Annotated in this window: 53 protein-coding genes; 44 read left to right on the plus strand and 9 right to left on the minus strand. The window is 61.7% G+C overall.

Annotated elements, in window-relative coordinates:
• Window positions 1-81: 81 nt before the first annotated feature.
• A complete protein-coding gene (locus Q0I65_RS06045; RefSeq protein WP_296061166.1) occupies window positions 82-1,920 on the plus strand; it encodes an ABC transporter ATP-binding protein in 1,839 nt (612 codons plus the stop codon).
• Window positions 1,921-3,678, plus strand: coding sequence for an ABC transporter ATP-binding protein (locus tag Q0I65_RS06050; RefSeq protein ID WP_296061168.1), 1,758 nt, complete (start codon window positions 1,921-1,923; stop codon window positions 3,676-3,678).
• A 77-nt stretch (window positions 3,679-3,755) separates the two neighbouring features.
• On the opposite strand, the gene Q0I65_RS06055 is transcribed toward Q0I65_RS06050, so the two are convergent.
• Both Q0I65_RS06055 and Q0I65_RS06060 read right to left on the minus strand, forming a co-directional pair.
• Complete coding sequence (locus Q0I65_RS06055; protein ID WP_296061172.1) at window positions 3,756-6,422, minus strand: ABC transporter permease; 2,667 nt, start codon at window positions 6,420-6,422, stop codon at window positions 3,756-3,758.
• 7 nt (window positions 6,423-6,429) lie between these two features.
• Window positions 6,430-7,146 carry an ABC transporter ATP-binding protein gene (locus Q0I65_RS06060; protein ID WP_296061173.1) on the minus strand — a complete coding sequence of 239 codons (717 nt, stop codon included), beginning with the start codon at window positions 7,144-7,146 and terminating at the stop codon, window positions 6,430-6,432.
• A gap of 290 nt (window positions 7,147-7,436) precedes the next feature.
• On the opposite strand from Q0I65_RS06060, the gene Q0I65_RS06065 reads away from it, so the two are divergent.
• Window positions 7,437-8,819, plus strand: a complete 1,383-nt coding sequence (locus Q0I65_RS06065) for a sodium-dependent transporter (RefSeq protein WP_296061177.1) — start codon at window positions 7,437-7,439, stop codon at window positions 8,817-8,819.
• Window positions 8,820-8,909: 90 nt separating this feature from the next.
• Here Q0I65_RS06065 and Q0I65_RS06070 read toward each other — a convergent pair whose 3' ends face one another.
• Entirely contained in the window at window positions 8,910-9,833 is a 924-nt protein-coding gene (locus Q0I65_RS06070) for an AEC family transporter (RefSeq protein WP_296061180.1), read from the minus strand.
• Window positions 9,834-9,952: 119 nt separating this feature from the next.
• Window positions 9,953-11,185, minus strand: coding sequence for a threonine ammonia-lyase (gene ilvA, locus Q0I65_RS06075; protein ID WP_296061183.1), 1,233 nt, complete (start codon window positions 11,183-11,185; stop codon window positions 9,953-9,955).
• A 115-nt stretch (window positions 11,186-11,300) separates the two neighbouring features.
• On the opposite strand from ilvA, the gene Q0I65_RS06080 reads away from it, so the two are divergent.
• From Q0I65_RS06080 to Q0I65_RS06090, 3 genes are all read left to right on the plus strand, one after another.
• A complete protein-coding gene (locus tag Q0I65_RS06080) occupies window positions 11,301-11,678 on the plus strand; it encodes a RidA family protein (RefSeq protein WP_296061187.1) in 378 nt (125 codons plus the stop codon).
• An 88-nt stretch (window positions 11,679-11,766) separates the two neighbouring features.
• Window positions 11,767-12,243, plus strand: coding sequence for a universal stress protein (locus Q0I65_RS06085; RefSeq protein ID WP_296061189.1), 477 nt, complete (start codon window positions 11,767-11,769; stop codon window positions 12,241-12,243).
• A 21-nt stretch (window positions 12,244-12,264) separates the two neighbouring features.
• Entirely contained in the window at window positions 12,265-12,786 is a 522-nt protein-coding gene (locus Q0I65_RS06090) for a GNAT family N-acetyltransferase (RefSeq protein ID WP_296061191.1), read from the plus strand.
• A 130-nt stretch (window positions 12,787-12,916) separates the two neighbouring features.
• On the opposite strand, the gene Q0I65_RS06095 is transcribed toward Q0I65_RS06090, so the two are convergent.
• A complete protein-coding gene (locus tag Q0I65_RS06095; RefSeq protein ID WP_296061193.1) occupies window positions 12,917-13,510 on the minus strand; it encodes a TetR/AcrR family transcriptional regulator in 594 nt (197 codons plus the stop codon).
• A gap of 164 nt (window positions 13,511-13,674) precedes the next feature.
• Here Q0I65_RS06095 and Q0I65_RS06100 point away from each other — a divergent pair, with 164 nt between their 5' ends.
• The 4 genes from Q0I65_RS06100 (at window position 13,675) to Q0I65_RS06115 (ending at window position 18,406) form a co-directional block, all read left to right on the plus strand.
• Complete coding sequence (locus tag Q0I65_RS06100) at window positions 13,675-14,505, plus strand: DegV family protein (protein ID WP_296061196.1); 831 nt, start codon at window positions 13,675-13,677, stop codon at window positions 14,503-14,505.
• Window positions 14,506-14,823: 318 nt separating this feature from the next.
• Window positions 14,824-15,726, plus strand: a complete 903-nt coding sequence (locus Q0I65_RS06105; RefSeq protein WP_296061201.1) for an extracellular solute-binding protein — start codon at window positions 14,824-14,826, stop codon at window positions 15,724-15,726.
• Between the two features lie 106 nt (window positions 15,727-15,832).
• Entirely contained in the window at window positions 15,833-17,281 is a 1,449-nt protein-coding gene (gene modB / locus Q0I65_RS06110) for a molybdate ABC transporter permease subunit (RefSeq protein ID WP_296061204.1), read from the plus strand.
• Window positions 17,282-18,406: an ATP-binding cassette domain-containing protein gene (locus Q0I65_RS06115; RefSeq protein ID WP_296061207.1), complete on the plus strand. Its 1,125-nt coding sequence runs from the start codon at window positions 17,282-17,284 to the stop codon at window positions 18,404-18,406. It abuts the gene before it with no gap.
• 204 nt (window positions 18,407-18,610) lie between these two features.
• Here the strand turns inward: Q0I65_RS06115 and Q0I65_RS06120 are convergent, their stop codons facing one another.
• Entirely contained in the window at window positions 18,611-19,546 is a 936-nt protein-coding gene (locus Q0I65_RS06120) for an AEC family transporter (protein ID WP_296061210.1), read from the minus strand.
• A 181-nt stretch (window positions 19,547-19,727) separates the two neighbouring features.
• Here Q0I65_RS06120 and Q0I65_RS06125 point away from each other — a divergent pair, with 181 nt between their 5' ends.
• The 29 genes from Q0I65_RS06125 (at window position 19,728) to Q0I65_RS06265 (ending at window position 47,651) form a co-directional block, all read left to right on the plus strand.
• Window positions 19,728-20,903 (plus strand): MFS transporter, encoded by a 1,176-nt coding sequence (locus Q0I65_RS06125; protein ID WP_296061338.1) that lies wholly within the window; start codon window positions 19,728-19,730, stop codon window positions 20,901-20,903.
• Window positions 20,904-21,317: 414 nt separating this feature from the next.
• Window positions 21,318-22,319, plus strand: a complete 1,002-nt coding sequence (moaA, locus tag Q0I65_RS06130) for a GTP 3',8-cyclase MoaA (RefSeq protein ID WP_296061340.1) — start codon at window positions 21,318-21,320, stop codon at window positions 22,317-22,319.
• A gap of 105 nt (window positions 22,320-22,424) precedes the next feature.
• A complete protein-coding gene (gene moaC / locus Q0I65_RS06135; protein ID WP_277014313.1) occupies window positions 22,425-22,937 on the plus strand; it encodes a cyclic pyranopterin monophosphate synthase MoaC in 513 nt (170 codons plus the stop codon).
• Window positions 22,938-23,276: 339 nt separating this feature from the next.
• Window positions 23,277-23,750, plus strand: coding sequence for a low molecular weight protein-tyrosine-phosphatase (locus tag Q0I65_RS06140; protein ID WP_296061216.1), 474 nt, complete (start codon window positions 23,277-23,279; stop codon window positions 23,748-23,750).
• A 205-nt stretch (window positions 23,751-23,955) separates the two neighbouring features.
• The gene (locus Q0I65_RS06145) at window positions 23,956-24,759 is read left to right on the plus strand and encodes a YebC/PmpR family DNA-binding transcriptional regulator (protein ID WP_296061218.1); all 804 of its coding nucleotides are present in this window, start codon (window positions 23,956-23,958) and stop codon (window positions 24,757-24,759) included.
• 229 nt (window positions 24,760-24,988) lie between these two features.
• A complete protein-coding gene (ruvC, locus tag Q0I65_RS06150) occupies window positions 24,989-25,492 on the plus strand; it encodes a crossover junction endodeoxyribonuclease RuvC (protein ID WP_296061219.1) in 504 nt (167 codons plus the stop codon).
• 9 nt (window positions 25,493-25,501) lie between these two features.
• Complete coding sequence (gene ruvA / locus Q0I65_RS06155; protein WP_296061222.1) at window positions 25,502-26,098, plus strand: Holliday junction branch migration protein RuvA; 597 nt, start codon at window positions 25,502-25,504, stop codon at window positions 26,096-26,098.
• 14 nt (window positions 26,099-26,112) lie between these two features.
• Window positions 26,113-27,192 carry a Holliday junction branch migration DNA helicase RuvB gene (gene ruvB / locus Q0I65_RS06160; RefSeq protein ID WP_296061224.1) on the plus strand — a complete coding sequence of 360 codons (1,080 nt, stop codon included), beginning with the start codon at window positions 26,113-26,115 and terminating at the stop codon, window positions 27,190-27,192.
• A gap of 39 nt (window positions 27,193-27,231) precedes the next feature.
• A complete protein-coding gene (locus Q0I65_RS06165; RefSeq protein WP_296061227.1) occupies window positions 27,232-27,633 on the plus strand; it encodes a hypothetical protein in 402 nt (133 codons plus the stop codon).
• 197 nt (window positions 27,634-27,830) lie between these two features.
• Complete coding sequence (locus tag Q0I65_RS06170) at window positions 27,831-28,034, plus strand: cold-shock protein (RefSeq protein WP_158049612.1); 204 nt, start codon at window positions 27,831-27,833, stop codon at window positions 28,032-28,034.
• 235 nt (window positions 28,035-28,269) lie between these two features.
• The gene (locus tag Q0I65_RS06175; RefSeq protein WP_158049795.1) at window positions 28,270-29,697 is read left to right on the plus strand and encodes an amino acid carrier protein; all 1,428 of its coding nucleotides are present in this window, start codon (window positions 28,270-28,272) and stop codon (window positions 29,695-29,697) included.
• Window positions 29,698-29,816: 119 nt separating this feature from the next.
• Window positions 29,817-31,208: an aminoacetone oxidase family FAD-binding enzyme gene (locus tag Q0I65_RS06180; RefSeq protein WP_296061236.1), complete on the plus strand. Its 1,392-nt coding sequence runs from the start codon at window positions 29,817-29,819 to the stop codon at window positions 31,206-31,208.
• Entirely contained in the window at window positions 31,205-33,433 is a 2,229-nt protein-coding gene (locus Q0I65_RS06185) for an FAD-dependent protein (protein ID WP_296061238.1), read from the plus strand. The genes Q0I65_RS06180 and Q0I65_RS06185 overlap by 4 nt, the downstream gene beginning before the upstream one ends.
• A 152-nt stretch (window positions 33,434-33,585) precedes the next feature.
• Window positions 33,586-34,194: an L-threonylcarbamoyladenylate synthase gene (locus Q0I65_RS06190; protein ID WP_296061242.1), complete on the plus strand. Its 609-nt coding sequence runs from the start codon at window positions 33,586-33,588 to the stop codon at window positions 34,192-34,194.
• Between the two features lie 78 nt (window positions 34,195-34,272).
• On the plus strand, window positions 34,273-35,238 hold the full coding sequence (locus Q0I65_RS06195) for an alpha/beta hydrolase (protein ID WP_296061244.1): 966 nt from the start codon (window positions 34,273-34,275) through the stop codon (window positions 35,236-35,238).
• A 55-nt stretch (window positions 35,239-35,293) separates the two neighbouring features.
• Window positions 35,294-36,790, plus strand: a complete 1,497-nt coding sequence (gene glpK / locus Q0I65_RS06200) for a glycerol kinase GlpK (RefSeq protein WP_296061246.1) — start codon at window positions 35,294-35,296, stop codon at window positions 36,788-36,790.
• Between the two features lie 32 nt (window positions 36,791-36,822).
• Window positions 36,823-37,269, plus strand: a complete 447-nt coding sequence (rpiB, locus tag Q0I65_RS06205) for a ribose 5-phosphate isomerase B (protein ID WP_296061250.1) — start codon at window positions 36,823-36,825, stop codon at window positions 37,267-37,269.
• Between the two features lie 135 nt (window positions 37,270-37,404).
• The gene (glyA, locus tag Q0I65_RS06210) at window positions 37,405-38,661 is read left to right on the plus strand and encodes a serine hydroxymethyltransferase (RefSeq protein ID WP_296061253.1); all 1,257 of its coding nucleotides are present in this window, start codon (window positions 37,405-37,407) and stop codon (window positions 38,659-38,661) included.
• 266 nt (window positions 38,662-38,927) lie between these two features.
• Complete coding sequence (gene upp, locus Q0I65_RS06215) at window positions 38,928-39,566, plus strand: uracil phosphoribosyltransferase (RefSeq protein ID WP_296061255.1); 639 nt, start codon at window positions 38,928-38,930, stop codon at window positions 39,564-39,566.
• A gap of 311 nt (window positions 39,567-39,877) precedes the next feature.
• On the plus strand, window positions 39,878-40,342 hold the full coding sequence (locus tag Q0I65_RS06220; protein WP_158049787.1) for a cytidine/deoxycytidylate deaminase family protein: 465 nt from the start codon (window positions 39,878-39,880) through the stop codon (window positions 40,340-40,342).
• 217 nt (window positions 40,343-40,559) lie between these two features.
• Window positions 40,560-40,841, plus strand: a complete 282-nt coding sequence (locus Q0I65_RS06225) for a hypothetical protein (protein ID WP_276998288.1) — start codon at window positions 40,560-40,562, stop codon at window positions 40,839-40,841.
• A gap of 21 nt (window positions 40,842-40,862) precedes the next feature.
• Complete coding sequence (gene atpB / locus Q0I65_RS06230) at window positions 40,863-41,666, plus strand: F0F1 ATP synthase subunit A (protein ID WP_296061262.1); 804 nt, start codon at window positions 40,863-40,865, stop codon at window positions 41,664-41,666.
• A 135-nt stretch (window positions 41,667-41,801) separates the two neighbouring features.
• Complete coding sequence (locus Q0I65_RS06235; RefSeq protein WP_158049784.1) at window positions 41,802-42,020, plus strand: F0F1 ATP synthase subunit C; 219 nt, start codon at window positions 41,802-41,804, stop codon at window positions 42,018-42,020.
• 48 nt (window positions 42,021-42,068) lie between these two features.
• Window positions 42,069-42,680: a F0F1 ATP synthase subunit B gene (atpF, locus tag Q0I65_RS06240; protein WP_296061266.1), complete on the plus strand. Its 612-nt coding sequence runs from the start codon at window positions 42,069-42,071 to the stop codon at window positions 42,678-42,680.
• Entirely contained in the window at window positions 42,673-43,251 is a 579-nt protein-coding gene (gene atpH, locus Q0I65_RS06245) for an ATP synthase F1 subunit delta (RefSeq protein WP_158049782.1), read from the plus strand. The genes atpF and atpH overlap by 8 nt, the downstream gene beginning before the upstream one ends.
• Window positions 43,245-44,816 (plus strand): F0F1 ATP synthase subunit alpha, encoded by a 1,572-nt coding sequence (gene atpA, locus Q0I65_RS06250; RefSeq protein WP_296061269.1) that lies wholly within the window; start codon window positions 43,245-43,247, stop codon window positions 44,814-44,816. Before atpH ends, atpA begins: the two co-directional genes overlap by 7 nt.
• Window positions 44,817-44,828: 12 nt before the next feature.
• Window positions 44,829-45,767, plus strand: coding sequence for an ATP synthase F1 subunit gamma (gene atpG / locus Q0I65_RS06255; protein ID WP_296061271.1), 939 nt, complete (start codon window positions 44,829-44,831; stop codon window positions 45,765-45,767).
• Between the two features lie 2 nt (window positions 45,768-45,769).
• The gene (atpD, locus tag Q0I65_RS06260; protein WP_296061274.1) at window positions 45,770-47,227 is read left to right on the plus strand and encodes a F0F1 ATP synthase subunit beta; all 1,458 of its coding nucleotides are present in this window, start codon (window positions 45,770-45,772) and stop codon (window positions 47,225-47,227) included.
• The gene (locus tag Q0I65_RS06265) at window positions 47,220-47,651 is read left to right on the plus strand and encodes a F0F1 ATP synthase subunit epsilon (protein WP_296061277.1); all 432 of its coding nucleotides are present in this window, start codon (window positions 47,220-47,222) and stop codon (window positions 47,649-47,651) included. The genes atpD and Q0I65_RS06265 overlap by 8 nt, the downstream gene beginning before the upstream one ends.
• Before the next feature lie 68 nt (window positions 47,652-47,719).
• Here Q0I65_RS06265 and Q0I65_RS06270 read toward each other — a convergent pair whose 3' ends face one another.
• Entirely contained in the window at window positions 47,720-48,850 is a 1,131-nt protein-coding gene (locus Q0I65_RS06270; protein WP_296061279.1) for a GTP-binding protein, read from the minus strand.
• Window positions 48,851-49,129: 279 nt separating this feature from the next.
• Between Q0I65_RS06270 and Q0I65_RS06275 the strand changes: the two genes are divergently transcribed.
• The 3 genes from Q0I65_RS06275 to Q0I65_RS06285 all read left to right on the plus strand — a co-directional run bounded on the left by Q0I65_RS06275 (window position 49,130) and on the right by Q0I65_RS06285 (window position 52,394).
• A complete protein-coding gene (locus Q0I65_RS06275; RefSeq protein ID WP_296061281.1) occupies window positions 49,130-51,514 on the plus strand; it encodes a UvrD-helicase domain-containing protein in 2,385 nt (794 codons plus the stop codon).
• A gap of 225 nt (window positions 51,515-51,739) precedes the next feature.
• On the plus strand, window positions 51,740-51,982 hold the full coding sequence (locus tag Q0I65_RS06280) for an antitoxin (protein ID WP_296061283.1): 243 nt from the start codon (window positions 51,740-51,742) through the stop codon (window positions 51,980-51,982).
• Entirely contained in the window at window positions 51,936-52,394 is a 459-nt protein-coding gene (locus Q0I65_RS06285; RefSeq protein WP_296061284.1) for a type II toxin-antitoxin system VapC family toxin, read from the plus strand. The genes Q0I65_RS06280 and Q0I65_RS06285 overlap by 47 nt, the downstream gene beginning before the upstream one ends.
• Window positions 52,395-52,430: 36 nt before the next feature.
• On the opposite strand, the gene sdaAA is transcribed toward Q0I65_RS06285, so the two are convergent.
• The gene (gene sdaAA / locus Q0I65_RS06290) at window positions 52,431-54,062 is read right to left on the minus strand and encodes an L-serine ammonia-lyase, iron-sulfur-dependent, subunit alpha (protein ID WP_296061286.1); all 1,632 of its coding nucleotides are present in this window, start codon (window positions 54,060-54,062) and stop codon (window positions 52,431-52,433) included.
• 441 nt (window positions 54,063-54,503) lie between these two features.
• On the opposite strand from sdaAA, the gene Q0I65_RS06295 reads away from it, so the two are divergent.
• Window positions 54,504-55,442 carry a manganese-dependent inorganic pyrophosphatase gene (locus Q0I65_RS06295; protein ID WP_296061288.1) on the plus strand — a complete coding sequence of 313 codons (939 nt, stop codon included), beginning with the start codon at window positions 54,504-54,506 and terminating at the stop codon, window positions 55,440-55,442.
• Between the two features lie 220 nt (window positions 55,443-55,662).
• Here the strand turns inward: Q0I65_RS06295 and Q0I65_RS06300 are convergent, their stop codons facing one another.
• Window positions 55,663-56,535 (minus strand): LysR family transcriptional regulator, encoded by an 873-nt coding sequence (locus Q0I65_RS06300; protein WP_296061292.1) that lies wholly within the window; start codon window positions 56,533-56,535, stop codon window positions 55,663-55,665.
• Window positions 56,536-56,658: 123 nt separating this feature from the next.
• Here Q0I65_RS06300 and Q0I65_RS06305 point away from each other — a divergent pair, with 123 nt between their 5' ends.
• Window positions 56,659-57,039, plus strand: a complete 381-nt coding sequence (locus tag Q0I65_RS06305; RefSeq protein ID WP_296061296.1) for a hypothetical protein — start codon at window positions 56,659-56,661, stop codon at window positions 57,037-57,039.
• Window positions 57,040-57,173 lie beyond the last annotated feature (134 nt).

Genomic DNA, 57,173 nt, shown 5'->3' on the forward strand with positions numbered 1-57,173 from the left:
GTAAAGAAACGCTGCCGCTGCGTTGGAAGCGGTGGGTGCCACACCCAAAAACAGTGGCAGAAAGAATATACGAGGAATCTCATGGCAAAGGAGAAGAAAAAGGAAGGTGGGGGCATCGGCGAGCTGCTTGCGTACGCTGGCGATCGCAAGCTCCTCACGTACCTGGGGATGGGGTTGTCGGCGGTGTCGCAGCTCTTGAGCTTCGGCCCCTACGTGTGCATCTGGTTCGTGGCGCGCGACCTCATTGCTGTGGCCCCCAACTGGAGCGCGGCTGCAAACATCGCGGCGTACGGCTGGTGGGCCGTGGGCTTTGCCCTGGCGAGCATCGTGGTCTACTTCGCGGGCCTTATGTGCACGCACCTGGCGGCGTTCCGCTGCGCGTCCAACATCCGCAAGACCACAAGCGAGCACCTGCTCAAGCTGCCGCTCGGCTACTTCGACGCGCACGCCACCGGTGAGCTGCGCCGCATCGTTGACGGATGCGCTGCCTCGACCGAGACGCTGCTCGCGCACATGCTGCCCGACATTTCGGGTGCCGTGGCCATGGTCGCGGGCCTGCTCGTGCTGCTCTTTGCCTTCGATTTGCGCCTGGGCGCGGCCTGCCTCATCTCGGTCGTTATTTCGTTTGTGGCGATGGCGACCATGATGAGCGGCAAGGGCGGCGAGTTCATGAAGGCCTATATGGGCGCGCTCGTGCGCATGAACAAGAGCGGCACCGAGTACGTGCGCGGCATCCCCGTGGTCAAGGTGTTCCAGCAGACGGTCCATTCGTTCAAGGCCTTCCACGACGCCATCGCCGACTATGCGCGCATGGCGCAGGACTACGCCGGCACGTTCTGCCGCGCGCCTCAGGTCGCAAACCTCACGGCTCTGAACGGTCTCGTGGCGTTCTTCTTGCCCGTGGCGCTGCTGCTTGCCCCCGGGGAGGCGGATTTTGCCCGGTTCGTTGCCAACTTCGCGTTCTACTCGATCTTCTCGGCTGTGGTGCCCACCGCGATGACCAAGCTCATGTTCGTGGGCGAGGCATCGCAGATGAGCGCCGACTCGTTGGCCCGCATCAGAGGCATTATGGAGGCCGAACCCCTCGCTGTCTCGCCTGCGCCCAAGCGCCCGACGGGAAACAGCGTGCGCTTCGACGATGTGAGCTTCACGTATGAGGGGGCTGAAGGTCCCGCCGTCGACCATGTGAGCTTCGACGTCCCCGCTGGCAGCACGCTCGCGCTCGTCGGCCCCTCGGGCGGCGGCAAGTCCACGTGCGCCTCGCTCATCCCGCGCTTCTGGGATGCGACTTCGGGCAGCGTGCTCGTGGGCGGCGTCGACGTGCGCGACATCGACCCGCACGAGCTTATGGACCACGTGGCCTTCGTGTTCCAGACGAACAAGCTCTTCCGACAGACGCTCGCCGACAACGTGCGCGCCGCGCGGCCTAACGCCACGGATGAAGAAGTGCGCGAGGCCCTCGCCGCCGCCCAGTGCGACGACATCGTGGCGAAGCTGCCGCGGGGCATCGACACTATGCTCGGGCCCGGCGGCGCGTATCTTTCCGGCGGGGAGGTCCAGCGCGTGGCGCTTGCCCGCGCGATCCTCAAGGACGCGCCCATCGTCGTGCTCGACGAGGCGACGGCATTTGCCGACCCAGAGAACGAGGCCCTTATCCAGCGCGCCTTCACGCGGCTGGCTGAGGGGCGCACGGTCATCATGATCGCCCACAGGCTCTCGACCGTCGTGGGCGCGGACCAGATCGTGGTCCTCGACCAGGGGCGCGTTGCCGAGATCGGCTCGCACGAGGCGCTTCTTGGCAAGGGCGGTCTCTATGCAAAGATGTGGGCCGACTACGAGCAGGCGGCCAGCTGGAAGATTTCCGCCGCGGTTGCCGATGCCGCCGCAGACGCCGTCGCCGCGAAAGGGGGCGAGGCCTAGATGTTCGCCTCATTCAAAAAGAAGTACTTTCTGTCCGATAAAGGCATCGCGGGGGTGAAGCGCGGGATTTTCTGGACCACGATTACCAACCTGGTCACCATGGCTGGCATGGGCTTTCTGTTCCTGGTTATGGCAGGGTTCGTCGACCATTTGACGACGGGCGCGGACCTGCCCGCCGCCCTGCCCATCGTGGCCGGCCTTGTGGTCTTCCTTGCTCTGCTCTTCGCTTCGAACTGGCAGCAGTACTACTACACTTATTGCATCTTCTACGAGGAGTGCGGCAACCAGCGCGTCGAGATCGCCGAGCGTCTGCGAAAGCTGCCCCTTTCGTTCTTCGGCCGCCGCGACCTCGCCGACCTTACCGAGACCATCATGGGCGACGCCCAGGCCATGGAGCACGCCTACAGCCATGTTTTGGGCGAGCTGTGGGGCGCCGTCATCGCGAGCGCCATCGTGTTCGCGGGGTCGCTGTTCTTCTGCTGGCAGCTTGCCATCGCGGCGTTTTGGAGCGTGCCCGTGGCGTTTGCCGTCCTGTGCCTGACGCGCGGCCCCATGACCCCGGTGTTCGACCGAGTCCGCGCCGAGAAGGTCAAGGTCACCGAGGCCGTCCAGGAAACTCTCGACTGTGTCCGCGAGATCCGCGCCACCAACCAGGAAGCGCACTATCTGGCAGGCTTGAACGCCGTGATCGAGCGCGAGGAGCGCGAGACGACCAGGGGCGAGCTCGCCAACGGGCTCCTGGTCAACTCGGCATTCGCCATCCTGCGTCTGGGAATCGCCACTACGCTCGTCACGGGCGCCGCGATGGTCGTCTCCGGCCAGGTCGACTTCATGGTGATGTTCGCGTTCCTGCTTATGGTGAGCCGAATCTACGCTCCGTTCGACCAGGCCCTTATGCTCGTCTCCGAGTTGTTTGCCGCCGAGTCGTCGGCCAAGCGCATGCGCTCCATCATGGAGGAGCCCGTGGCGCAGGGCAGCGAGAAGTTCGAGCCTTCGGGCCATGACGTGGTGTTCGACCACGTGGCGTTCGGATACGGCGCGGGCGAAGACGGGCGCGCCGGCGAGAAGGTCCTGGCTGACGTGAGCTTCACCGCAAAGGAAGGCGAGGTCACGGCGCTCGTCGGTCCGTCCGGCTCGGGCAAGTCCACCGTGACTCGTCTGGCAGCCCGCTTTTGGGACGCCACCTCCGGCAAGGTCACCGTGGGCGGTGTTGACGTCGCGAGCGTGGACCCCGAGGCGCTGCTGCGCGATTACGCGATCGTCTTCCAAGACGTGCTGCTCTTCGACGACACGGTGATGGGCAACATCCGGCTCGGCCGTCGCGACGCCACCGACGAGGAGGTCCTGGCTGCCGCGCACGCCGCGAACTGCGACGAGTTCGTGAATCGCATGCCGCAGGGCTACGACACCCTGATCGGCGAGAACGGATCCAAGCTCTCCGGCGGCGAGCGCCAGCGCATCTCCATAGCCCGCGCTCTGCTCAAGGATGCGCCTATCGTCCTTTTGGACGAGGCCACGGCGAGCCTGGACGTCGAGAACGAGACCGTGGTGCAGGAGGCTCTTTCCCGCCTGCTCGCGGGCAAGACCGTCATCGTGATCGCGCACCGCATGCGCACGGTAGAGAACGCCGACAAGATCGTGGTCCTGAAGGAAGGCGTGGTCGCCGAGCAGGGTGCGCCTGCCGAGCTCAAGGCTGCGGGCGGCGAGTTCGCGCACATGGTCGAGCTCCAGAAGGAGACGGCTGCCTGGCGGCTGTAGGGTCGTCCCCCTTTGAAAACGGCCTATGCGTGAGGGGCGCCTTCCCTTTGAGGAAGACGCCCCCCGCACGCGGTCTTCTATTCCTGCACCTTTAAGGCCTCGGCGAGGCTGACGCGTTTGATGGAGCGCGTGTGCAAAAACGCCACGACGAGGTAGGTCGCAAACCCGATGCCTGCACACGCGGCCATAGCTGACCACGGCACGTAAATCTCGATGTTGCCGTTGTAGGTGAGCAGCATCGTGCGGAAGATCGCGGCGAGCGATTCGATGATCAGCGGCTCGCACAGCACGAGCGAGGCGACGACGCACAGCGTGATCGATCGGATGTAGAGATGCGAGATTTCGCCGTCGCGGTAGCCGAAGACCTTCATGTAGCTGATCGAGCGGGCGCTGCGGTCGATCACGGCCTTGGTCAGCAGGTACATGAACAGCAGGAAGATGAATACGGCGAGCCCGACCATCAGGCCGATTAGGCTGCTCATCATGTCGATGAACTGGTCGCCGACGGCGCGCATGTCGTCGGGCGTGGTATCGCCGGAGAAGTAGCGCGAGTCGAGGTCGAGCTCCTCGTCGCTCACGTAGCCATTGAAGTAGGAGGCGTCGTTGCCGAAGAGCTCGTTGAAGTCATCAATGCTCATGTAGACGTTCATGTCCGACTTCGTGCCCCACGCGAAGTCGTCGCCTGCGTACTCGAGGAAGTAGTCCTTCTCCTCGTACTTATCATCGAGCTCGACCTTTTGCCCTTCTTTCCAGCCGAACTTATCGAGAAGCCCGCGGCCGAAGATGACGCGGTTGCCGCCGACGTCGAGGTCTTTCCAGTAGCGCGAGTCGGGCGAGATACCGTAGATGGACACCGTCTCGGTGCCGTTTCCCTCGCCACGGTCGTATTGTAGCTGGTAAATGGCGTATTTTTCAGTCTGGGCAACCTTATCTGCGCCGTTGTCGACCGTGTTCACGGGGTGGATGTCGTCTTCGCTGGCGTCGATGTTGGAAGCGGCGTCGATAAGGTCGATGGTCTCGTCGCGATCGCAGCCGAGAGCGTTTGCGAGCTCGTCAAGGCACGTGTAGAGGGCATCCTTCTTGTCCTGCACCTCTTCGAGCGCATTGGCTGCCGCTTGCATGTTGCCTGCTGAGGGCGAGGCGGCGAGTATGTCGGCAGCCGTCTGCGCTGCGTCTACCGCGTCCCCGAGCTCGTCTTCCGCGTCCTCGGCGGCGGAAAGAAGCGCGCCGTCGACGGACTGCAGGCGGTCGAGAGCGGCCCATTGTTCGCGCTCCTCGGCACTGCCCTCGAGCTCGAGCGGGGCTTTGAGCGTGTACTGGTGCTCGGCTACGAGGCTCGTCTCGAGGTTGTCGGCATAGTGCGTCATCGTGGGGAGAATCGCGAGGCCGAAGAGCAAAAGCAGCGAGGCGAAGGCGACGCCTACGAAAAGTGTGGCGAAGTTTCCGAGGTTGCGAAGGAAGATACGCAGGCGGAAGCGCACAACGAAGCCCATGCGCTCAGGCAATCGCAACCCGCGCTTGGTCCCGGACTTGCCGCTGGCCTCGTGGCGCAAAAACTGCAGGGGCGTCTTGCCCATCTTGCGGAGAAGCCCCACGAGCGTGATGAGGATGAGCGCAGCTGCGGGCACCACGGCGCATTTGAAGAAGATTTCCCAGCTCCAGTACACGTGGAAGGGCGGCAGGCTGTAGGAGCCGTAGTAGAGGCTGCGCATGGGCTCGGTGAAGAACGCCACGCCGAGCGCGCATCCCAGGCCCGCTGCGAGAATTCCCACGATAGCGGGTAGTGCAAGGTAGTGAAGGACTATCTCGCGCTTGCGGTAGCCGCTGGCGAGAAGCGTGCCGATGATGGCGCTTTCCTCCTCGATGGTGGCGTTGGTGAGCACGACGAAGACGAAGGCCATGATCACGATGATGATGTCGAGCAGCGTCGTCCACATGGCGGAGTCGCCGTCCACGTCGTTTCGGGCATAGCCGATGCCCTGGTTGGAGTCGGCATCGATAAGATCATCCACGCGCGCGTCGGCGTCCGTTAAGGCCTTGACTATGTCCTCCTCGGCATCGGTGCGGTCGGCGACGGAGAGGTTTCGGTTGTTGAAGACGAACGAGTAGGTGTAGGTGGGCGCGCCGCCGGCGTCCTCGAGGGCGGTAAAGCCGGCGTCGGTGACCTCGGCCACGCCATAAGTGATGGTATTTACCGTGAAATCGGAGTTGTTGGGAAAGAGGGCTTGGCTGTCAGGCTGCGTCATGATGCCGCAGATGGTGTAGGCACGGCCGCTGAGCTCGACGGTATCTCCGACAGCGAGCTCGTTGTTCTTGGCGAAAACGCGGTCTATGGCGACTTCGTCGTCTTCTTGGGGCTCGGTACCTTCGCAGTAGGACGCGATATCGACTTCGGTGCGGTGCACGTAAGTGCGTAGCGTGCGCTTGGTGCCGTCGTCGCCGACGGGCTGCTTTATGGTGGCGTCTATGGAGAAATTCCTGTAGAAGGTGGCGCCGCCGACGTCTTCCGTGGCGCCTTCGGCTGCGTCGATCTGGGCGTCGGTCGCCTCGAACGCCGTCACTATGCGGCCGTCTTCAATGGTGTACTCGTCACGCATTTCGTCGATGATGCTGCCGATGGAGTGGGCGGCAAGCAAGAAGCCCGACGTGAGGGCAATTGCGCCGCACATGAGCAGGAAGATTCCCAAGTATTTGCCGATGTTGTTCTTGAGCTCGCGAGGGAGCCGTCTGGCCAAGGGGGTCATCGCGTGCCTACCAATCGAGCTCGGAGGCGGGCACGGGCGAGCTGTTGACCTCGTTTTCGGCCAAGCGTCCGTCGCGCAGGCGCAGCACGCGGTCGGCCATGCGGGCGATGGCAGCGTTGTGCGTTACGATTACGAGAGTGCAGCCGTACCGCTGGTTTACATGCTCCATGAGCTCGAGCACTTCTTTGGAGGTCTTGTAGTCGAGGGCGCCCGTGGGCTCGTCGCACAAGATGAGGCCGGGGTTCTTAACGAGCGCGCGGCCGATGGCGCAGCGCTGCTGTTGACCGCCGGACACCTGGCGCGGGAACTTGTTGCGGTGCTCCCAGAGGCCAAGCGAGCGCAGGAGTTCCTCCATGGGAAGGGGATTGCTCGAGAGGTGTGCCGTGACCTCGATGTTCTCCTTGATGGTGAGATCGGGCACAAGGTTGTAGAACTGGAAGACGAAGCCAAGCTCGCGCCGGCGGTACTCGCCGAGGTCCTTGCTTGAGAGGGCGGTGAGCTTGCAGCCGCCGACTGAGATCGTGCCGCCGTCGGCGCCCTCGAGGCCGCCGATGAGATTCAGGAAGGTGGACTTGCCCGAGCCCGAGGGGCCGAGCATGACGCAGATCTCGCCGCGGTTCACGGTGGTGGTTATGCCGTCGAGCACTTGCACGCGGGCTTCCCCGTCGCCGTAGTGCTTGGCAAGACCCTCGACGACGAGGTAGGGGGTACTTGATTTGGCCATGGTCTTTCTTTCTCGAAAAAGGGCCCACGTGGCCCCTTAAGGTTGTATTCAGCTAACTTATAGCGTAAAAGTTAGCCATATGCAACGCGCTTTGCCAGGTTCCCGTCATTTTTCGAGGGACCTATCGGGCTCTTCTTTTGCATTTGCTATACCGCAGCTGGGCGAAGGGGAGTGCCGAATACCCTTCTCTCGTGCGTGAATTCGTTTCATTCAGGTAAAATAACGCGAATTGGAGGGCTTCAGCCTGCGCAACGCTTTTGCTTGCGCTCTTGATTGGAAAAGGGAACAGTATGGCATCAATGAAAACCGGATCGCGCTCGTCGTGGTCAGGCAAATGGGCGTTTATCTTGGCCGCTGCCGCCTCGGCGGTCGGCTTGGGAAATATGTGGCGTTTCCCGTATCTGGCGGCAAAGTACGGCGGTGGCACGTTCCTCATCACCTACCTGGTGCTGGTGTTCACGTTCGGCGTGTCGCTCTTGCTGCTTGAGACGGCGATCGGCCGCAAGACGGGCCTCTCGGCCATCGGCGCGTTCCGCCACTTTGGGAAGAAATTCATGTTCATCGGCGTGCTGGCGTCGGTCGTGCCCTTCATCATCGTGCCGTATTACTGCATCATCGGCGGTTGGGTGACGAAGTATGCCTTCGCCTATATTGCAGCTGGACCTGCGGCTATGGCGGATGGCGGCACGTTCTTCTCGAACTTCATCACCAACGGCGTCGACAGCTCGATCTTCATGCTGATCTTCATGGCTGCTGCCTTCGTCATCGTGGCGCGTGGCGTGAAGGGCGGCATCGAGAAGGCGAACCTCATTTTGATGCCCGCGCTTATCGTGATGGCCATCGCGATCGCCATCTTCACGCTGACGCTCCCCGGAGCGCTCGACGGCGCGGCGTACTATCTGATGCCCGACGTCTCGAAGTTCTCTCCGGAGTTGGTCATCGGCGCGCTCGGGCAGATGTTCTACAGCCTGTCGCTCGCCATGGGAATCATGATCACCTACGGCAGCTACCTCGAGAAGAAGGCGTCCCTGACGCAGTCCGTCACGCGTATCGGCTTCTTCGACCTGGGCGTGTCGTTCCTCGCCGGTCTCATGATTGTGCCTGCCGCGTTTGTCGCGATGGGCTCGGGCGACGCTGTTGCTCAGAACTCCGGTCCCTCGCTCATGTTCATCATCTTGCCCGAGGTGTTCGCGGACATGGGGCAAGTGGCGACCATCGTGGGCTTCGTCTTCTTCCTCTTGGTGTTCTTCGCGGCGCTCACCAGCGCGATCTCGCTCACCGAGACCTGCGTCTCCATCATCCAGGATGGCGCGGGATTCTCGCGTCGCAAGTCTCTGGTGATTACCATCGTGTTCATCGTGGTGGCCGGGCTTTTCATCAACTCGGGCTACAACGTGCTTTCGTTCATCCAGCCCCTAGGCGAAGGCTCCTCGCTGCTCGACTTCGCCGACTTCATCTCCAACTCGGTCATCATGCCGATCGTGGCACTTCTGACCTGCGTGTTCGTCGGGTGGATTATCAAGCCGAAGACGATTATCGACGAGGTGCGCATCTCTGCGCCCTTCAAGGCCGCCAAAGCCTGGTCGGTTATGGTGAAGTACATAGCGCCTGTACTCGTGGTGGTTATCCTCGTGACTGCGCTCGCCCAGTCGCTCGGTATCATGAAGTTCTAACGCGCTTCGCTCTGCGCACGCCGCTTGAGCGTCGCCCGCGCATTGCGTTTTCTTGCGCCCTGCCAACCTTATCGTCGGCAGGGCGCTTCTTTATGCCGCAACGCCGCTTGCAAGGACGATGGCCGTCGTCGCGACGATGCCGAGGATGATGGTGATTGCGTTCGCGAGCCCCGCCAAGCCGAAATCGCCATCCGACCAGAGCGTGAACGTCGGACCCATAGCGCTCGCCGGCGCCCAAAGAAGCATCACGATGACGATGCGCGTGGTTGCGTCGAAGGGTAGAAACGCGAAGACGAGGGCGCTTGCCACGATGGACACGACGACGCGAAGCCCGATAAGGCGCGCCACCTTCGCGAGTTTCTCGCGGCTGACCTCGAAACGGATCATGAGACCCAGCATGAACATCGCTAGGAACGAGTTCGCGTTCGCGATGGGCGCGGTGAACTGCACGACCGCGTCGGGGATGTGGATTCCCGCCACCGCGAGCACGATGAGGATGATGTAAGCATCGAACGCAATTGACTTCGCGAGTCGTTTCGTGACGAACCTCACTGGATGCTCGACGGGTCCCTTGCCCTCGACGAGGCCGGTGAGCGCGTAGGAGCCGCCAGTCATCATGATGGCGTTGCCCGCATCGAACAGGCAGGTGGTCACCGCGAGCTGTGCGGGGAAGAGCGTCTGCACGAAGGGCAAGCAGAAGCACCCGATGTTGAAGCCGCAGCAGTTGAGCAGGTAGAACACGCGGTCGCGACGCTCGGAGCGGCGGGTGAGCCCGAGCACGGCAAGGAAGGGGATAAGAGCGCAGGCAAGTCCGAGCGGAACGAGGATGAGCAGGTCATGAGTGAACTCCGCCGCGCCGAACGCGTGGACGATCGCGCAAGGCAGGGTGAAGGTGAACACGATCTTGCTCACGCACTGCTCGGGGCGCGGTCCAAGCGCTCGCGATCGTCCCGCCAGATGACCTGCGACAATGATGGCGACAAATGCCGCCACTTTCAACATGACTTCTTCCATGCCTTCGAATCACTGTCCTTCCAAAAGCAGACAGGGGCGAACCAGCGAGAGGTTCGCCCCTGTCGTGGGGTGGTGCCTTATGCTTTGCGGGCGGGACACAACACTCGCCCGACCTGCGCTTACAGATGCGCCTGGATGACGCGTGGGCGGAAGCCCTTCGCTTCGAGCGCCTCGACGATCTGCTGCTTGTGCGCGGTGCCGAACGCCTCGATGGTCACGCGCAGCTCCACGGCGGCGTTGCGGTTGGTCGTGACGAACTGGTTGTGATCGAGTCGAACGACGTTGCCCTTGCTCTCGGCGATGACCTGGGCGACATTGACGAGCTCGCCAGGGCGGTCGGGCAGGAGCACGCTGACCGTGAAGATGCGGTCGCGCTGGATCAGTCCGTGCTGCACGACCGACGACATCGTGATGACGTCCATGTTGCCGCCCGAGAGGATCGACACGACCTTCTTCCCCGTGCAGTCGAGATGGCGCAGCGCGGCGACGGTGAGAAGCCCCGAGTTCTCCACGATCATCTTGTGGTTCTCCACCATGTCGAGGAACGCCACGATGAGCTCCTCGTCTTCGACCGTGATGATCCCGTCGAGGTTTCGCTGGAGATAGGGGAAGATCTTGTCGCCCGGCTCCTGCACGGCGGTGCCATCGGCGATGGTGCTCACATGCGGCAGTTTCACGACATGCCCCGCCTCGAGCGAGGCCTTCATGCATGCGGCCCCCGCAGGTTCCACGCCGATCACCTTGATGTGCGGGTTTAAGAGCTTGGCCAGGGTCGACACGCCCGTTGCAAGCCCGCCGCCGCCGATGGGCACCAAGATGTAGTCGACAAGCGGCAGCTCCTGCACGATTTCCATCGCGATGGTGCCTTGGCCGGTGGCGACGCCCAGGTCGTTGAAGGGGTGCACGAAGGTGAGCTCGCGCTCCTCGGCCAGCTCGAGCGCGCGGGCGTAGGCATCGTCGTACACGTCGCCTGCGAGCACGACCTCAGCTCCGAGCGCTTTGGTGCGCTCCACCTTGATATAGGGGGTCGTTGCGGGCATGACGATGGTGGCAGGCACGCCGTAGCGCTGCGCCGCGTAGGCCACGCCCTGCGCGTGGTTGCCGGCCGACGCGGTGATGAGGCCGCGCTTGCGCTCGTCGTCTGAGAGCGTGCTGATCTTGTAGTATGCGCCACGCACCTTGTAGGCGCCGGTGCGCTGCATGTTCTCCGGCTTGAAGAAGACGCGATTGCCCGCGATCTCGCTGAAGTGCGGGCTCTCGATGAGCTTGGTCTCCTGGGTGACCTCGCGAACTTTGTGGGCCGCCTGCTCGAAGGCGGGCAGGGTGAGCATTTCCTGAGCTTCGTCCGACATCGTTTTTCCTTGCATTTCTCAATGGTTCATAAGCGTCCATCACTATAATCGTCACATGCGAGAAAACCGCGCAACATTTTCCGAATATGGCGAACTTCAAGAAAGAAGGCACAATATGAAAACCATCTCCACCACAAACGCGCCGGCGGCGATCGGTCCTTATGCCCAGGGCAACATTGCGGGCGGTCTTCTGTTCGCGAGCGGTCAGATTCCGCTCGACCCCGAGACGGGCGAGATTGTGGGCTCGACCATCGAGGAGCAGACTGCGCAGGTCATGAAGAACGTGGCCGCGATCCTCGAGGCGGCCGGCACCGACTTCGACCACGTGGTGAAGACGACGTGCTTCTTAAACGACATGAACGACTTCGCTGCCTTCAACGCCGAGTACGCGAAGTCCTTCGGCGAGGTGCGCCCCGCGCGCTCGGCCGTGGCGGTCGAGAAGCTCCCCAAGGGCGCGCTTGTGGAAGTCGAAGTGATCGCTGAGGTGAACTAGCCTCTTCGCGCAAGCGGTTCGGCGTATAATGGTGCTGCAGGGTTCGCGTGCGAGCATTGCGCGAACGGTCGTTTGAAAGGAGCACCTCATGCTGTACAGCAAGATTATGGTTCCCTACGATGGTTCCGAGCACGCGAAACATGCCCTCGAATATGCGAAGGACCTCGCGGCGATCTCCGATGCGAAGATCGCGATCGTGCATGTGGTGCCTTCGGGCGTCATGGGCGTCGACCAGATCGGCACGGAGGGGTCCCTTGACGGCGTCCCGTTCGGCATGCTGAACTACGAGCAGTACGAGGGCGTGGTTCGGGCAGCGCTTGACCAGGCGAAAGAGAAGGTCACGGAGAACCTGGTGGGCCTTGTCGAGGACATCGCCGACATCGCGACCATCGATGTTGTTGCAGGAACTGCCCCCGCCGAGGCGCTTGCGCGCTACGCTGACAAGAACGGCTGCGACTTGATCGTCATGGGCCGACGCGGCCTGGGCGCCATTCGCGGCATGCTCGGAAGCGTGAGTTTCGGGCTTCTACGCTCGACGGAAGTTCCCGTTCTGACGGTAAAATAGGTAAATAGGATTCTAACTTTCATGACTGCACTTGATTTCTCGACTCTTGCGGGTGAGGGAGCAACGATTCGCCTCGCCACCAAAGAGGACATTCCCGCCATTTGCGACCTGCGTGTCGCCCAATCGCTCGAGTACTGGGGGGTGAACCCCGGCCAGTCGGAGCTTGCCCATTTCCGAAGCGAGACCGAGGCTCATCTCAGACGCACGCTCGGCGAACGCGTGATGTTCTTGTTCGTCGAGGAGGACGGCGAGATTGCGTCCATGTCCGGCGTCGAGGTGTTCGATCGCCTGCCGACCTTTGGCGGCGTGTCCGGCGTGCAGCGCACGGCGACGGTGGTTGCCTGCTACACGCGCCCCGAGTTCCGCGGTCACGGGCATATGGCTGCCATGTTGAGCGCGTGGCCGCTTGTTGCGATGCGCGCGGGGGTCGATGCAATCTATGTGGAAACGCGCAATGCGACGATGCGCCACGTTGCCGAGAAGACCGGCTACGAGCACGCCTCCGATCGCTTCAGGATGACGATCGAGATGGAAGTCGACTAAAGATTGCCGACTGAGTACGGCTGACGTTTGCGAACTGAGCCTTCATGCGGCGATAGGGGTTGCGGCCCCTATCGCCGCTGTGCGTTTCGGGGCTCTTGTGCGAGGGGCGGCAAATTCCCGACCCCTCCCGCTACCCGATGAGAGCGCTGTGGAAGAACAGGGTTGAGTTGAGAAGGTCGTCGAACGCGGCGAAGACGACCTTCTTCGTTTCGCGAAGCGACATTCCTTGGGCGCGGCATTGGCTGAACATGCCGAACAACCCGTTGCACACGAGCGCCGCCGTGAGCGGCGAGGGGTATTTCGGCTCGAGCGCGTTGCGGTGATTCTGCACGTAATTCTCCACGACACGCACCACGTGGTTGAAGCATGCCGAATGCAAGTAGGGATTCTTCGTCGACGAGCAGTGGATGAAGATACCGTCTCTCTGTTCGAAAACGCTGAAGATGCAGGTCAAAAGGTTGTGATAGCTGTTGGTCGGAATCTTTCGCGGATTGTTCTCCGCCTGGAGCTCGCGATAGCGTTCCTCGGCCTTCGCCATGTCGTCGCAGAACAGCTCGTCGGCGAGGGCGTACTTGTCGTCGTAATAGGTGTAGAAGGTGATGCGGCTTACGTCGGCGGCCCGGCACAGCTCGGTGACGGTGATCTTCTCGAACGGCATGGTCACGAGCAATTCGACGAGCGTGCGCTTGATGGTGCGCTTGGTTTTTACGACGCGCTTATCCATATCGACCTCACATTACGTCGTAACTGTATAAGTAACTGACATTCTGTCGGGCATTGTAGTTGTTGCAGCAATCGGTTTGGCGTACCTTTAATGCGAAACAGATAAGCTACGGAAACTGTCGAGCGCTGTCGGCATCAGGCGCGCATGGGCGGCAAGGGGGAACTATGGTGCGCAGGGTCGTCGTCGACTCTTCGGCGAATTTGTTCGTCGCAGATACGCAGGATATCGTGTCGGTTCCGATGAAGGTGCGCGTGGGGGAGCGGGAATTTCCCGACGACGAGAACCTCGACGTGGGTGAGCTCATCGAGGCGTTCTCGGACGAGGCAGCCGAATCGAGTACGTCGTGCCCGAACATCGCGGAATGGACATCCGCGTTCGCGGGCGCGGACGAGATCGTCGCTCTTGCCCTCACGAGTAAGATTTCGGGCGGGTACAACTCGGCGCAGGCCGCCGCGAAGCACTACCTGTTCGATCACCCCGAGGCGAAGGCGTTCGTGCTTGATTCCTTGACGACCGGCCCCGAGCTGGAACTTCTCGCACAGCGCGCCAATGAGCTCGCGCAAAGTGACATGGACTTCGACGATCTGACGCATGAGCTGCGCCGTTACGCCTCGCGCACGCATCTCATGTTCTCGCTTGAGCGCATCGACAACTTCGTGCGCAACGGACGTGTGAGCCCGATTGTCGCGAAGGTCGCGGGCGTGCTCGGCGTGCGCATCGTCGGGCAGGCGAGCGAGGAGGGCGAGCTCGGCGTGCTCAACAAGGCGCGCGGAGAGAAGCGTGCGCTCAAGCAGCTTTTCGAGAACATGGAGACCGTGGGTTTCGTCGGCGGCCGCGTGCGCATCAGACACACCGAGAACCCGAAGATGGCCGAGGCGCTCGCGGCGAAGATTCGCGAGATCTGGCCTTCATGCGACATCTGCATCGGCGCCAACCGCGGCCTGTGCTCCTACTACTGCGAGCCCGGCGGCGTTCTCGTGGGCTTCGAAGGGTAGCCCAGCCCAATACCGCGGTCCCCGCAGCCCCGCTTGTCCCTCGTTGGAATATGGGACAAGCGGGGCTTTTATGTTCCATAATGTTGTTGATTACCATCGTTCAGAATAAAAGTATTCGCGAATATAGCTGAACGACAACGATTTTCCTTGACTATATACTTATAAATAAATAACCTAAGTATCGGTACATCGAAAAGGGATATGACGATGCGTGCTTGGTTTGAATTCGCGCAAGCCGGAGCTGCTTCGCAAAACGATGTGCTGCGGGCCTTCGCCTTTCGGCGGGGCTCGTATTCGACCACTTAATGGGAGGAACACATGAAGAATCAGGTACGCTTGGTGCTGTCCGCCGTGCTCGCGCTTTCGCTCGTCGGGGCGTTCGCGATGTTCGGCTGCTCCAGCAACACCACCACCGAAAAGAAGGACGATACCGCCAAGACCGAACAGGCCGAGCCGGTTGAGCTCCAGGTCTTCGCCGCAAACTCGCTCTCCAAGGCCATGGAAGACATCCAGAAGGCCTACATCGAGGACGGCCATGACAACGTCACCTTCAAGGACACCCAGTACAAGTCTTCCGGCGAGCTCAACGAGATGCTTGGCGCCGGCTCTTATGCCGACCTGCTTATCTCCGCTTCCAAGGGCTCCATGGACACCGCGGTTTCCAAGGGCTATGTGGACGAGTCCACACGCGTCGACATGTTCAAGAACGATCTCGTGATGGTGTCTAAGGAAGGCGCCGAGATGAAGGACGTCACCCTTGACGACATCGCGGCTGGCAAGTACGCCATCTGCGTCGGCGACGACTCCGTCCCGGCTGGCAACTACGCTGCTCAGTCCCTCTCCACCGTGGGCGTCTATGCTCCCGCTGGCGACGACGCCGGCAAGACCGGCAAGGACATCACCGGCAAGGGCGGTTCCTATAACACCGATATGGTGAAGGACGGCAAGGTCGTTCTGGACACCTCCGTCGGCAACGTCTGCAAGCATGCGCAGTCCGGCGACGTCGACATCGCGTTCGTCTACACCTCCGACGTGTATCGCTTCGGTGGCGTGCAGGTCGTCGGCACCGTTCCGGCCGATACCCACAAGAACATCGTGTACCCTGGTGCCATCACCAAGGACTGCACGAACGTTGAGGCGACCCAGGAATTCCTGGATTGGTGCCTGAACAGCGAGAAAGCTCAGAAGATTTGGCAGGACTGGGGCTTCGAGTTGGCGTAGTATAATCTTCGCTAAGAAGGTTCGTCTTGAAGTAGCAATCTGGGGATGGGCGACGCGAATCGCTCATCCCCTTTCTTGTCCATGGGGTGCAAGGAGAAGGGGTTCCATGCGCGCGAGAAAGTTTATCGCAAGTCTTGCTCTGTCGGCCGCGCTCGCGGTTGGCGCGCTGCCGAGCGCGGCGTTCGCTGACGACGCGCTCGGCGATGTCGACAGCCCGCGAACGCCGACTGCGGCGACGCCAACGTCGGGCACGTCCGATTCGGCTTCGGGTGAGTCCACGTCGGATGCCGAGGCGACCACGGACGGCATCGAGGTGTCGCGAGAGGGCTCGGCGGCTCTGAAGGACGGGGCAAGCTTTGCGATAGGCGATTTCTCGCGTGCTCAGAAGGGCTCGAACCGCGCGATCGACGGCACGTATTACGGGTATTCTTACCTGGTTGGCCAGGAAGAGGGCGCATTCGTGCAGGTGGTTGCGGCCGACAAGTACGTCGTCGCCTACGTTCCCGCTGCCGCGGCTGCGAAGCTCGGCCTCGACGTGCAGAGCGCATCCGACCAGGCGCAGCTGAAAAGCTACTTCGTCGCGCTCGACGAGGGGCAGGCCATGGGGTCGGCCAAGCTCTCCGAGTACGACACGTGGTACTTCACAAGCGACACGACGTTCGACAAAGATGGCGTTCGCTTTACGTTCGACCGGGTCATCAATGGTAATGTCTATGCAAGCGTCATCGGCGTCGACGGGTTCGACCTCACCGATTCGGAGAATTCCCTCTACATGAAGCCGTCGTTCGGGGACTTCGGCAAGCTCACCTCGCCTGACGCGGTGAGTATCGAGAAGGCTCCCGAGGGGCTCGCCGCCGTGGGCGAGTTCCTGTCGAACCTCGACTGGAGCCCTCTGTGGGTCTCGCTTCGCACCACGGGCATTGCCATCGTGTTCATCGTCATATTAGGTCTTTTGGCGGCGTATTTCTGCCTGAACCTCTCCCCGCGCGCGAAGAGCATCTTCGACGCCATCTTCACCATCCCGATGGTGCTGCCGCCTACGGTGTGCGGCTTCATCCTGCTGTTCGTATGCGGCTCGAACACGGCGTTCGGGCAGTTCTGGATCGACATAGGCTTCCCGCTGATCTTCAGTCCCGTAGCCTGCGTCATCGCGGCTGTGGTCGTGGCGTTCCCGCTCATGTATCGCAATGCGCTCGGTGCGTTCGAGGGGCTCGACCGCAACATGCTCGACGCCGCCCGCACGCTTGGCTGGTCGAACGCGAAGATCTTCCGCAAGCTGATGCTGCCCCTGTCGTGGAGTTCGATTGCGGCGGGCATGGTGCTCGCCTTCGCCCGCGCGCTCGGCGAGTTCGGCGCGACGCTGTTCATGGCGGGCAACTACATCGGCATCACGCGAACCATCCCGATTGCCATCTATTTCGAATGGATGAACGGCAACGATTCCACCGCGTGGTTCTGGACGCTTGTCATCATCGTGTTCAGCCTGATCGTCATCGTGTTCATCAACCTGTGGTCTAACCACACCACGAAGTACCGCAAGAGGGAGCAGAAGTAGATGAGCCTTGAAGTAGACATTCGCAAGAAGTTCAAGGGCTTCGAGCTGCATAATGCGTTTTCTGCAGGCACGGAGACGCTCGGCCTTTTGGGCGCATCCGGTTGCGGCAAGAGCCTAACCATGCGATCAATCGCGGGGATCGAGCGGCCCGATTCGGGGAAGATCGTCGTGAACGGCACGGTGTTCTTCGACAGGGCGCCGGGCAAGAAACCCAAGGTTGACCTGACGCCGCAGCAGCGCAAGACCGCGCTTCTCTTCCAGAATTACATGCTGTTCCCGAACCTGACCGTCGCGCAGAACGTGGCGGCGGGCATCGGCAAGGACGTGAGCGCGGCCGACCGCGATGCTGCCGTGGCGTGCGAGCTCAAGCGCTTTGGGCTCGAGGGCTTCGACAAGCGCTACCCGGCGCAGCTCTCCGGCGGCCAGCAGCAGCGTGTCGCCTTAGCGCGCATGCTTGCGGCGCGTCCGGGGATCCTTATGCTCGACGAGCCGTTTTCCGCGCTCGACGCGCACCTGAAGAGCGTGCTCGAGCAGAATCTTGTGAGCCTGTTCGACGCGTTCGACGGCACCATCCTGTACGTAAGCCACGACATCGACGAGGCGCTTCGCTTCTGCGACCGCATCGCCGTGGTGGAGGATGGCCACGTGATGGAGATTGGCACGGGCGACGACTTGGTGAACAACCCGCAGAGCCAGGCGGGCATCAAGCTTTCGGGGTGCAAGAACGCGACGCGGGCGGAATACGTGGACGGCCATCGCGTGCGCTTGCCGCGCTGGGGCATCACGGTGGAGACGTCTCGCGAAGTGTCCCGGGACGTCAAGTGCCTGGGTATGCGTGCTTTCTACCTCGAGCGAGCTGACGGCCCTGGCGAGAACGTCTACCGAGTGCGGGTCGATCGAGTGAGCGATTCGCGCTTCGAGCGTACGGCGCTTCTGGGTTTCGTGGACGCTTGCCGCGACGAGCGGGAAATTCTCGATCGCAATGAGGACGAGATGAAGTACCTGCACCAGCACATGTTCTGGCGCGTGGACAAGCTGCGGGCTGATGAGGCGAGCCTTCCCAACGAGGGCGAGGAGCTTTGGATCCGCATCCCGAAGGATCGCGTCTACCTCGTGTCGCGGTAGCGCTCATTGGATGTGCGGTTGGTTGCGACTCGCATTCGGGCATGGGGCGTGTCCCGCGCGCAGTTCCGCAGCGCAGCGAGGACTGTTTGAGCACGGGATATGCCCTGCCCCCCGAAAGCGGGGGAGGGACGACCTCGCATTCCCGCGCTCGAATGCCCCGTGTCCGAATGTCTCGCGCTGCCTCGCCTTCCCGTGCTTCGTCTTCTATCCGATGACCATGACGAGAATCGGTATCGTGATGATCGACAGCACGGTCGTGACGAAGGTTCCTTGTGCCATGGTGCGCGAGTCGCCGCCGTATTGGTAGCACAGCATCGTGCCGTTCGTGGCGACCGGCATCGCGCACAGCACCACCATGATGTCGATGAGCATCGGGTCGACCGGCACGAGGCGGAAGAGCGCCCAGACGATGAGCGGCGAGACGATGAGGCGCGCGAGGGACGCAATCCACAGGCGCGGGCCTCCGATGAGCTTGGAAACCGGCAGGTCGGCAAGCGACGAGCCGATGATCAGAAGCGCGCCCGGCGTGGTGAAGGAACCGAGCGTCTCGGCGGCGTCGCCGATGATGGGCACGCTGTGCACGTTCAAAAGCGTGAGGACGATAGCGATCGCGCAGGCGATGTTCGCCGGGGTGAGGAAGGTCTTAAGCCCCATCTTCACCTTTGCGCCGCGGCCGGAGTCCTGCGCGATGAACCAAACGCCCATCGTGAACACGAGGAAGTTGAACGGCAGGTTGAAGATCGAGCCGTAGATGAGCGTCGAGGGCCCGAAGATGGCCGACAGCACGGGGAACCCGATGAAGCCGACGTTGCCGAACGTGAGCATAAAGCGGAATACTCCCCTGTGTCCGTCGCGGACGCCGAGAAGCTTCGTGACGAGGAACGCGAGCGCGGTCATGATGGCGAAGCTTACGATCGACAGCCCCATGGTGATGAGGATTTCGGTCGATCCGGGGAGCGAATCGGCGGTGAGCACCGAGCCCAAGATCATTGCCGGCAGCGCTGTATTCAAGATGAGTTTTGACAGGCCCTTGTCGATTGCCTTGTCCATGACGTGGGCTTTCTTCGCGATATATCCAATCGATATATCGAAGAACAGGATGACCATCGTGCCGAGAATGCTGAGAAATTCGCCGTCCATACCAGTTGTGCCTCCGTGCAGGTGATGTGCTTCTAGGAAAAGTGCCGCACGATAATAACGCCGCTCGCGCCGCCACAAGAAAAATATGCAGACCTGTTCGGTGGATGGAGTAAGCTGTGTCGGCTTAGTGAAGATGGACGTTTTTGGGACGCCCTCGGAAAGGAAGTGGGTGCTCGTGTCGATGAGGTTTTGGGTTCCGCTTGTGGGGATGACGCTTTCGACCTTCGTGTTCAACACGTCGGAGTTCATGCCCATCGGCCTGCTCACCGACATTGCCGCGGATTTCAACATGACCGAGTCGGCGGCGGGCATGCTCATCTCCGTGTACGCATGGGCGGTCATGATTTTGTCGTTGCCGCTTATGCTCTGCGTGACGAAGGTGCCGCCGAAGCGCCTGCTTCTCGGCGTGATCGTCCTGTTCGGCATCTGCCAGCTGCTCTCGGCGGCGTCGGTCAACTTCTGGATGCTTATGGCTGCGCGCATCGGCGTTGCCGCAGCTCATGCGGTATTTTGGTCGATTATCACGCCGCTCGCGGTGCGCGTGGCGCCTTCCTCGAAGGCCTCGCTCGCGCTCTCCATGGTGGGCATGGGAACGTCGGTCGCCATGATCTTCGGTTTGCCATGCGGGCGCATGCTCGGTCTTGCCATCGGGTGGCGTGCGACGTTTCTCACGGTGGGAATCGTGTCGTTCGCCATCGTTGCGTGCCTTGCGTTCGTGTTCCCCAAGCTCGACGCGGGGAAACCCTTCACGCTGGGGAAGCTTCCGAGCCTTCTGCGCACGCGCTCGCTTCTGAGTATGTATCTAGTCACCATCATTGTGATTACGGCGTACTTCACCGGCTACGGCTACATCGAGCCGTTCTTCCAGCAGGTCGCGGGCTTGCCGGACGACGCGATCACCTTTGCGCTCGTGCTTTTCGGCGCGGCAGGTTTGGTGGGCAGCCTGCTGTTCGCCCGTTTGGGGCATGTGACGCTCGCGACGTTTATCCGCTTCGCGTGCGCCGGCATCGCGGCGGCGCTTTTGCTGATGGCTCCCGCGGCTGCGGGCGGCGAGGTGTCGTCGTGTTTCGTGTGCGTGCTGTGGGGGCTTGCGGCGTCGCTGTTCAATGTGTCGTTCAACGCCGCTGTCATCAAGTGCGCGCCAGAGGGTGCGAGCTCGGTCGCTATGTCGATGTACTCGGGGCTCTACAATCTTGGCATCGGCACGGGAACATGGCTTGGCGGTGTGGTCACCGCGAATGCGGGGATCGGGCTTATCGGGTACGTTGGCGGCGTCCTTGCGCTGGTGGGGCTTGCCTACTGCTGCCTGCGCTTCGTTGGACTTCTGCGCCAGGTTCGCCATCCGTCGATCGGGTAGCTTCAATCTGCGGCGGCACCCCTGGTCGTGGGGCAGCTCCAACCTGCGAGGACGCCCCTGGTCGCGGCGGTATGCCCCGTGCTCAAACAGTCCTCGCTGCGCTGCGGAACTGCGCTCGGGGCACGGGGCCGCTTCAACCTGCAGTGGAGTCCCTAGACGCGGGGCAGCTTCAACCTGCGGGATCGCCCCTGGGCGCGGCGGCATGCCCCGTGCTCAGACAGTCCTCGCTTCGCTGCGGAACTGCGCGCGGGGCACGCCGCCGCGCCCAGGGGCGTCATCGCCTGTGGACTCGTGCCACTGCGTGACAAGAATTCTCGAATCGTCTTATATGGTAGCGCCCCGACAACAGTTGTGCGGCGTCTTGCCTTCTTGGAGTATACTAGGCAACTGCGAATGAACTTCAAGGAGGGGAATATGAAGGACGGCCATGGCCGCGTAATCGATTACCTGCGTATATCGCTGACGGATCGCTGCAATTTCCGCTGCGTGTACTGCATGCCCGAAGAGGGAGTGCAGCAGCTCTCCCATTTCGATATCCTGCGAATCGAAGAGGTTGAGCAGGCGGTTCGTATCGCGACGACGATCGGCATTAAAAGTGTGCGCCTGACAGGCGGCGAACCGACGGTGCGCAAAGGCCTTGTCGACCTGGTGCGCAATATCGCCGCAATGCCCGAGATCGAGAATGTCTCGATGACCACGAACGGCGTGCTCTTGCCGCGCATGGCGGCCGACCTGAAGGAGGCGGGGCTTTCGCGCGTGAACCTCTCGCTCGATACGCTCGACGCCGAGAAGTTCCACAAGATCACGCGTTGCGGGTCGCTCGACGACGCGCTTCGCGGCATCGATGCGGCGCTTGAGTCGGGATTCAACCCCGTGAAAATCAATGCGGTCGCACTCCGCTCGCTTGCGGACGGCTTCCTCGATTTCGCCAAGCTGTCGGTCGATCGCCCGCTGCATGTGCGCTTCATCGAGCACATGCCCATCGGCGATGTCTCTGAGGTCGACGGCATCAGCTGGGGCAAGGACGGCGTCATTTCCTGCGAGGAAGTGTTCAACATCATCAACGAGGGCGCTCGAGCGCAAGGTTTGGGCGAGCTCGTTCCGGCGGGGGAGGACAAGCCGATCGGCTGGGGTCCCGCAGAGTACTATCATTTCCCCGGCGCCGCGGGCACGGTGGGCTTCATCAGCCCGCTGTCGCGCCACTTCTGCAGCAAGTGCAACCGCCTGCGCCTGACGGCCGATGGCAAGCTGCGCCCGTGTTTGTTCTCCGATGAGGAATACGACCTGCGAACTGCGTTGCGCGAAGGCACCGAGGAAGACCAGCGCGCCGTGTTTCTGCAGGCCCTTGGTGCGAAGCCCGACGAGCACCATGACAAGGTGGGAACCGAGCGCGGCATGAGCCAAATCGGCGGCTAGGTTTTTCGAAGGCTGCGCGGCACTTCGGCGCCGTACGGCTTTCGCCAGCTTCCCATATCGTTTAGAATCACGGGCGTAACGGACGCTTTTCGAAAGGAATTCACCATGAGTGGCGATACTCATTTGACGCACATCGACGAGAAGGGCGACGTCCGCATGGTCGACGTGTCCCAAAAGCCGGACACCGAGCGCGTTGCGATCGCAGAGGGCTTCATCTCCATGCATCCCGAGACGCTGGCGCTCATCGTGGAAGGCAAGGCTGCGAAGGGCGACGTTTTGGCGTGCGCGCGCGTGGCGGGCGTGATGGCGGCCAAGCAGACGAGCACGCTCATCCCGATGTGCCATCCGCTGAACATCACGAAAGCCAAGGTGGAATGTACGCCGGTGCTTGAGGGTGAACGCGAGGACGGCCGCGTGGGCATCCATGTCACCACGACGACGGGCGTCACCGGCAAGACTGGCATCGAGATGGAGGCCCTCACGGCGGCGAGCGTCGCATGCCTCACCGTGTACGACATGTGCAAGGCGGTCGACCGCGGGATGGAAATCTCCGAGATTCGCCTGCTCAAGAAGGATGGCGGCAAGACGGGCCTGTGGCTTCGCGGGGAATCCGAGTAGCTGGAACGCAAGCGGCGCCGACCGCTTAACTGAGTCGTTGGCTGACGGACCCGTCCGCGCCTTTCCGCGCGGTTCGGGCCCGTGTTATTTTGTCTGTGGGCGCTTGCCTGTCGATACGGATCTCGTGTCGTGGCGCCCGCGCCTTTCTACGAGCGTTCTCTGGCTGACGCGTTTTGCGTTTCGAGTTGGCACCTTCCCGTGCGCGGGCACTGCTTGCCGGTCCTCTTTCGCTCTCGGCTTGTTAACCTTTTCGCAACGGAAGACCCTTATGATTAAACGTTGCTGGCCCAGCCATGTTGGCTTCGGCTGGCATCTCGAAGAATTGGCGGAAGGGGGCTCGTGCATAGCATCCTATTTATATGCCACGGCAATATCTGCAGGTCGACCATGGCGCAATTCGTCATGGAGGACATGGTGCGCAAAGCTCGTCTTGGAGGCAAGTTCTCGATCGACTCTGCGGCAACGAGCACCGAAGAAATCGGCGAGCTGCCTCATCCAGGCACGCTGAAAAAGCTTCGCGAGCAGGGGATTTCCACGCATGCCCACCGCGCGCGGCAGGTGCGGGCAAACGAATACGGCGAGTGGGACCTTTTCGTCTACATGGACAGGGAGAACCTGCACGGCCTCGAGTCTATCTTCGGCGGCGACCCTCAGAAGAAGTTCGTGCGCCTGCTCGATTTTCTTCCCGATGAAGACCCTCGTCACGGCAAGGATGTGGCCGACCCGTGGTACACCGGCAACTTCGACGCGACCTATCGAGACGTCGTCGCCGGGTGTCGCGGCCTGCTCTCGAAGCTGGAAGGTGAGCGCTAGAAGCTGCGCCAGGAACGCAAGCATGTCGCCGTGGTGCCTAGACGGGTTTTTGGGGCCCTTCTTGTTTCGGGTGGGTGATCGCCGTCGCGCTGATGACAACTTTCTCTTCTGCAAATTGCGTGCGGGTGGGGCGTGGGGTATTTGTGTAGCTTGCCCTCTGTGCTAAACTATGCGGCTGGTATTTGCATTATCGGAAGGGACGTATATGTCAGGTCACTCAAAATGGGCTACAACGAAGCACCGCAAGGCTGCCCAGGACGCTAAGCGCTCTGCTTTGTTCTCCAAGCTTTCCCGTAACATCACTGTTGCTGCGAAGGAAGGTGGCGACCCGAACCCCGAGAACAACGCGTCGCTCGCCGCTGCTATCGAAAAGGCGAAGGGCTACTCCCTGCCGAAGGACAAGATCAAGACCGCTATTGACAAGGCTTTCGGTTCCGGCAAGGACGCCGCGAACTACGAAACCGTTCAGTATGAAGGCTACGGCCCGGCTGGCGTCGCTATCTTTTGCGAGGCTCTAACCGACAACCGCAACCGCACCGCGGCTGACGTGCGCAGCGCGTTCACCCATGCGGGCGGCTCGCTCGGCACTTCCGGTTCCGTGTCGTTCCAGTTCGAGCGCAAGGGCCAGATCATGGTCGCCAAGGAAATCGAGACCGGCGACAAGAAGAACCCCATCGGCCCGAACGGTGCTGCCGCTGACGAGGACGAGTTCATGATGGCCGTCGCCGAGGCTGGCGGAGACGACTACGAGGATGCCGACGAGGAGTGGATCGTCTACACCTCGCCGTCCGACCTCATGGCCGTGAAGAAGGCTATCGAGGAGCAGGGCGTTCAGGTGAAGGGCGCTGAGCTCACCATGATTCCGTCCACGCCGACCGAGGTGTCCGTGGCGGACGCCAAGAAGGTCATGCGCCTCATCGATCGCCTCGAAGAGCTGGAAGACCTCCAGAACGTCTATCACACGATGGACATCACCGACGAGATTGCCGAGGCTTTGGAAGAAGAATAGTCCTGTGGACTATTCTTTCCCCATCTAGGCGCCCGAGCGGGCGCGCCCTGCTCGCGCGAAGCGTCGGGTAGGGTGAGGAAGCTTTCCGGCTTTGGGAATGGATTTGCAAGGCGGCTCCGAAAGGGGCCGCCTTTTGCGTTTCTTGCGAAGGAAAACGCGAAAGAATGTTCGCATCTCGAATCGGTATGCTACAATAGCGAACAAACGTTTGGGAATGCAAGGGAGCACAGTGGCAACGCGCGAGCGCATCATACTCGGGATTGACCCAGGCCTGGCGAACACGGGCTGGGGAATCGTGTCGCAGCGCGGCGCCAAGCTCTCGTGCATCGCATACGGTTGCGTATCGTCGCCCGCGCAGGTCGAGCTCTCCTTGCGCCTTCGCAAGATCCACGAGCAGATTGGCGCGGTGATCGATCGCTTCAAGCCCACGTGCGTGGGAATCGAAACGGTGTGGTTCGGGCAGAACATCACTGCGGCGTTCGCAACGGGCCAAGCGCGCGGCGCGGCGCTCGTCGCCTGCGCGGAGGAAAACCTCAGCGTGGGGGAATTCACGCCTCGCCAGATCAAGCTAGCGGTAGTAGGCACGGGCACTGCCGACAAGGAACAGGTGCAATACATGGTAAGCCAGCTGCTCTCGCTCGATTCGGTGCCAAGTCCCGACCACGCCGCCGATGCGTTGGCCGCCGCCATTTGCTACACCACTCACGAAGGCTTCGGCGGACTTGCGAAGTAAGGAGCAAGTATGATCGCGTTTCTCAAGGGTAAGCTCGCCGGCAAAACGCCGCAAGTCGCCTATATCGACGTGAACGGCGTGGGATACGCTGTCTTCATGTCGGCAACGGCGCTCTCTAAGCTGCCGGAATCCGGCGGCGCCGTCACGGTGCTCACGTATCTGCAGGTGAGCGATGCGGGCATCGCGCTTTACGGGTTCCTCTCAGAAGAGGAGAAGGCCACCTTCGAGCGCCTGATCGGCGTGACCGGCGTCGGGCCGAAGGTCGCGCTGGCGGCGCTTTCCACGTTTTCCCCGCGCGCGCTGGCGGATGCTGTCGCCGCGCAGGATGTCGCTCTCGTGCAGAAGATCCCCGGCGTGGGCAAGAAGAGCGCATCGCGCATCATCCTCGAGTTGAAGGGCTCCTTCGACGCGAGCTTTGAAAGCCTGCTCTCCGAGCCTTCCGCGCAAACGATTCTCGATGACAGGCTGAAAGGCGCGGCCGAGGCGCTTCTCTCCATGGGATTTACTTCGCAGGAGGCAGAATTGGCGTTGAAGGGGGCTCCCGAGGGCGCGACCGAGGCAGCGCTGTTACAATATGCCCTTAAGCGACTGGGTACGGCTCATTAGATGAAAAGGACGCAATGGCGGACGGTGTTCAAATAGAGGGAATGGTCTTCGAGGCGGCAACTGCGATGCAGGGTGGAGCGTCCCCGTCTGCAAGCGATCGCGCGGTGGCGCCCAACTTGCAAGAGGACGACCTCGCGCTCGACCGTAGCTTGCGCCCGAAGAAGCTTTGCGACTACTTGGGGCAAACCAAGGTGAAAGAGTCGCTCGCTATCCTTATCGAGGCGGCGCAGCAGCGCAAGGAATGCGCCGACCACATTCTGTTTTCCGGGCCTCCGGGGCTTGGCAAGACCACGCTTGCCACGGTGGTCGCCAACGAGCTCGGTGCGAACATCCGCACGACGAGCGGTCCGGCTATTGAGCGAACGGGCGACTTGGCGGCAATCCTCACGAACCTCGAAGAGGGCGACGTCCTCTTCATCGACGAGATTCATCGCCTGAACCGCATGGTCGAGGAAGTGCTCTATCCCGCGCTCGAGGATTTCGCGCTCGATATCGTGGTGGGGAAGGGGCCGGCCGCGCGATCGATCCGCCTCGACCTGCCCCATTTCACGCTCATTGGCGCAACGACGCGAACGGGCCTGCTCACAGGTCCTTTGCGCGATCGCTTCGGAATCGCATTCCGCCTGCAGTACTACACGCCCGAGGAGCTCGCAGCAATCGTTGCGCGCTCTGCCGCCATCCTGGACGTTCCCATTTCCGAAGATGGCGCGCTCGAGATCGCCCGCCGCAGCCGCGGAACCCCGCGTCTGGCGAACCGCATGCTCAAGCGCGTGCGCGACTGGGCGCAGGTGAGGGGCGACGGCGTTATCGACGAGGATGTCGCGGCGCAGGCGCTCAGCTTCTTCGAGGTGGATAGCTTGGGGCTCGACGCGGTTGACAATCGTATCCTAGAGCTGCTTGCCGTGCAGTTCGGCGGGCGCCCCGTGGGCCTCACCACGCTTGCGTCGGCGCTCTCGGAAGACGCCGACACCATCGAAGACGTGTACGAGCCCTATCTCATGCAGCAAGGGCTTATCGTGCGCACGCCGAAGGGCCGTCAGGCGACCGAGCGTGCTTACGAGCATCTGGGAATCGTGCCGCCGAAGGCCGACTGACGAAGGACCGACTGTAACCTACCGCGAACGGGGAGTGCCATGTTCGAACAAGATTATCTCATGCGTTTGCTCATGCAGTTCATGCAGGCGATGCGCCGCAGTATCGAGCGCGCCGACGACGGCCGTGATCCGGCTGCCGCTGCCGACCTGCTCGAGAACGCTATCGGCGACGCGACCGATCTCGACGGGTCGATGCTTCTTTCGCTTGCCCCCGAATCGATGGCCTCGGTGCTCCAAGTGTCGGGCGTCGACCCGCATGTCACCGAGTACGTCGCGAATAGCCTGCAGCTCGAATCCGAGTTTCTGCGCAGTGCGGGAAACGATGAGCTCGCAGAGGTTCGCGCAGGCCAGGCGCAAGCGCTCGCCTCGGCCTACGGGTTCGAGCTTACCGAGGGCACGCCGGCTGAGCGGCTCGACTATCTCGAGTCGACGCAGGACTAAGGGCGAGCCGTTTCCGTTGGCATTTCCCCGCATCGCATGCTTCGGGAAAAATGGTTCGAATTCCTGCGATTTCGGAGCGGTTTCGCAGCGCGATAGCGTATAGTATTCATGTGCCCTCGAAGTGAGGGCGAGTGTTGCCGCCATGCAACGCGCAGAGTTACCTCCCCGGCTTAAGGGGAAGAGAAGAGGATTTTAAAATGGCGGAAGGTACTGTTAAGTGGTTCAACCCGGAAAAAGGCTACGGCTTCATCTCCCAGAAGGATGGCGAAGACCTTTTCGTTCATTTTTCCGAGATCAAGATGGACGGCTTCAAGACGCTCGATGAGGGCCAGGCTGTTTCCTTCGACGTTACCACGGGTCAGAACGGCAAGCTCCAGGCAAGCAATGTGGTGAAGCTGTAAATCCTTTTTTACATTCATACATGCTGAACGGCCTCGCGAAAGCGGGGTCGTTTTTTATGCCTTGACGTGTGGTCTCGTAAAACATAGTAATGGTAATCAAATGCTCGGTATCTAAAGATGCTTTCGTTTCTGGATAGGCTTCGGCGTTGAGGATTTACCGACGATGTTTTCTCGTTGCCGTTCGGGGGATGCGCCTGCGCGAGGGTTTGCGTTTCCTTTAAAATAGCGCGTTACTATGATTGAAATCTTGAACACCATTGACTCAGTCGTGTGGGGGCCTGCGATGATCGCGCTCCTGCTCGGCACCCATATCTTCCTCACCGTTCGTACGGGCTTCATCCAGCGCAAGCTGCCTCAGGCGCTTCGCATGTCGTGGGGCGGCGGCACCTCGAAGGGCGAGGGCGATATCTCCAACTTCGGCGCGCTTGCGACGGCGCTTGCCGCGACCATCGGCACGGGCTCGATCGTCGGTGTTGCCACGGCAATCCTGGCAGGCGGTCCGGGCGCCGTCTTCTGGATGTGGATCACGGGCGTGTTCGGCATGGCCACGAAGTATGTGGAGGTCTACGCCTCGGTGCGCTATCGCGTGCGCGACCATGCGGGCAATATGCTCGGCGGCGCCATGTACGTGTGGGAACGCGCCTTCACGCGCAAAGACGGCACGCGCCCTTGGTGGGCGAAGCTCGGCGGCATCGCGTTCGCCGCGTTCGCCGTCGTCGCCACCATCGGCACGGGCTCGGCGGTGCAGGCAACGTCCATGACAGGCATCATCACGTCCTCGATTCCCGGCATCCCCGACTGGGCGGTCGGCATCGCCATCGTCGTGCTGGTGGGCATCGTCATTTTCGGCGGCGTGCAGTCCATCTCGCACGTGTGCGAGAAGCTCGTTCCCGTCATGGCAGTTGCCTACGCCGGCGGGTGCATCGTGATTCTGCTGATGAACGCGCCTGCCCTCGGCAGCGCGATCGGCCTCATCTTCGAGTGCGCCTTCACGCCGAAGGCCGCGTTCGGCGGCGCGGTCGGCTCAGGTCTTCTGATGGCGCTGCAGTTCGGCTGCGCCCGCGGCCTGTTCTCCAACGAGTCGGGCCTTGGCTCCGCCCCCATCATCGCGGCGGCCGCTAAGACGAAAAACCCCGCCGAGCAGGCGCTTATCGCCATGACTGGCACGTTTTGGTCCACGGTCGTCATCTGCGCGCTCACGGGCATCGTGCTCGTGTCGACGATGATCGCACACCCCGAAATCCAGGCGGAGGTGCTCGCCGACCCGACGTTCTACACCGGCGCGCAGCTCGCCTCCACCGCGTTCGCCACCATTCCCTATGTCGGAACGCCGATTCTCGTCATCGGCATGGTGTCGTTCTCGTACTCCACGATTCTCGGCTGGTCGTACTATGGCAACCGCTGTGCCGCCTACCTGTTCGGCAAGCGCGCCATCCTGCCGTACCACATCGTGTACGTTCTCGTCGCGTTCCTCGGCGCGATCGGCGTGGGCAACGTGGTGTGGACCATCTCCGACATCGGCAACGCACTCATGGCCATTCCCAACATCATCGCCATACTGCTGCTTTCGGGGCTGATCTGCCGCGAGACGAAACACTACGTCTACGAGGGCAACATCGAGGAAGAAGACACGCGGGAAATTCCCATGATCTCTTCGAAGTAGGCGCGGCTGCAAACGAGTCGATAGATTTCCCCAGGGGCGCCGTCGGGCGCCCTTGTTGTTTGCGAGGCGAAGAGAAGTCAGCGGAAAGCGGCGCCCCGCATCGCCTATACTCTTACATCATGAAAAAGATTGCCATCATAGGCGGCGGCGCGGCCGGATTGGCTGCAGCCATCGCCGCTGGAAACGAACTTGCGCGGCTCGGCGCGGCGGACGAGTGCGAAATCGTGCTCTTCGAGGTCGACCCCGAGCGTGTGGGCCGCTCGATCCTCGCGACGGGGAACGGCCGCTGCAACTTCTCGAACGCCCACATCGACCCTGCGTGCTACCGCAACGCCGACTTCGTGGAGGCTGCGCTGCGCTCGCTCGCGCGCCTTTCTGAGGTCTCCGAGTGGGGGAGCGTTCAACCTGTAGGAGCCTACGGAACCTCCGCGCAAGGGCGCGCCCAACCTGCAAGCGTCTTCGAAGCGCCTGGTCGGGAAAGCGCCCAACCTGCGAGCGTCTTCGAAGCGCCCGTACAGCGATTCTTCTCCGACTTGGGCCTTATGTGGCGCGAAGAGGGCGAGGGCCGCATGTATCCGGCCGCCAACAAGGCGTCGTCGGTGCTCGAGGTGCTGCGCGCCGCCCTCGATGCGTCGGGTGCGCGCGTGGAGTTCGGGAAATCCCTTCGCGCAATCGAGCTGCCCGCGAAAGGAAAGACGCGCTCCCATCTGCGCTTTTCCGACGGCTCGATCGCTCATGCCGAAAAGGTCGTTCTCGCTGTTGGCGGGCGTGGCACGAGCGCCGTCGATATGCCCTCCGCAATTCCGTGCGAGCCGACGCGTCCAGTCCTGGGGCCGCTTGCCACCGATTCGCGCATCACGCGGCAGCTGAACAACATCCGTGTGAAGTGCTCCGTCTCGCTCGAGCGCTCGGGAAGCCTCGTCGCGCGCGAGGAAGGCGAGCTTTTGTTCCGCGACTACGGCGTGTCGGGCGTGTGCGTGTTCAACCTGTCGCGCTTTGCCTGCGAGGGGGACGTGCTCTCGATCGATTTCCTGCCGCATATGCCCGCCGCCGACCGTGATGCGTGGCTGTTCGCGCGGCGCAAGCACCTCTCGGCCCGTCTGGGCGAAAACGGCCAGATTGCCGCCGAGGACGTGCTGCGCGGCGCGATGCTTCCTCAGGTGGCGCAGGTACTTTGCAAGTGCGCGGGAATCGATCCTGCGCGCCCGCTTTCCAAGAAAGACGTCCTTGCGCTCTCGCGTGTCATCGGCGGCTTGCGCCTTACGGTTCGAGGCATCGGCGACGCGAAGCAGTGCCAGGTCTCGCGTGGCGGGCTTTCGGTTGCGGCGTTCGACCCGCAGACGATGGAAGCCGTGTGCGCGTCGGGCCTGTTCGCGGCTGGCGAGGCGCTCGACGTCGATGCTCCCTGCGGGGGCTACAACTTGCATTGGGCATGGTCATCGGGCCTGCTCGCGGGCATGTCTGCTGCTTGCAGTGCCGTGTCGGCCGATGGGGAAGGGAAAGGGAAATGAGCTCGAAGGATACCCGCGGCGACAAGGGCGCGAACACTGGCAAGAGGGCAGGCGGCAGCAAGAAGATGAGCGGCAAGAAGACGGGCGACGCTATGGGGTCAACCAGGGGCAAGAAGGCGGGCGGCCGTTCCCATCGCGAGGGAAAGCCCAGGTCACAAGCCTCATCCCGCCAGCGTAGCAACCGCCCCTCGCGTGTCGCCTCCTTCGACGCAAGCGCACTTGAGGGAGCGGAGGTCATCGAGGTATCGAACGTCGCGCTTCCGCTTGACGCAGGGCTGGATGACCTTGCGAGCGAGGCAAACCGCCTTACCTCTGTCTCGGGCGCAAGTGAGGCAAACCGCCCGATCTCTGTCCCGCGTGCGGTTGAGGTAGAGCGCCCGAACGCCGCTGTGCCCGCGACCCCTCCTGCGCCTGTCGCGCCCGCGGAGGGCTCCCATGCGGAGAGCCTCTCGCGAGCCGCCATCGCTTCCGCGCTCGGGATTGCACCCAGGGACATCGCGTCGTTTTCCCTTGTGAAGCGAAGCGTCGATGCGCGGAAGAAGTCGAACGTTCACTTCAACGCCACCTATGCCGTCCGTCTTGCGCGAGGCATGGCCTACGACGCGCTTTCCCCCGCTCGCGGGGTAAATGTTCGTGCGTACGAGCCGCCTGCGCCGCTCACGATTCCTGATTTAAGGTCGCATGTGGCATCATCTGATGGCCGTATCGTCGTCGCAGGCACGGGCCCGGCGGGGCTGTTCTGCGCGCTGTACTTGGCGGAAGCGGGTCTGCGCCCGCTTGTGGTCGAGCGCGGTGCCGCGGTTGACGAGCGTACGGCGGCCATCGAGTCCTTCAACGTGGGCGGCCCGCTCGATGCGGCGGCGAACGTGCAGTTCGGGGAAGGCGGCGCCGGCACGTTTTCCGACGGCAAGTTGACCACGGGCACGAAAAGCCCGCATATCCGCCACGTGCTCGAGGCGTTTGTCCAGGCAGGGGCGCCTGACGAGATTCTCTGGCAGGCGAAGCCCCATATCGGCACCGACAAGCTGCCCGCCGTCGTGAAAAGTATTCGCGAGCGCATCATCGCCGCAGGTGGCGAAGTGCGTTTCCTCACCCGCTTGGCCGATATCGAGCTGGCGGGCGGTGCGGTTCGCTCGGTCGTGCTGGAGGACTCCCGCACGGGCGCTCGCGAAGCGGTCGAGGCCTCGCGCGTCATCGTCGCGTGCGGGCACTCGGCGCGCGACATCTTCGAGCTCGCCCGCGATCGGGGGTTCGCGCTCGAGCGCAAGCCCTTCTCGATGGGCGTGCGCATCGAGCATCCGCAGTCGCTCATCAACCGTGCGCAGTACGGTGCGGCTGCGAAGCACGCGGCGCTCGGTGCTGCCGATTACAAGATGGCGGTGCGCGTCCCTGTTTGCACGGGCGACACTCACACGGATGTTGCAAGCGACAATGCAACCCGCGGCGTGTATACCTTCTGCATGTGCCCAGGTGGGGAAGTTGTCGCGGCGGCAAGCGAGGAAGGCGGTGTCGTCGTGAACGGTATGAGCCGCTTCGCGCGCGACGGCGAGAATTCCAACAGCGCGCTGCTCGCCGACGTGCGACCCGACGACTTGCCGGGGAACGACGTCATGGAAGGTGTCCGCCTGCAACGCGAGGTCGAGCATGCGGCGTTCGAGCTTGCTCGCCGCAACGGCGGGGTGCCCTATGCCGCGCCCGCGCAGACGGTGGGGGATTTCCTCGCAGGTGCTACATCTTCGAGCGAGCAACCTGAAGGCAGGCAGCCGAGCGATACGGTTGCGGCTGCGTTCGAGGCTCGCCGCCGCACGGTCGAGCCTGGGCATCCTCGCCGCGTGGGCGCGTCTGAATCGCATAGCCGCCTGGTCGTGCGCCCGAGTTATCCGCGCGGTGTCGTTTGGTGCGATCTGCGCGAGTGCCTTCCCGAATTCATCTGCGACGCGCTTGCGCAAGGCCTGCCGTTGCTCGATGCGAAGCTGCATGGGTTCGCCGATTCCGGCGCTGTGCTTACCGGCCCCGAAACGCGCAGCTCAAGCCCCATCCGAATGATTCGCGGGAAGAACTTCCAGGCGCGACTGGCAGGCGATTCGTCCGCTTCGGACGAGGAGCCGGCCACTCGCGTCTATCCGTGCGGCGAAGGCGCAGGTTACGCGGGCGGCATCATGAGCGCCGCCGTCGACGGCCTGCGTGTAGCCGAGGCGATCGCGGCCGAGTTCTCTTCCCGCTAGCACCACTCTCCACTTGCGGTTCGCTGCCATCCCGGCCTTGCGCCCGCCAACCCGCTCGCGGCCCCGCAAAGCCGCGAGTGCTACAATTTAGGGTACATCGCTGCGCACACTGCGCGTACGGCGAACGACAAGTGCTTGAAAAGGTGGTTCCATTGGCGCGTCTTTCCGATTCGATTGCGGTCACGGCGTCTGTCCTCAAGAAGGGACAGTCCGCGATCTTCCCCACGGAAACGGTGTATGGCCTGGGCGTTTCTATTCGCCACGCCGCGTCTCCCGATATCCTGTACAGCCTGAAGCGCCGCGAGAAGGCAAAGCCCATCTCGTGGCTCGTCTCCCAGCAAGATGACCTTGCGCGCTTCGGCCGCTGCGTCCCCGAGTTCGCCTTCGTGCTCGCCCGAACGTTTTGGCCGGGCCCCCTCACGCTGATCGTGAAGGCGTCGGACGAAGTCCCCGAGGCGTTCCGCTCGAGCACCGACACCATCGGCCTTCGCATGCCGAACAACGCCTGCGCGCTCGAGCTGATCGACGCGGTAGGGTGCCCCCTTGCAACGACCTCGGCAAACGTGTCGGGAAAACGCCCAGCGGGCTCCTTCGACGACCTCGACGCCGGCCTTTGCTCCCAGGTTTCCGCGGTGCTTTCGGACGGGGAAGACGGCGCCAAGAGCGGCATCGCCTCAACGGTCGTCGACTGCACGCAGGACCATCCCGTGATCGTGCGCGAAGGTGCCATCACCATCGCGGACATCAAGTCACTTTCGTAGGTTGCCTGTCCGCGCGCGGGGCTTTCCCGCTATACTGAGGGGCGACGGGAAAATCGCTTTGGCGTAAGGGGGAGTCTCGTGTCCAAACCAGTTGAGAAATCATCGGTAGGGTTCAGGTCGTTCGACAAGTCTTCCCAGATAAAAGGAGTGTTGTGGCAGCCCGTTGCCTCGCATGGCGCATCGGGTGCCGCTCCTCGCGCAATCGTGCAGATCGTCCACGGCATGTCCGAGCACATCGGCCGCTACGAGGATTTCGCTCGCTTCCTTGTGAGTGCCGGCTTTGCGGTGTGCGCCCACGACCACATCGGACACGGCCGCTCGGTCACCGACCCGATGGACTTGGGGCACATGCCCCTCGATTGCGGGAAGGACGCCCTCATCGAGGACGTTCACGAGATGCGAAAAACGGTGAGCGCCCGCTTCTCGCGCAAGACGCCCTACTTCATCTTCGGGCATTCCATGGGAAGCTTTGTCACGCGGGCGTACCTGTCCCGCCATGCGGAAGGCCTTTCGGGCGCCGTGATTTGCGGCACCGGCAACGAGCCCGTCGTGAAGTCGAAGATGGGACACGCTCTTGCTTGCCGAGTCGCCGCCAAGCAGGGGGAACGCACGCGCAGCAAGCTGCTCCATAACCTTGCGGACGGGGTCTTTTCGAAGGCCGTCAAAGACGCGCGCACGCCTCTCGACTGGCTTTCCACCGATCCCGCAGTCGTCGATGCCTACATTGCCGACGACCTGTGCGGCCAGACGTTCACGGCTGGCGCCTACGCGACGCTCACGAGCCTTACTGCCGAGGTCGCGACGCTCGATTCGGCGCTCGCGATTCCCTCCGAGCTGCCTATCCTTCTCGTCGCCGGCACGCTCGACCCGGTGGGGAACAAGGGGCGCGGCGTGAAAAGCACGGCCGCCCTGTTCGAGAAGGCGGGAATCAAAGATGTCGAGGTGAAGCTCTACCAGGGCATGCGCCACGAGATCTTGAACGAGCCCGGCAAGCAGCAGGTCTACGACGACGTGCTCGCCTGGATCGACCGCCATATCAGCTGATTTCCCGATTCCGCAATTTGCTGGAAGCATCGGGAATCCCTTCGAGGAGATAATCATGTCGAAAACCTACGTCGTCGCGCTTGACCAGGGGACCACGTCTTCCCGGGCGATGCTCATCGACCACGAGGGGCGTGTCGCGGATGTGGTGCAAAACCCCTTCCCGCAGATCTTCCCCAAGCCGGGCTGGGTCGAGCACGACCCGCGCGATATCCTCTCGTCGCAGCTCGGCGCGCTGACAGAACTTTTGGTGTCGAACGATCTGGGGCCTGACGACATCGACTCCATCGGCATCACCAACCAGCGCGAGACCACGGTCGTGTGGAACCGCGAGACCGGGCAGCCGGTGGCGAACGCCATCGTGTGGCAGTGCCGTCGGACGGCGCCTCTCGTCGAGGAGCTGTGCGGGGCCCCAGGTGTCGCGGCGGAGGTCACGCGCCGCACGGGCCTCATCCCCGACGCGTACTTCTCCGCCAGCAAGATCCGCTGGATCCTCGACAACGTCCCCGGCGCTCGCGAGGATGCGCTCCAGGGGAAGCTCGCGTTCGGCACGGTTGACTCGTGGCTTTTATGGGCGCTCACGCAGGGCGAGGTGCACGCCACCGACGTCACCAACGCAAGTCGCACCATGCTGTTCAACATCCACGACATGAAATGGGACCCGTGGCTGCTCGATTTGTTCGACATCCCCGCCTCGATGCTTCCCGAGGTGCGCCCCTCATCGGGCGACTTCGGCGTGACGAGAAACCCTGCCGTTTTCCCCGGCGTGCCCATCCGCGGCATCGCGGGCGACCAGCAGGCGGCGCTGTTCGGGCAGTGCTGTTTTTCGCCCGGGCAGGCGAAAAACACCTACGGCACGGGTTGCTTTCTTCTTATGAACACGGGGAGCGAGGCGTGCGAGTCGAAAAACGGCCTGGTCACTACCGTTGCCGCGAGCGCGCCTGATGCAAAGGGACCTGAATATGCGCTCGAGGGAAGCGTGTTTATGGCGGGTGCTCTTCTGCAGTGGCTGCGCGACGAGATGGGCCTTATCGACGACGTGGCCGACACCTGCGAGATTGCCCGCAGCGTCGATAGCACGGAGGGCGTCTACATCGTGCCCGCCTTCACTGGCCTTGGCGCCCCGTACTGGGATGCCGAGGCGCGCGGTACGGTCGTTGGCCTCACGCGCGGATCGACTCGCGCCCATTTCGTTCGTGCGGCGCTCGAATCGCTCGCTTACCAGGTGCATGACTTGGTGGTGGCGATGGAGGCCGACTCAGGCGTGAAGCTCTCCGAGCTCAACGTCGACGGCGGCGCGTCGAAAAACGACTTCCTCATGCAGTTCCAATGCGATATGCTTCGCACGTCGCTTCATCGTCCGAAGAACGCGGAGACCACTGCTGTCGGCGCCGCGTACCTGGCTGGTTTGGCGACGGGCTTTTGGGAGAGCACCGACCAGCTGCGCGGGCTGCGCACGACCGATGACGTCTACGAGCCGCAGATGGACCACACGCGCCATGCCGAGCTTTTGGAAGGATGGCGGCGCGCGGTGGGGCATACGAAGACGAAATAGGGCAGGTTCACGACATAAGGGAGAGTAGGAACATGATTATCAGCATCGCAAGCGATCACGCGGGTTTTGAGCAGAAGCAGCTTTTGGCTGTCTACCTTGAGGAGAAGGGCTACGAGGTGCACGATCTGGGCCCCGACTCCGATGACCGCGTCGATTACCCCGACTTCGCCGCCAAGGTCGCCCATGAGGTGGCAGACGGCGTGGCAACGTATGGCGTTCTCGTCTGCGGTACGGGAATTGGCATGGCCGTCGCCGCTAATAAGATCAACGGCATCCGCGCGGTGAACGTCATCAACACCCAGTTCGCCGAGCTGTGCCGCGAGCACAACGACGCCAACATCGTGACGCTGTCGGGTCGCTTCGTCGACGTGGAGGAAAACAAGCGCATCCTTGACGTGTTTCTGTCGACCGACTTCGGCGGCGGACGCCATGCGGGCCGCGTCGAGAAGATCATGGCGCTCGAGACTCCGTCGGCGTAACGGCCGCGGTTCCCGGTTGAGTCAGTTTTCCCTTGACCAACGCAGGCTTCCCCTAACCAACTTGTAACAATTGCGCCTGCTCATTGTGCTAGAGTGGGCGCATACTTTTTTCGGGCTCTGGAAGGGGCGAGTGATATGACGTTGCAATATGTAAGTGAAAGCGATCCCGAGGTCGCCGACGTTCTTCGCGCTGAGCTGGGACGTCAGCGCACGAGTGTCGAGCTCATCGCTTCGGAGAACTTCACTAGTCCGGCTGTCATGGAGGCCATGGGCAGCGTGCTCACCAACAAGTACGCGGAGGGCTATCCCGGCAAGCGCTATTACGGCGGTTGCGAGAAGGTAGACATCGTGGAGGACCTCGCGCGCGATCGCGCCTGCAAGCTCTACGGCGCGCAGTTCGCGAACGTCCAGCCCCATTCCGGTGCGAACGCGAACCTGGCGGCGTACTTCGCGCTGATTAAGCCCGGCGACACCATTTTGGGTATGGGCCTCGACAACGGCGGCCATCTTACTCACGGCAGCCCGGCGAACTTCTCGGGCAAGCTCTACCATGCGGAATCCTACGGCGTCGATCCCGCGACCGAGGTCATCGACTACGACGCGCTTCTTAAAAAGGCGAAGGAGGTTCGCCCGAAGGTCATCGTCGGTGGTGCTTCCGCCTATCCTCGCACGATCGACTTCCCGCGCATGGCCGAGATCGCGCATGAGGTGGGCGCCTACCTCATGGTGGACATGGCCCACATCGCCGGCCTCGTCGCCACGGGCGCACATCCCAGCCCTGTGCCGTATGCCGACATCACGACGTCGACCAGCCACAAGACGCTGCGCGGTCCACGCGGTGGCTTCATCCTGACGAACTCCGAGGAGCTCTTCAAGAAGATCAACTCCGCGGTGTTCCCCGGCTCGCAGGGCGGCCCGCTCATGCACGTCATCGCCGGCAAGGCGGTCGCGTTCGGCGAGGCGCTCAAGCCTGAGTTCAAAATCTACATCGACCATGTGGTCGAGAACGCGAAGGCGCTCGGCCAGGGCATGACCGACGGCGGCCTGCGCCTGGTGTCGGGCGGCACGGACAATCACCTGTGCCTCGTGGACCTCACGCCCGCCGACGTCACCGGCAAGGATGCCGAGAAGCTGCTCGAGCGCGTCGGCCTCACGGTGAACAAGAACACCATCCCCAACGAGCAGCGCAGCCCCTTCGTGGCGAGCGGCATTCGAGTCGGTTCTGCTGCGGCGACCACGCGCGGCTTCACGAAGGAAGACTTCTACGAGGTCGGCCTGTGCATTGCCGGCACCGTGTTCAACGCCGACGATGACGCGAAGCTCGCCGACATCAAGAAGAAGGTCGACGCGATGCTCGAGGCCCATCCGCTCTACCCGGGTTTGGAGTACTAGAAGCCGCCCGCTGGGCAGACAATATTTTGCGCCAGGTCGACGAGTTCTCGACCCTTTTTCGCGAGGATGGGAGCGAGTGCGCGGTTTGGTTCTTCGACGTGGGTCGGGAAATGACGCTTTCCTGAATTCTTAGTCGGTGCATGCGTCGGTTGTGGCTCACGCGGCGGCGCAATGCTGGTAGAATCGCATCAAACGGTGAAGGGCTCGCGGCTTACCGCGGGCCCTTTTCTTTGTGGAAGCTTAACTTCGGCCGAAAGAAGGACCCAATGGACAACAGCCGCGTCACCCTCGTCGATCACCCTATGGTGCAGCACAAGCTTTCCATCCTGCGCGATAAAACGACTTCTTGCAAGCAATTCCGCGAGCTCGTGCGCGAGCTTGCCCTGTTCGAGGGCTACGAGGCAACGCGCGATCTGCCGCTGGCCGACGTGGACGTCGAAACCCCCATCTGCACGGCGCGCTGCAAGCGGGTGTCGGGCAAGAAGCTCGCGGTGGTGCCCATCCTCCGTGCCGGGCTTGGCATGGTCGACGGCGTGCTCGACCTGATCCCTGCGGCGCGCGTGGGCCATCTTGGCATGTACCGCAACGAGGAGACCCATGAGCCGGTTCCCTATTACGACAAGATGCCCGAGGACATCGCCAATCGCACGGTGCTCGTGGTCGACCCGATGCTCGCGACGGGCGGCTCGATCATCTCGGCCGTCACCTACCTGCGCTCGCGCGGCGTCACCGGTGAGATCAAGCTTATGGTCCTCGTCGCCGCGCCAGAGGGCATCAATGCCGTTCTCGCCGCCGATGACAACGTGCACATCTACACGTGCGCCATTGACGAGGGACTCAATTCCGCGGCCTATATCGTCCCCGGCCTCGGCGACGCTGGTGACCGCATCTTCGGTACGAAATAAATAACAGTCCTGTGGACTGTTATTTCCCTGTCTATGCGCCCGAGCGGGCGCGTCCCCGAACGCGCGAAGCGTCGGTCGGGGACAGGGAGTCCTGTGGACTGTTATTTCCCTGTCTATGCGCCCGAGCGGGCGCGTCCCCGAACGCGCGGAGCGTCGGTCGGGGACAGTACGGTTTCAAGTGGTCGAGAACGCGGCGGCGCTCACAAAGCGAGTTCCGCACGAGCCGAAAGCGCCAGTGGCGCTTTCGCGCGAGCAGGACTGCCGAGCGACTGAGCGTTGCCGCGCTCTCGCCATATGAGGGATGGATTCCAATGACCCAAGACAAGAGACCCAGCTGGGACGAATACTTCATGACGCTTGCCAACCAGGTTGCCACGCGCACGACGTGCATGCGGCGCGGGGTGGGGGCCGTCATCGTGAAGGAGCGCCGCATCCTCGCGACGGGGTACAACGGCGTGCCTGCGGGACTTGCGCACTGCGCCGAGACTGGATGCTTGCGCCAGCAGCTCGGCGTTCCCTCGGGGCAGCGCCACGAGATTTGTCGCGGGCTCCATGCCGAGCAGAACGCGATCATCCAGGCCGCGCGCTACGGAATCAACATCGCGGGCGCCTCGATCTACATCAACACCCAGCCCTGCGTTGTGTGCGCGAAGATGATCATCAACGCCGATATCGAGGAGATCATCTACCAAAATCCCTATCCCGACGAGCTCGCTATGTCGATGCTCGAGGAGGCGGGAATCAAGCTTCGGGTGTTCGAGCCGGCGAACAAGTAAAGGACTGACCTCGAAAAATACGAATCACAAGAGGAGCCTTCGCGCGGTGCCCCCAAAGTGAGCGGTCCCTCTTTTCGGCCAAGCGCGCGTAAATGACCGCTCACCCGAAAAAAGGACGTGTTTCCTACGGCGCCTTCGCGACTCCTTCACATTCGGCTATTATACGGAAGGCTTTTAGAAGGGCGCAGTGCGCGCAGAGGGTCAAGGAAAGAAGGACATGGTAGTAGCAATCATCGTCGCGGTGCTCGTTGGACTGGTGAGCGTCATCCCGTTCAATGTGGCTATCAAGAAAATCCGCGCGGTCGATCCGACCAAGTCTTTGAATCTCCTCGGCCCTTTCCTTTTGACCATTGCCGCGTCGTTTGTCATCCTCGTCGCGGGTATGGTCGTGTGCAAGCTCGTTGCGCCTGACGTCGCGCTCGCGTATGCGGTTGCGGAACTTGTCGCATTCGTGGTCGGGGTTATTGTCTTCGGCGTGTTTTTGTCGAAGCGTCGATAGAGAAGGAAAAAGGAGAGGTACATGGCTTTTGAACTAACGGGCAATCCCCTGAACGATATCTCCGCTCCTATTGAGGAGCTCAGCGAGTCGTTCAACTCGACGCTCGTCTTCGATTTCGGCAATGGCGTCGGAATCACCCAGTACACCTTTTGGATGATCATCATCTGCGCGATCGTAATCGTGGGCGTGCTCGTGGGCGTGCGCAAGATCAAGGTTGTCCCCGAGGGCAAGTTCGCAGGCCTTGTGGAGTGGGGCTACGACGCAGTTCGCCGCAACATGGGCGAGGGCGCTATCGGCCATGGCTACAAGAAGCACATCCCGTTCATCGCGACCATGTTCTTCTTCATCCTCATCTCCAACGTGATCGGCCTTATCCCGGGCGCGAAGACGCCGACCGGCACCCTGTCCGTCACGTTCGCACTTGCATTGCTCTCTTTCCTGTACTTCAACTTCTACGGCATCAAGGCCAAGGGCGGCTGGGGCTACATCAAGTCCATCGCTCCGTCGGGCCTTCCTAAGCCGATGGTTCCCATCATCTGGTTCTTCGAGTTCTTCTCCCTGGTCATCCGCCTGCTGACCCTTGCCGTTCGACTTTACGGCAACATGTTCGCCGGCCACATGATCCTCGGCATCTTCGCGATCATGACCCAGTTCTTCATCCTCGATCTGATCTCGTTCGCCAATCCCGCAGGCGTCGCCGCGATTGCATGGGCTGTGTTCCTTATCGCCATGTACGCGCTCGAATGCCTCGTTGCCTTCCTGCAGGCATACGTGTTCTCCGTGCTGACGGCCGTGTACGTGGGCCTCGCTCAGAGCGAGCACTAGAACCGCGCGGGCCGCGCCCGCATCGCGCCGAAAGGCGCACCGATTCGGTTTCAACGACGTTTCCGTTAGAAACGCCGAGAGACATAAGTAAAGCAGTTTTTGAGAAAAGGCTCAGAAACGAAAAAAGGAGGAAAAGTGGAAGCTACTCTCGTTATCGCAGCCCTGAAGGTTGTCGGCTACGGCCTCGGCACCATCGGCCCAGGCATCGGTCTTGGTCTTTGCGGCTATGGCCTGTGCGTTGGCTCTGCTCGCCAGCCCGAGCTCGCCGGCAAGCTCTTCACCAACGCGCTTATCTTCGGCGCTCTGGCTGAGGCACTCGCCCTTATCGGCTTCGTTCTTACCTTCATCTTCTAAATCGGCTGTATCGTTTTAGAAATACACGCTGAGAGAGAAGGTGGATGAGTGAAAGCAAAACTGAAGACGAAGTTGGCAAAGGCCGGTGTCGCAGCTGCATCTGCAGCAAGCCTTGCATGTGCTTTCCCCACCCTCGCGTTCGCCTCTGAGGAGAAAGAAGGCATCGCGGTGCTCATTCCCGATATGAATGAGTTCATTCCGATGCTCGTTGCCTTCATCATCATTCTCATCGTGCTGGCCAAGTTCGGTTGGCCCGTGGTTGACAACATCATCACGAAGCGCGAGAGCACCATCAAGGAAGCCCTTAAGAAGTCTGAGGAAGCCCAGGTAGAAGCCGAGCGCACGCTTGCCGAGTACAAGCGCCAGCTCGAGGAAGCCAAGGCTCAGTCCGCGAAGATCATCGCGGATGCGAAGGCTACGGGCGAGGCTGTCAAGGCCGACATCACCAACAAGGCCCAGGCTGAGTCTGCCCAGATGATCGAAAAGGCTCGCGGTGCGATCGAGGCCGAGAAGAAGGCCGCTGTCGCCGAGCTGCAGGGTTCTATCGCCGATCTGTCCGTCGACGTGGCTTCTCGCCTTGTCGGCCACGACCTGAACGACGATGAGCACCGCAAGATCATCGAGCATTACGTGACCGAGGCGGGCAGTTTCAATGCCTAATAACCGCCTCATCACCAAAGAGAAGATCGCCGCGTACGCATCGGTACTCCTCGATGCCGCGAACACTTCCGGCGGCCAAGACGCTGTTCTCGAAGTGCGCGAACAGGCGGAGAAGATCGTCTCCGTGATGCGGACGAATGTCGATCTTTCAGGCGCTCTGGAAGACGCGGCGTACACGCCCGAACAGAGGGCCCAGATTGCACGTGCGGCTTTTGCGCAGTGCAACCCTGCTTTCACCGAGGTTCTGGCCGTCATGGCAGAGCGCGGTGAGATCAAGTTGCTCCCGCAGGTCCGTGCAAGCTACGAAAACCAGGTGGAAACCAAGCTCAACCTGTGCATCCTCGATGTGACCACGGTTGTTGAGCTCGATGACCATCTGCGCGACATCATCAAGCAAAAAGCCGAATCCGAGCTGGGCATGAAGGTCGTTCTTCGCGAGCGCATCGACAAGTCCATCTTGGGCGGCATCATCATGAGCGCGGGCGACAAGCGCATTGACGCGAGCGTGGCTAGCCAGCTCAACAATGCGCGCATCGTGCTGAAGAAGAAAACAGATGGAGGTGAATGCTAGTGACTGAAATTACCGCACAGTCCATTGACGAAGCGCTGCGTAAGCAGTTGGCCTCCCTTGAAGTGAGCGTTGATTCCCGCGAGGTCGGTACCGTCATCCAGGTCGGCGACGGCATCGCTCGTGTTGACGGTCTGAAGAACGCGATGGCTGGCGAGCTTCTCGAGTTCGTCGGATCCAACGGTAAGACCGTGTTCGGCTTGGCCCAGAACCTCGAAGAGGATGAGGTCGGCGCCGTTCTTCTCGGTGACGTCACCGCAATCAAGGAAAATGATCAGGTCCGCACCACGGGCCGCATCATGGAGGTTCCGTCCGGCAAAGGCCTGCTCGGCCGCGTCGTGAACCCGCTCGGCATGCCGATTGACGGCAAGGGCGAGATCGAGGCCGAAGGCACCCGCCCGGTCGAGTTCAAGGCCCCTGGCGTTATCAGCCGTAAGCCTGTTCACGAGCCGATGCAGACCGGCATCATGGCTATCGACTCCATGATCCCTATCGGACGTGGCCAGCGCGAGCTTATCATTGGCGACCGCCAGACCGGTAAGACCGCTATCGCCATCGACGCCATCATCAACCAAAAAGACGAAGACATGATCTGCATCTATGTTGCGATCGGTCAGAAGGCTTCTACGGTTGCCGGCGTTATGGAGACCCTCGAGCGTTACGACGCCATGAAGTACACGATCATCGTGTCTGCAACGGCTGCTGATTCCGCTCCGCTGCAGTACATCGCGCCTATGGCCGGTGCTGCAATGGGCGAGTACTTCGTCTACAACGGCGAAGACGGCAAGCCCGCAGGCCCGGAGAACCCGGGACGCCATGTGCTCATCATCTACGATGACTTGTCCAAGCAGGCGGTGGCCTACCGACAGATGTCGCTGACCCTTCGTCGCCCGCCGGGACGCGAAGCATATCCTGGCGACATCTTCTACCTGCATTCTCGCCTGCTCGAACGTGCAGTCAAGATGTCCGACGAGTACGGCCGCGGCTCCATGACGGCTCTGCCGATCATCGAGACCCAGGCTGGCGACGTCTCCGCTTACATTCCGACCAACGTGATTTCCATTACCGACGGCCAGATCTTCTTGTCCACGGACCTGTTCTTCCAGGGCCAGCGACCGGCAGTCAACGTTGGTATCTCGGTTTCCCGCGTTGGCGGCTCCGCTCAGACCAAGGCTATGAAGTCCGTCGCAGGCACCCTGCGCCTCGACTTGGCCGCTTACCGCGAGCTGCAGGCGTTCACGCAGTTCGGCAGCGACCTCGACAAGGCGACCCAGGATCAGCTGAACCGCGGCGCTCACATGACCGAGCTTCTGAAGCAGGGTCGTTACGTCCCGATGCCCTTCTATGATCAGGCTATCGCCATCTATGCTGGCGGTAACGGCTACCTCGACGATATCCCGGTTGCCGATGTTGTTCGCTTCCGTGGTGAGCTCATCGAGTACCTGCATGCGTCTAAGCCTGCCATCGTTGAGAGCGTCAAGACCGAGAAGAAGTTCACCGACGAGACCAAGACCGAGCTGAATGCCGCTATCGAGGCGTTCAAGACCCAGTTTTCGCCTTCGGTGTAAGGTAGGTATCATATGCCCAACCTTCACGACATAGAAAGGCGAATCAACTCCGTCACCTCGACGAAGCAGATTACGCGCACGATGGAGATGGTCGCGGCGGCGAAGATCCGTCGCGCCACCGACCGTGTGTTCAATGCGCTTCCTTGGGCTAACTGCATCTCCGACATGCTGATCAGCACGGCGAAATACGCCCCGCTCGATTCCGAGCCTCTGCTGATCACGCATGACGAGGTGAAGCGTGCCGTCGTCGTTGTGGTCACGTCGGATCGTGGGCTTGCAGGCGGTTTCAACAGCAACGTGCTCCGCGAAGCCGAGAAGCTTATCAAGGCGAAGGAAAAGCAGGGCATCGAGGTTGAGGTTATCGCTTGCGGCAAGAAGGCCATCGGCTATTTCAACTACCGTGGTGTCAAACCGATTTTCGAGTTCCGCGATCTGTCCGCAGATCCTACTTACGAAGAGGCTGCAGAGATTTCGGCCTACATCGGCGAAGGCTACAACCATGGCTACGAGAACGGGCAGATTGACGAGGTTACCCTCGTGTTCAATCATGCCAAGAACGGTGCCGAGCAGACGCTCGTCGTGCAGCAGGTTCTGCCGATCAACATGATGAGCTTCGCCGAGGTACTTGGTTTGGAGCCGAAGGAAGAGGATGTCCTCGAGCCTTATCGCGATGGGGAGAAGAAGATTCCCGGCGATGTGGACTTCGAGCCCGATGCTGCAACCGTTATGCACCAGCTCATGGTGGCGTACCTGCGCAACACGTTCTACTACGCGCTGATTGATTCAGCCGCAGCAGAGCAGGGCGCTCGTCGTACGGCTATGAAGTCGGCGACCGACAACGCTACTGAGATGGCCGAAACGTTGACCAGACTGTACAACCGCGTCCGTCAGGGCGCCATTACGACCGAGATTTCGGAAATCGTCGGTGGCGCAGCGGCTTTGGAGGATTAAATATGAGTGAACATTTGCTTACAAGAGAGGAGCTCGAGGCCAGCAAGGGCGCTACCGGCCGCATTGTGCGTATCGTCGGTCCTGTTGTCGACGTGGAATTCCCCGCGGAATCCATGCCGGGAATCTACAACGCTCTTACGGTTGACGCGAAGACGCTCGCGGGCGACATGCATGTCGTTCTCGAAGTCGAAACGCATCTCCCTGGCAACCTCGTCCGCTCCGTCGCTATGAGCTCGACTGACGGTCTGGTTCGTGGCCTCGAGGTGCTCGACACCGGTCATCCGATCATGATGCCGGTTGGCAACGAGACCCTCGGCCGCATCTGGAACGTCATGGGCGAGCCTGTTGACGAGAAGCCGATGCCCGATGTGACCGGCTACATGCCGATTCACCGCCCGGCCCCCGATTACGATCAGCTGTCCACCAAGACGGAGATCTTCGAGACCGGCATCAAGGCCATCGACCTCATCGAGCCGTTCATCAAGGGCGGCAAGACCGGCCTGTTCGGCGGCGCAGGCGTCGGCAAGACCGTTATCATCCAGGAGCTCATCAACAACCTCGCTCAGGAGCACGGCGGCACGTCCGTGTTCACCGGCGTAGGCGAGCGTACCCGTGAGGGTACCGACCTGTTCCTCGAGATGAGCGACTCCGGCGTTATCAACAAGACCTGCTTGGTTTACGGTCAGATGAATGAGCCGCCGGGAGCGCGTCTGCGCGTCGGCCTCGCTGGCCTGACCGAAGCCGAGTACTTCCGTGATCAGGGCCAGGACGTGCTTCTGTTCGTGGACAACATCTTCCGCTTCACCCAGGCTGGTTCCGAGGTGTCCGCACTTCTCGGCCGTATGCCTTCCGCTGTAGGCTATCAGCCGACGCTGGCTACCGAGATGGGCGACCTCCAGGAGCGCATTACCTCGACCGCAACCGGTTCCATCACCTCGGTGCAGGCCGTCTACGTTCCTGCTGACGACTTGACCGACCCGGCTCCGGCCACCACGTTCACGCACCTCGATGCGAAGACGGTTCTTTCCCGTTCCATCGCTGAGCTCGGCATCTATCCGGCCGTCGACCCGCTGGAGTCCACCTCCCGCGCACTCGACCCGCAGATCGTCGGCGAGGAGCACTACCGCGTGGCTGTCGGCATCCAGGAGCTCCTGCAGAACTACAAGGACCTCCAGGACATCATCGCCATCCTTGGTATGGACGAGCTTTCCGAAGAGCAGAAGCTGATCGTGAACCGTGCCCGTAAGGCGCAGCAGTTCTTCGGCCAGTGCTTCCATGTGGCCAAGCAGTTCACCGGCCTCGACGGCAAGTACGTCAAGCTCGAGGACACCATCCGTTCGTTCGGTGATATCCTCGACGGCAAGTGCGATGAGATTCCTGAGCAGTTCTTCCGTCTGAAGGGCTCCATCGACGAGGTGTACGCTGCTTACAACGAGTCGAAGGAAAAAGCCAATGCCTAAATTCCGTTGCACGGTGGCTATTCCGACCCGCGAGTTGTTCCACGGCGAGATCGAGTACGCTCAGATCCCGGGCAGTGAGGGCGACCTCGGCGTTATGGCCGGCCATGAGATGTTCGTGTGCACCAACCGCCCTGGCGTGTTGACGCTGACGCTCGATGAGGCTGGCAAGGATAAGCGCTACTTTGTGACGTACGGCGGATTCGCCCAGGTGCTCGACAACAACCTGTCCGTCCTTGCTCGCATGGGCAAGGACGTCGACAGCATCGATGTCGAGGAACTCACCACTAAAGCGGCGAAGCTTCGTGAGGCTATCGCTCAGCTCGAGGGCAAGGGCGATGACCAATCGACGGCTCTGCTGGAAACGCACCGCACCAAGCTGGAGTGGTACGATCTTCAGCTCAAGGCTGTTGGTGCTGTGAAGTAGGCTTATCGCAGCCATCACTTGAAAAGAAAAGGCCGACTCCCGATGAGGGGGTCGGCCTTTTTGTTCGCTTACTTATGCCAATCGACGAGGCAGGAGTCGAGGCCGGCGATGAGGGCTTCCTTGTCCATATGACGTCCGATGAAGCAGATCTTGTTCATGCGGTCGCCCACTTCAGGATCCCAGTCTTCCATAATCTCGGGGTACTCGGTGATCGCCTGCTGGCGCTCATCCTCGGTGGCGGCGTCGACGAACATGCTGCTCTCGTCCATCGTCATCTGGCGGCCCGCCTGCTCGAAGACGTATGCCGTGTCCGGATGTTCGGTCACCCACATGATGCCCTTCGCGCGGATGATGCTCGTGGGCCACCCCTCCGCGTACTCGTTGAGTTTGTCGAGGTCAAATGGTTTGCGACGCTTGTAGATGAAGGTCTCGATGTCGTACTCGAGAACCTCAGGGTCGTCGTGCTCCTCGGGATGTTCCATCGCGTCTGCCCAGGCGGCGGAGTTGTAGGCCTTTTCGAAGTCGAAGCGGTTCGTGTCGAGAAGCTCACTCATGGGAACGTCGCCGCGCGTCGCCTCCACGATGACTGCTTCCTTCTGTAGGCTGCGAACGATTGCCTTCAGCTCATCCATTTGCTCGGGCGTCACCTTGTCGGCCTTGTTCAGGATGAGCGTCGAGCAGAACTCGATCTGTTGGATGAGCAGGCTCTCGATGTCGTCCTCGTCGATGTCTTCCTCTAACAGGTCGCGCCCGCCGTTGAACTCGTCGTACATGCGCGCGCAGTCCACAACGGCCACGATGTTGTCCAAATCGAGCGGTGCGTGTCCCTCGTTTTTCGTCTGATCGCAGAAGTCGGAGATGATGTAGGCAATGGGAATCGGTTCGCAGATGCCCGATGCCTCGATGATGATGTAGTCGTACTTGCCCGCGTTCGCGATGTCGGTCAGCTGGTTTGCCAGGTCATCGGAAAGCGTGCAGCACAGACATCCATTCGTGAGTGGAATGAGGTCGCCATCCATCTCGGAGAACCCGTTCGAATCGATCAGCGCTGCGTCGACGTTCACCTCGCCGATGTCGTTCACGATGACCGCGGCGCGGATGCCTTCCTCGTTTGCGAGGATGTGGTTCAAAAGGGTGGTCTTGCCTGCTCCGAGGTATCCAGTGAGCAGGATGATTTTAATCGGCTTCTCTTCTTCCATGAAGCGCTCCTTTGCAGTCGGCTCGTTTGCTTCAGTTTGCTGCCGACTACTTTACTCCAAAGGCACACTTCGCGCGGTCATCTCCATGTGAAACCGCCCGTAATCGAACAAAAGCTGTGGCTTTCGCGCAGCGCCTGCCGTATGCGGGACGGGCCTTGTCGGCTGCGATACAATGCAGGGACGAAACATGAATCGATGCCGGCCGCGCGAGGCTTTTCTTGCGCGGCCGCGTTGCGCATCCGCGCATTTCCCGTTCGCAGTATGCAGGAGAAGATACCTATGCCCGTAGACATCGCCACGTTAAACGGCCCGCAGGCCGAAGCTGTCCAGTGCACGGAAGGCCCGCTTTTGGTACTGGCGGGCGCAGGCTCGGGCAAGACGCGCGTACTTACCTACCGAATCGCCCATCTCGTGGAAGACCTGGATGTGGCGCCGTGGGAAATTCTTGCGATCACCTTCACCAACAAAGCTGCTGCCGAAATGCGCGAGCGCCTTCAGGGCATCATCGGGCCGCGGTGCCGCGGCATGTGGGTCTCCACCTTCCACAGCATGTGCGTGCGCATGTTGCGCGCCGACGCCGAGCGTCTCGGCTTCTCGAAGAGCTTCACCATCTACGACACCGACGACCAGAAGCGCCTGTACAAGGAAATCATGGCAGAGCTCGACATCGACCCGAAGCGCTTTCCCATAAACGCCCTCATGGGGCGCATCTCCCAGGCGAAAAACGAGCTCATCGTGCCGGGCGATTTCGAGAAGCAGGCGATCGACCCGGTGGGAAAGGTGGCCGCTCGCATCTACACACGCCTGCAGGAGCGCTTGCGTGCTGCGAACGCCTTCGACTTCGACGATCTGCTCGTGTATGCGTATCTGCTGCTGAAGAACCATCCCGATGTGCTCGAGGCCTATCAGGAGCGCTTCCGCTACATCATGGTGGACGAATATCAGGACACTAACCATGCGCAGTACGCGATCACGGGGCTTTTGGCGCAGAAGTACAAAAACATCATGGTCGTGGGCGACGACGACCAGTCCATTTACTCGTGGCGCGGTGCCGACATTCGCAACATCCTCGAGTTCGAGCAGGATTATCCCAACTGCCACACGGTGAAGCTTGAGCAGAACTACCGCAGCGTGGGCAACGTGCTCGCCGCTGCGAACGCCGTCATCGCGAACAACCAGCATCGCAAGGCGAAAAAGCTCTTCACCTCCGCCGAGGACGGCGAGAAAATCCACGTCTATATGGCGACTGACGAGCGCGATGAGGGCCGTTGGATCGCGGGCGAGATCGAGAAGCGCCGCTCGGCTGGCATGTCGTACAACCAGATCGCCGTTTTCTACCGCACGAACGCGCAGTCGCGCATGCTTGAAGATATGCTTTTGCGCGCGGGCGTGCCCTACCGCATCGTCGGCGGCACGAAGTTCTTCGATCGCGCGGAGATTCGCGACGTCATGGCATACCTCACGCTGGTCGTGAACCCCGCCGACGACATTGCCGCAAAGCGCGTCATCAATGTGCCGCGCCGCGGAATCGGCAAGACCACCATCGAGCGCATCGAGCAGTTCGCCCGCGAGATGGGCATGACGTTCATGCAAGGCGCCGAGCTCGTCGTTCTCGATCCCGAGCTGCGCGCCTCGACCCGTCGCGCGGTGGGGGAGTTCGTGGAGCTTATCAAGGAGGCTCAGGAGTATTCGGGCGAGCTGCGCCGCGTGGTGGAGATGATCGTCGATCGCGCGGGACTCATCTCTGCGCTCACCAACGAGAACACCGACGAGGCGCGCGGGCGCATCGAGAACATCCAGGAGTTCATGGGCGTTGTCGACGAGTTCTCGCAGACGCATGAGGAGGACGACGCTGAGTTTGCGGCGCCGACGGAGGGGGATGCGGTTGCCGGCGACGCGGAGCCCGTGCGCGTGCTCCGTGGGGATTCCCTCGCCGACTTCATCGAGTGGGTCCGCCTGCGCACCGATTTGGACACCATGGGGGAGGACGGCAAGGCAGTCACGCTCATGACCGTGCACTCCTCAAAGGGTCTCGAGTTCGATTGCGTATTCACGGCGGGCATGGAGGAGACCCTTTTCCCGCACATGAACAGCGTGAACGACGCTGCGGGAATTGAGGAGGAGCGCAGGCTTGCCTACGTTGCGATCACCCGTGCGCGAAAGGTGCTCTACCTCACGTGCGCGCAGCAGCGCCAGATTTTCGGCCAGACGTCGGCGAACCCGGTATCGCGCTTCATCCACGAGATTCCCGCCGAGCTGCGCCAAACGTCGGGATTGGGCTCTGCGGGCTTTTCCGGCACCGGCTGGGAGAAGCGCGGCAGCCGCCGAGGCATCGCGGGAAGCGGTACGGAGGCGGGTGGCGGCCGCGTGTTTGGGCGCTCGAGCGCGTCGGGAAGCGCAGGCCGTGGCGACCGCGATCGCGCAGGCCGAAGCGGGCATACGGGGTTGAGCGCTCACGGTTCGGGCAGCTACGTGAACCCGAAGGCGGGGAAGAAGGAAGCGGCGGGCGTCGCCTTCTCCGTCGGCGACGCGGTCGACCACAAGACATTCGGCCGCGGCAAGGTTGTGAAGGTCGACGGCGACACGCTCCACATCCGCTTCGCGAAAACCGGCCAGACGAAGAAGCTTCTGAAGGACTACGCCCCCATCGTGAAGATCGGCTAGTGCAGGCGAGGGGCTGCAAGGGAAGGCTCATCTCCCTGGCAGCCTCTTTGCTCAAGGGGGCGATGTGCCATCGAGCACGGGCTTTCGGTTCGACTGCCGCTTTCCTTTAGCTTTAATGCTTCTTGACCGCATGGCTGCCAAGAAGACTCGACCCTGTCTCTCCTTGCGAACAAGTAGAGATACAAGTATACTTGGTTCTATACTTGTTGTTGTAAGGAGGGTGCGATGCCCCAGCTGTCCTTGTATCTCGATGACGAAACAATGGAATCTTTGCGTGATGGTGCAGGTCGCGAGCGTGTTTCGCTGTCCCAATACGCTCGCTGTCTTATTCAAAACCGGGCGGAATCGGCGTGGCCTGCGGGCTTTTGGGAAACATACGGCGCACTTGATGATCCGACGTTCGTCGAGCCGCTTGAGCTGGATGCTTCGTTGGACGATTCCATTTCGTTCGATTCTCCGTTTGAGTAGGCGGTGCGTTGTGTACTTTCTCGACTCTTGCGTTTGCATTGAATTCATGCGCGGACGGATGCCTTACCTGTACAACCTTTTGCGAAGAAGCGATCCGCGCCTGTTCAAAGTGCCTTCTGTTGTGGAGGCGGAGCTTTTGCTCGGAGCAGAGAAAAGCGCTCGCATGGAAGAGAATCGCTTGCTTGTCGAGCAGTTTCTTCTTCCCTTCGAAGTCGTTTCCTTCGACTCCGGAGCTGCGCGGGAATACGCGACCATTCGTGCGCAACTGGAATCAAAAGGGCAGCTCATCGGCCCGAACGATATGCTCATTGCCGCTACAGCGCGCTCGCGCAACGCCACGCTGGTGACGCGTAATGCAAGGGAGTTCAAGCGCGTGCCAGGGCTGAAGCTGGAAGAGTGGGCCGAGGAGTAGGGTGGTTTTCCAAATCTGGCTTCGGTGGGATGCCCTCTAGCCCCTGTTCAGGCAGCTTTCGCAGTAGGCGCAGGCGGCGGGGGTGGCGGCGAGGCCCCCGAGGGCGCTTTCACGCAGCTCGAAGGGGAGGCTCTTGCCCACAGCGAACATCGCATCGACCGTCTGGTCGAAGTCGACGAGGTTCCCGATACCCGCAAGGGCGATCTCCGCACTCACGAGCGCAACGGCGGCACCTGCCGCGTTTCGCTTCTGGCAGGGCACTTCCACCAGTCCCGCCACGGGGTCGCAGACGAGCCCCATCAGGCTGGTGAGTGCGTTCGCGGCAGCGTTCAGGCACTGCGCGGGCGTGCCCCCGGCAAGCTCGCAGGTTGCCGCAGCGGCCATGGCGCATGCGGCGCCCACCTCCGCCTGGCAGCCGCCCTCGGCGCCCGACACGGTGGCGTTTCTCGTGATGAGGTATCCCACGGCGGCCGCGCAGGAAAGCCCGCGAGCCAGGTCTTCATCGGTGAATCCGCGCTCTTCTCCGAGTGCCATGAGCACACCGGGGACGACGCCCGCACTGCCCGCAGTGGGCGCGGCGACGATGCGGCCCATCGACGCGTTCGTCTCAAGGACGGCCATCGCGTAGGTCGCCGCCTTCGCCGTCAAATCGCCGCAGACGCTTCTCCCGGACGCATGGAGCGCGCGCATCCGTTGCGCCTCGCTGCCCAAAAGGCCGCCCATGGACTCGGCCGGTTCTTCGATCGGCCGCAGCGTTGAGGCGCGCATTGCGCTAAGCGCGCGCTTGAGGTACTCCTGCGTGTCGGCGGCGCACCCCTGCGACGCGCACAGGGCCTCTTCTCGGGCGCAGAATGCTTGCGAGATGGTCGATTCATGAGCATCGCACCAGTTCAAGAGCTCTTTCCCGCTTGCAAAATCGAGCGCTTCGAAGTTTATGAGCGCCTGCCCCTCGTCGATGTTGTCGCCTTTCGCGCTTTCACCCTCGGAAGCTGTGCTGTCGGCGGGAATCACGCGCACGTCGAAGATGCCGGGGTGCTCGGCGATCGCGCGGCGCACCTTGTCGCTCACCCGCTGGTCGCACTCGAGCACGGTGTAGGCTACCTGGCCGCGCCTTTCGCGGAACATGCGCGTCGTCGCGATGTTTACACCTTCATCCGATAGGCACCTTGCGATATGGGCGAGCACGCCCGCTTCGTCTCGCTGTCGTACGACGACGCTCGTGTGCTCGCCGGTGATATGCACGTCGATGCCGTCGAGGCGGGTGATCACGGCCGCGCCGCCGCCGATGCTCTCGCCGCGCACGCAAACCGTGCAGCCCGCCTCGTCAGTCACGGTGACGTCGATCGTGTTGGGGTGCGCGAAATCGTCGGCCTGGGGGTCGGGGGTGAAGGAGAAGACGAGCCCCTTTGCGGAGGCCCAGCGGAAGGAGTCGCGAACGCGCAGGTCATCAGCGGCAAACCCAAGCATGCCCGCGACGAGGGCCTTATCGGTGCCGTGGCCTTGGTAGGTGTGTGCGAACGACCCCAAGAGACGAAACTCCGCCTTTTGGGGAGCCGACCCGCAGAGGTTTCTCGCCATGAGCGCGATGCGCAGCGCCCCTGCCGTATGCGAGGAGGAGGGTCCGACCATGATCGGGCCGATGATGTCGCGAAGTCCAAGCGTTTTCATGGGAATGAGCTCCTGTTTCTCCTCGGTTTGATGTTGTCGCGTGCGTCTTGCGGAATGACGTGTGCGTTGCGTGCAGCGTGTGCAAAGCCGCCCGCGGCATGCGCAATGGCGTGAGCGTTGCGCGTGATGTGTCGCAACAAGCATCCTCAACTTCCGTTTCGAGATGCGCATCGCCGTGCCGATTCCATCAACACTATATATCAGTTGCGTTGGGGCAAAGGGGGTGGAAAGCGCGAGCTCGCAAGCGCAGAGGCTCCGCGACCTGCAATCCCTTTCACGCCGACACCTGGCGCGATTGCGTTTCCGAGCTCGCGCGATGCGGGGTGTGCGTTATACTGTTCGGGCATTTTCAACATCCCGCCGAGAGCGCTCAGGTTAGCTGCGCACCGCGACGAACGTTGCCGCTTTGAGCTGCGCGGCGGAGAAGCAAGGAGAGAGAACATGTCATCGATCATCGTCGTCGGTCACAAAAACCCTGATAACGACGCCATCAGCGCGGCTGTCGGGTATGCATACCTGAAAAACGAACTCGCGCGCCGCGCGGGCGAAGAGGCAGCATACGAGCCGGTGCGCCTGGGCCCGCTCCCCCCCGAGACCGAGTGGATCATGGGCGAGCGCGGCATCGAGCAGCCCCGGCTCATCGAGTCGGTTCCCGAGGGCGCTAAGGTAATCCTCGTCGATCACAACGAGTTGCTCCAGTCCGTGGACGGCCTTAACACCGACGACCTCGTTGAAGTTGTCGACCACCATCGCTTGGGCGGCCTTACCACCGCACAGCCGATTCGCGTGAACGTGAAGCCCGTCGGCTCCACCGCCGCCATCGTCGCGCGCGAGTTCGAAATCGAGGGCGTGGAGCTTCCCGAGTCCATCGCCGCGCTCCTGCTCGGCGCGATGCTTACCGACACCGTTATCATGAAGTCGCCCACCACGACCGATTTCGACCGCGACATGATTGCGCGCACGGCCAAGACCTTGGGCGTCGATCCCGTCGAATACGGAATGGACATCTTCAAGTGCCGCTCGAACCCTGCCGAGCTTCCTATCGACAAGCTGGTGAACGCCGATGCGAAGGAATTCGAACTCAAGAACGGCAACAAGGTCTACATCGGCCAGTTCGAGACCGTCGACCTGAAGGCGGTGCTCGGCCGCGAAGCTGAGATTCGCGAGGCCATCAAAGCGCTCGTCGCCGAAAAGGGTTACCAGTTCGTGCTGTTCTTCGCGACCGATATCCTCGCCGAGGGTTCGCAGTTCATCTGCGAGGGCGATACGCAGTTCGTCTCCGACGTGTTCGGCGTGAACTTGAACGACGGCGAAAGCGCCTGGATGCCCGGCGTGCTTTCCCGCAAGAAGCAGGTCGCGGCTCCCATTCTCGCTGCGTAAGAAGGCGCGTCCGCGAAGGTGGATGCTCGCTCTTTTAGCGACAAGGCCCCGATGTCTCGCGCAAATCCGCGCAGGCGTCGGGGCCTTGTGCGTGCGCGAGCGACTTTGACGATATTGGGGCTGTCCCTGCGGGGCGGCCGTTGCAGGGGCGATATTGCACAGGCATCTTAGCGCAAACCTGCGGGGCGGTCGCGCCAAGTCCCCGCCACACGTTCGGGCGCTATTCCTCCCAACGTTTCGCCACGTAGTCGAGCAGGAACTCGTAGAATCGCTGTGCTTCGGAATCCGGGGTGCAGCGGCTCGTCTTCGCAACGATGACATCGCGCGTGAACTCGGTTTCCCGCAGATGGACGAGGCGGCACGATGCGGGATCGAGGTCGCCCCAGCTGTGGTCGGGCCAAAATCCCACGCCAAGCCCGAGGCCGATCATCTTCTTCACGACGAGGGGATTGTCGCTTTCAAACGCGATATGCGGCGTGAAGGCGCGCCGCGTGCAGAAGGTGTCGCACACCTCGCGAAAGCGGCGCGAGCCGGCGAGCGCGATGAACCGCTCGCTTGCGAAGTCGGAAAGCGAGGCGGTTTCCCCAAGCGTGCTGCCTGCGGGAACGGCGATGCCGATGCGCTCGGAGAAAGGCGTCTTCTCGGTGGCGTTCTCCACGGTGCTCGAGCCGCGCGGCGTGACGGTTGTCACGATGACATCGCGATGCCGCTCGCGCTCGTCCTGCGTGATCTCGAACGAGACGTGCGGGTTGAGCTCGCTGTAGGCGGCGATGCCGTCAATGGCTACCCCGGATGCCGCATGGACGCCGACGCGGACCACACCCTGCTCGCCCTGTTGGAAAAGCTGCACGTCGCGCGTCACGTTCTCGAGGGTTTCCATCGCCGGCTTCACGCGGTCGCGAACGTAGGCGCCGGCGGGGGAGAGGCGGATGCCGCGCCCCGCACGCTCGAATAGGCTCACGCCGAGCTCCTGCTCGAGCCGGTGGATCGACTGAGAAAGCGCAGGCTGTGCGATGTGGAGCTGCTTGGCCGTGTTGGTCATGTGCTCGCTTTCGGCTACGGCGAGGAAGTATTTCAGCTGAAGCAGTTCCATGGGCATCCCAATTCAATAACGGATTACTTATCGGTTTCATCTTAAAGATATATTAGACATTATCAAGAAGACGCCTACTATAAGCAAAGATATAACGATGCTCGATTCGGGAGATGATTTTCCTTGGCGGAAGTGCTTGAAGCTGTCATGCTCATCTGTTTTGGCCTGTCGTGGCCGATGAATGCGTACAAGAACTACAAGGCGCGTACGGCGGCGGGAACGAGCTGGCAGTTCATCCTGCTCATCACGCTCGGCTATGTTGCCGGCATTGCCGCGAAGTTCGTGTCCGGCACGATCAACTGGGTGCTTGCCGTGTACTTCATCAATGTGGTGTGCATCGCGGTGAATTGGGCGGTGTACTTCCGCAATTGCAAGCTCGACGCGGAGCGCGGCATCATCGATGCTGCTGAGTCGCTCAAGGAGCGCCGTGCAAGCCGCGATCGTGCAGTGGCGGCTGCGGAAAACGGCTACATCGAAGGGGTTCGTGCAGCAGGCCGCCAATAACGAGGTGCCGAGGCCCTCTTCGGAGCGAGCGCACGCGCCCAAACCAACTGCATACTTCCAGCGAGCCGTTGCTTCCATCCCTATCACGGCTCGCAGCTTCACGGGGCGCCTTCCCTCAGGCGCCCTTTTCCGCA

Origin of the sequence: uncultured Ellagibacter sp., from assembly GCF_934643285.1 — a bacterium.
GTDB lineage: Bacteria > Actinomycetota > Coriobacteriia > Coriobacteriales > Eggerthellaceae > Ellagibacter.

Bases quoted from the DNA above. Each gene is read 5' to 3' on its own strand.
- atpH (WP_158049782.1), top strand. From the start codon at position 42,673: ATGCCTAATAACCGCCTCATCACCAAAGAGAAGATCGCCGCGTACGCA.
- Q0I65_RS06295 (WP_296061288.1), top strand. From the start codon at position 54,504: ATGTCATCGATCATCGTCGTCGGTCACAAAAACCCTGATAACGACGCC.
- Q0I65_RS06165 (WP_296061227.1), top strand. From the start codon at position 27,232: ATGTTCGAACAAGATTATCTCATGCGTTTGCTCATGCAGTTCATGCAG.
- Q0I65_RS06170 (WP_158049612.1), top strand. From the start codon at position 27,831: ATGGCGGAAGGTACTGTTAAGTGGTTCAACCCGGAAAAAGGCTACGGC.
- glpK (WP_296061246.1), top strand. From the start codon at position 35,294: ATGTCGAAAACCTACGTCGTCGCGCTTGACCAGGGGACCACGTCTTCC.
- ilvA (WP_296061183.1), bottom strand. From the start codon at position 11,185: ATGTCGGACGAAGCTCAGGAAATGCTCACCCTGCCCGCCTTCGAGCAG.
- Q0I65_RS06175 (WP_158049795.1), top strand. From the start codon at position 28,270: ATGATTGAAATCTTGAACACCATTGACTCAGTCGTGTGGGGGCCTGCG.
- Q0I65_RS06070 (WP_296061180.1), bottom strand. From the start codon at position 9,833: ATGGAAGAAGTCATGTTGAAAGTGGCGGCATTTGTCGCCATCATTGTC.
- Q0I65_RS06090 (WP_296061191.1), top strand. From the start codon at position 12,265: ATGACTGCACTTGATTTCTCGACTCTTGCGGGTGAGGGAGCAACGATT.
- moaC (WP_277014313.1), top strand. From the start codon at position 22,425: ATGAGTGGCGATACTCATTTGACGCACATCGACGAGAAGGGCGACGTC.
- Q0I65_RS06120 (WP_296061210.1), bottom strand. From the start codon at position 19,546: ATGGACGGCGAATTTCTCAGCATTCTCGGCACGATGGTCATCCTGTTC.
- atpD (WP_296061274.1), top strand. From the start codon at position 45,770: ATGAGTGAACATTTGCTTACAAGAGAGGAGCTCGAGGCCAGCAAGGGC.
- ruvB (WP_296061224.1), top strand. From the start codon at position 26,113: ATGGCGGACGGTGTTCAAATAGAGGGAATGGTCTTCGAGGCGGCAACT.
- Q0I65_RS06050 (WP_296061168.1), top strand. From the start codon at position 1,921: ATGTTCGCCTCATTCAAAAAGAAGTACTTTCTGTCCGATAAAGGCATC.
- upp (WP_296061255.1), top strand. From the start codon at position 38,928: ATGGACAACAGCCGCGTCACCCTCGTCGATCACCCTATGGTGCAGCAC.
- sdaAA (WP_296061286.1), bottom strand. From the start codon at position 54,062: ATGAAAACGCTTGGACTTCGCGACATCATCGGCCCGATCATGGTCGGA.
- glyA (WP_296061253.1), top strand. From the start codon at position 37,405: ATGACGTTGCAATATGTAAGTGAAAGCGATCCCGAGGTCGCCGACGTT.
- Q0I65_RS06275 (WP_296061281.1), top strand. From the start codon at position 49,130: ATGCCCGTAGACATCGCCACGTTAAACGGCCCGCAGGCCGAAGCTGTC.
- Q0I65_RS06285 (WP_296061284.1), top strand. From the start codon at position 51,936: ATGCTTCGTTGGACGATTCCATTTCGTTCGATTCTCCGTTTGAGTAGG.
- Q0I65_RS06055 (WP_296061172.1), bottom strand. From the start codon at position 6,422: ATGACCCCCTTGGCCAGACGGCTCCCTCGCGAGCTCAAGAACAACATC.
- atpB (WP_296061262.1), top strand. From the start codon at position 40,863: ATGGCTTTTGAACTAACGGGCAATCCCCTGAACGATATCTCCGCTCCT.
- atpG (WP_296061271.1), top strand. From the start codon at position 44,829: ATGCCCAACCTTCACGACATAGAAAGGCGAATCAACTCCGTCACCTCG.
- atpA (WP_296061269.1), top strand. From the start codon at position 43,245: ATGCTAGTGACTGAAATTACCGCACAGTCCATTGACGAAGCGCTGCGT.
- moaA (WP_296061340.1), top strand. From the start codon at position 21,318: ATGAAGGACGGCCATGGCCGCGTAATCGATTACCTGCGTATATCGCTG.
- Q0I65_RS06105 (WP_296061201.1), top strand. From the start codon at position 14,824: ATGAAGAATCAGGTACGCTTGGTGCTGTCCGCCGTGCTCGCGCTTTCG.
- ruvA (WP_296061222.1), top strand. From the start codon at position 25,502: ATGATCGCGTTTCTCAAGGGTAAGCTCGCCGGCAAAACGCCGCAAGTC.
- Q0I65_RS06225 (WP_276998288.1), top strand. From the start codon at position 40,560: ATGGTAGTAGCAATCATCGTCGCGGTGCTCGTTGGACTGGTGAGCGTC.
- Q0I65_RS06145 (WP_296061218.1), top strand. From the start codon at position 23,956: ATGTCAGGTCACTCAAAATGGGCTACAACGAAGCACCGCAAGGCTGCC.
- Q0I65_RS06060 (WP_296061173.1), bottom strand. From the start codon at position 7,146: ATGGCCAAATCAAGTACCCCCTACCTCGTCGTCGAGGGTCTTGCCAAG.
- Q0I65_RS06115 (WP_296061207.1), top strand. From the start codon at position 17,282: ATGAGCCTTGAAGTAGACATTCGCAAGAAGTTCAAGGGCTTCGAGCTG.
- Q0I65_RS06080 (WP_296061187.1), top strand. From the start codon at position 11,301: ATGAAAACCATCTCCACCACAAACGCGCCGGCGGCGATCGGTCCTTAT.
- rpiB (WP_296061250.1), top strand. From the start codon at position 36,823: ATGATTATCAGCATCGCAAGCGATCACGCGGGTTTTGAGCAGAAGCAG.
- Q0I65_RS06220 (WP_158049787.1), top strand. From the start codon at position 39,878: ATGACCCAAGACAAGAGACCCAGCTGGGACGAATACTTCATGACGCTT.
- Q0I65_RS06185 (WP_296061238.1), top strand. From the start codon at position 31,205: ATGAGCTCGAAGGATACCCGCGGCGACAAGGGCGCGAACACTGGCAAG.
- Q0I65_RS06065 (WP_296061177.1), top strand. From the start codon at position 7,437: ATGGCATCAATGAAAACCGGATCGCGCTCGTCGTGGTCAGGCAAATGG.
- modB (WP_296061204.1), top strand. From the start codon at position 15,833: ATGCGCGCGAGAAAGTTTATCGCAAGTCTTGCTCTGTCGGCCGCGCTC.
- Q0I65_RS06280 (WP_296061283.1), top strand. From the start codon at position 51,740: ATGCCCCAGCTGTCCTTGTATCTCGATGACGAAACAATGGAATCTTTG.
- Q0I65_RS06125 (WP_296061338.1), top strand. From the start codon at position 19,728: ATGAGGTTTTGGGTTCCGCTTGTGGGGATGACGCTTTCGACCTTCGTG.
- Q0I65_RS06300 (WP_296061292.1), bottom strand. From the start codon at position 56,535: ATGGAACTGCTTCAGCTGAAATACTTCCTCGCCGTAGCCGAAAGCGAG.
- Q0I65_RS06095 (WP_296061193.1), bottom strand. From the start codon at position 13,510: ATGGATAAGCGCGTCGTAAAAACCAAGCGCACCATCAAGCGCACGCTC.
- Q0I65_RS06045 (WP_296061166.1), top strand. From the start codon at position 82: ATGGCAAAGGAGAAGAAAAAGGAAGGTGGGGGCATCGGCGAGCTGCTT.
- Q0I65_RS06265 (WP_296061277.1), top strand. From the start codon at position 47,220: ATGCCTAAATTCCGTTGCACGGTGGCTATTCCGACCCGCGAGTTGTTC.
- Q0I65_RS06100 (WP_296061196.1), top strand. From the start codon at position 13,675: ATGGTGCGCAGGGTCGTCGTCGACTCTTCGGCGAATTTGTTCGTCGCA.
- Q0I65_RS06180 (WP_296061236.1), top strand. From the start codon at position 29,817: ATGAAAAAGATTGCCATCATAGGCGGCGGCGCGGCCGGATTGGCTGCA.
- Q0I65_RS06085 (WP_296061189.1), top strand. From the start codon at position 11,767: ATGCTGTACAGCAAGATTATGGTTCCCTACGATGGTTCCGAGCACGCG.
- Q0I65_RS06270 (WP_296061279.1), bottom strand. From the start codon at position 48,850: ATGGAAGAAGAGAAGCCGATTAAAATCATCCTGCTCACTGGATACCTC.